The organism is Alkalibacterium indicireducens (assembly GCF_039522005.1).
In the GTDB taxonomy this organism is placed as follows: domain Bacteria; phylum Bacillota; class Bacilli; order Lactobacillales; family Carnobacteriaceae_A; genus Alkalibacterium; species Alkalibacterium indicireducens.
In genome coordinates this window covers 1-57671 of record NZ_BAAADA010000116.1, presented here as the reverse complement: position 1 = coordinate 57671, position 57671 = coordinate 1, and the positions used below count along the sequence as shown (strand labels likewise).

General features: G+C 42.6%; 63 protein-coding genes and 1 pseudogene (1 of these 64 running past the window's edge). 63 read left to right on the top strand and 1 reads right to left on the bottom strand.

The genetic code is table 11. From position 1 onward, the window contains the following. From ABFX15_RS07455 to ftsE, 42 genes are all read left to right on the top strand, one after another. Positions 1 to 168, top strand: the end of a protein-coding gene (locus ABFX15_RS07455) for a CheR family methyltransferase (RefSeq protein WP_346024835.1). Its footprint begins 612 nt before the window's first position; 168 of the gene's 780 nt are visible here — the last part of the coding sequence; its start codon lies off the left edge, out of view; its stop codon occupies positions 166 to 168. Positions 169 to 186: 18 nt separating this feature from the next. Further along, positions 187 to 2214: a chemotaxis protein CheW gene (locus ABFX15_RS07450; RefSeq protein WP_346024834.1), complete on the top strand. Its 2028-nt coding sequence runs from the start codon at positions 187 to 189 to the stop codon at positions 2212 to 2214. A gap of 1 nt (position 2215) precedes the next feature. Beyond that, on the top strand, positions 2216 to 2812 hold the full coding sequence (locus tag ABFX15_RS07445) for a chemotaxis protein CheC (protein ID WP_346024833.1): 597 nt from the start codon (positions 2216 to 2218) through the stop codon (positions 2810 to 2812). Positions 2813 to 2828: 16 nt separating this feature from the next. Then, the gene (locus tag ABFX15_RS07440) at positions 2829 to 3191 is read left to right on the top strand and encodes a response regulator (RefSeq protein ID WP_091479060.1); all 363 of its coding nucleotides are present in this window, start codon (positions 2829 to 2831) and stop codon (positions 3189 to 3191) included. 82 nt (positions 3192 to 3273) lie between these two features. Beyond that, entirely contained in the window at positions 3274 to 3693 is a 420-nt protein-coding gene (locus tag ABFX15_RS07435) for a chemotaxis protein CheW (RefSeq protein WP_346024832.1), read from the top strand. Next, complete coding sequence (gene fliM / locus ABFX15_RS07430; protein WP_346024831.1) at positions 3690 to 4694, top strand: flagellar motor switch protein FliM; 1005 nt, start codon at positions 3690 to 3692, stop codon at positions 4692 to 4694. Before ABFX15_RS07435 ends, fliM begins: the two co-directional genes overlap by 4 nt. Beyond that, entirely contained in the window at positions 4687 to 5796 is a 1110-nt protein-coding gene (gene fliY, locus ABFX15_RS07425; RefSeq protein WP_346024830.1) for a flagellar motor switch phosphatase FliY, read from the top strand. The genes fliM and fliY overlap by 8 nt, the downstream gene beginning before the upstream one ends. Positions 5797 to 6282: 486 nt before the next feature. Beyond that, the gene (gene flgM / locus ABFX15_RS07420; protein WP_346024829.1) at positions 6283 to 6564 is read left to right on the top strand and encodes a flagellar biosynthesis anti-sigma factor FlgM; all 282 of its coding nucleotides are present in this window, start codon (positions 6283 to 6285) and stop codon (positions 6562 to 6564) included. 4 nt (positions 6565 to 6568) lie between these two features. Then, positions 6569 to 6934, top strand: coding sequence for a hypothetical protein (locus tag ABFX15_RS07415; RefSeq protein ID WP_346024828.1), 366 nt, complete (start codon positions 6569 to 6571; stop codon positions 6932 to 6934). 11 nt (positions 6935 to 6945) lie between these two features. After that, positions 6946 to 8457 (top strand): flagellar hook-associated protein FlgK, encoded by a 1512-nt coding sequence (gene flgK / locus ABFX15_RS07410; protein WP_346024827.1) that lies wholly within the window; start codon positions 6946 to 6948, stop codon positions 8455 to 8457. Between the two features lie 2 nt (positions 8458 to 8459). Next, positions 8460 to 9392 carry a flagellar hook-associated protein FlgL gene (gene flgL, locus ABFX15_RS07405; protein WP_346024826.1) on the top strand — a complete coding sequence of 311 codons (933 nt, stop codon included), beginning with the start codon at positions 8460 to 8462 and terminating at the stop codon, positions 9390 to 9392. 147 nt (positions 9393 to 9539) lie between these two features. Further along, entirely contained in the window at positions 9540 to 10349 is an 810-nt protein-coding gene (locus ABFX15_RS07400) for a flagellin N-terminal helical domain-containing protein (protein ID WP_346024825.1), read from the top strand. A 124-nt stretch (positions 10350 to 10473) separates the two neighbouring features. Further along, a complete protein-coding gene (locus tag ABFX15_RS07395; protein ID WP_346024824.1) occupies positions 10474 to 10857 on the top strand; it encodes a flagellar protein FlaG in 384 nt (127 codons plus the stop codon). A gap of 5 nt (positions 10858 to 10862) precedes the next feature. Then, entirely contained in the window at positions 10863 to 12272 is a 1410-nt protein-coding gene (gene fliD, locus ABFX15_RS07390) for a flagellar filament capping protein FliD (RefSeq protein ID WP_346024823.1), read from the top strand. 13 nt (positions 12273 to 12285) lie between these two features. Then, positions 12286 to 12651 carry a hypothetical protein gene (locus tag ABFX15_RS07385; RefSeq protein ID WP_346024822.1) on the top strand — a complete coding sequence of 122 codons (366 nt, stop codon included), beginning with the start codon at positions 12286 to 12288 and terminating at the stop codon, positions 12649 to 12651. Between the two features lie 14 nt (positions 12652 to 12665). Beyond that, positions 12666 to 13031 carry a flagellar export chaperone FliS gene (gene fliS / locus ABFX15_RS07380; RefSeq protein WP_346024821.1) on the top strand — a complete coding sequence of 122 codons (366 nt, stop codon included), beginning with the start codon at positions 12666 to 12668 and terminating at the stop codon, positions 13029 to 13031. Positions 13032 to 13527: 496 nt separating this feature from the next. After that, positions 13528 to 13932: a flagellar basal body rod protein FlgB gene (gene flgB, locus ABFX15_RS07375; protein WP_346024820.1), complete on the top strand. Its 405-nt coding sequence runs from the start codon at positions 13528 to 13530 to the stop codon at positions 13930 to 13932. A gap of 18 nt (positions 13933 to 13950) precedes the next feature. Further along, on the top strand, positions 13951 to 14391 hold the full coding sequence (gene flgC / locus ABFX15_RS07370; RefSeq protein ID WP_346024819.1) for a flagellar basal body rod protein FlgC: 441 nt from the start codon (positions 13951 to 13953) through the stop codon (positions 14389 to 14391). Between the two features lie 29 nt (positions 14392 to 14420). Next, complete coding sequence (fliE, locus tag ABFX15_RS07365) at positions 14421 to 14735, top strand: flagellar hook-basal body complex protein FliE (protein ID WP_346024818.1); 315 nt, start codon at positions 14421 to 14423, stop codon at positions 14733 to 14735. Positions 14736 to 14770: 35 nt separating this feature from the next. Further along, the gene (gene fliF / locus ABFX15_RS07360; RefSeq protein WP_346024817.1) at positions 14771 to 16378 is read left to right on the top strand and encodes a flagellar basal-body MS-ring/collar protein FliF; all 1608 of its coding nucleotides are present in this window, start codon (positions 14771 to 14773) and stop codon (positions 16376 to 16378) included. Positions 16379 to 16432: 54 nt separating this feature from the next. Then, positions 16433 to 17428 (top strand): flagellar motor switch protein FliG, encoded by a 996-nt coding sequence (gene fliG, locus ABFX15_RS07355; RefSeq protein ID WP_346024855.1) that lies wholly within the window; start codon positions 16433 to 16435, stop codon positions 17426 to 17428. Then, positions 17379 to 18188, top strand: coding sequence for a FliH/SctL family protein (locus tag ABFX15_RS07350; RefSeq protein ID WP_346024816.1), 810 nt, complete (start codon positions 17379 to 17381; stop codon positions 18186 to 18188). Before fliG ends, ABFX15_RS07350 begins: the two co-directional genes overlap by 50 nt. 5 nt (positions 18189 to 18193) lie before the next feature. Beyond that, positions 18194 to 19510: a flagellar protein export ATPase FliI gene (fliI, locus tag ABFX15_RS07345; RefSeq protein ID WP_346024854.1), complete on the top strand. Its 1317-nt coding sequence runs from the start codon at positions 18194 to 18196 to the stop codon at positions 19508 to 19510. A 12-nt stretch (positions 19511 to 19522) separates the two neighbouring features. Next, the gene (fliJ, locus tag ABFX15_RS07340; protein WP_346024815.1) at positions 19523 to 19960 is read left to right on the top strand and encodes a flagellar export protein FliJ; all 438 of its coding nucleotides are present in this window, start codon (positions 19523 to 19525) and stop codon (positions 19958 to 19960) included. A gap of 25 nt (positions 19961 to 19985) precedes the next feature. After that, positions 19986 to 21407, top strand: a complete 1422-nt coding sequence (locus tag ABFX15_RS07335) for a flagellar hook-length control protein FliK (protein WP_346024814.1) — start codon at positions 19986 to 19988, stop codon at positions 21405 to 21407. 15 nt (positions 21408 to 21422) lie between these two features. Further along, positions 21423 to 21848 (top strand): hypothetical protein, encoded by a 426-nt coding sequence (locus ABFX15_RS07330; protein WP_091480955.1) that lies wholly within the window; start codon positions 21423 to 21425, stop codon positions 21846 to 21848. A 1-nt stretch (position 21849) separates the two neighbouring features. Further along, positions 21850 to 22242: a TIGR02530 family flagellar biosynthesis protein gene (locus ABFX15_RS07325; protein WP_346024813.1), complete on the top strand. Its 393-nt coding sequence runs from the start codon at positions 21850 to 21852 to the stop codon at positions 22240 to 22242. A gap of 78 nt (positions 22243 to 22320) precedes the next feature. Beyond that, complete coding sequence (locus ABFX15_RS07320; RefSeq protein WP_346024812.1) at positions 22321 to 23211, top strand: flagellar hook-basal body complex protein; 891 nt, start codon at positions 22321 to 22323, stop codon at positions 23209 to 23211. 75 nt (positions 23212 to 23286) lie between these two features. Further along, positions 23287 to 23484: a flagellar FlbD family protein gene (locus ABFX15_RS07315; protein WP_346024811.1), complete on the top strand. Its 198-nt coding sequence runs from the start codon at positions 23287 to 23289 to the stop codon at positions 23482 to 23484. A gap of 3 nt (positions 23485 to 23487) precedes the next feature. Then, positions 23488 to 24291, top strand: coding sequence for a motility protein A (locus tag ABFX15_RS07310; RefSeq protein WP_346024810.1), 804 nt, complete (start codon positions 23488 to 23490; stop codon positions 24289 to 24291). Positions 24292 to 24324: 33 nt separating this feature from the next. Continuing rightward, the gene (locus ABFX15_RS07305; protein WP_346024809.1) at positions 24325 to 25137 is read left to right on the top strand and encodes a flagellar motor protein MotB; all 813 of its coding nucleotides are present in this window, start codon (positions 24325 to 24327) and stop codon (positions 25135 to 25137) included. Next, complete coding sequence (locus ABFX15_RS07300; protein ID WP_346024808.1) at positions 25124 to 25612, top strand: flagellar basal body-associated FliL family protein; 489 nt, start codon at positions 25124 to 25126, stop codon at positions 25610 to 25612. Before ABFX15_RS07305 ends, ABFX15_RS07300 begins: the two co-directional genes overlap by 14 nt. A gap of 20 nt (positions 25613 to 25632) precedes the next feature. Next, a complete protein-coding gene (locus ABFX15_RS07295) occupies positions 25633 to 26049 on the top strand; it encodes a flagellar biosynthetic protein FliO (protein WP_346024807.1) in 417 nt (138 codons plus the stop codon). After that, a complete protein-coding gene (fliP, locus tag ABFX15_RS07290; RefSeq protein ID WP_346024806.1) occupies positions 26046 to 26711 on the top strand; it encodes a flagellar type III secretion system pore protein FliP in 666 nt (221 codons plus the stop codon). The genes ABFX15_RS07295 and fliP overlap by 4 nt, the downstream gene beginning before the upstream one ends. A gap of 76 nt (positions 26712 to 26787) precedes the next feature. Continuing rightward, the gene (fliQ, locus tag ABFX15_RS07285) at positions 26788 to 27051 is read left to right on the top strand and encodes a flagellar biosynthesis protein FliQ (protein ID WP_346024805.1); all 264 of its coding nucleotides are present in this window, start codon (positions 26788 to 26790) and stop codon (positions 27049 to 27051) included. A gap of 4 nt (positions 27052 to 27055) precedes the next feature. Then, positions 27056 to 27817: a flagellar biosynthetic protein FliR gene (gene fliR, locus ABFX15_RS07280; RefSeq protein WP_346024804.1), complete on the top strand. Its 762-nt coding sequence runs from the start codon at positions 27056 to 27058 to the stop codon at positions 27815 to 27817. Positions 27818 to 27832: 15 nt separating this feature from the next. Beyond that, positions 27833 to 28903, top strand: a complete 1071-nt coding sequence (locus ABFX15_RS07275; RefSeq protein WP_346024803.1) for an EscU/YscU/HrcU family type III secretion system export apparatus switch protein — start codon at positions 27833 to 27835, stop codon at positions 28901 to 28903. Between the two features lie 16 nt (positions 28904 to 28919). Continuing rightward, the gene (gene flhA, locus ABFX15_RS07270) at positions 28920 to 30998 is read left to right on the top strand and encodes a flagellar biosynthesis protein FlhA (protein ID WP_346024802.1); all 2079 of its coding nucleotides are present in this window, start codon (positions 28920 to 28922) and stop codon (positions 30996 to 30998) included. 14 nt (positions 30999 to 31012) lie between these two features. Beyond that, a complete protein-coding gene (locus tag ABFX15_RS07265) occupies positions 31013 to 31729 on the top strand; it encodes a sigma-70 family RNA polymerase sigma factor (RefSeq protein ID WP_346024801.1) in 717 nt (238 codons plus the stop codon). Then, the gene (locus tag ABFX15_RS07260) at positions 31722 to 32501 is read left to right on the top strand and encodes a flagellar hook-basal body protein (RefSeq protein WP_346024800.1); all 780 of its coding nucleotides are present in this window, start codon (positions 31722 to 31724) and stop codon (positions 32499 to 32501) included. The genes ABFX15_RS07265 and ABFX15_RS07260 overlap by 8 nt, the downstream gene beginning before the upstream one ends. Before the next feature lie 26 nt (positions 32502 to 32527). Then, positions 32528 to 33304 (top strand): flagellar hook-basal body protein, encoded by a 777-nt coding sequence (locus ABFX15_RS07255; protein ID WP_346024799.1) that lies wholly within the window; start codon positions 32528 to 32530, stop codon positions 33302 to 33304. 43 nt (positions 33305 to 33347) lie between these two features. Then, positions 33348 to 34067: a cell division ATP-binding protein FtsE gene (ftsE, locus tag ABFX15_RS07250; RefSeq protein ID WP_346024798.1), complete on the top strand. Its 720-nt coding sequence runs from the start codon at positions 33348 to 33350 to the stop codon at positions 34065 to 34067. Between the two features lie 387 nt (positions 34068 to 34454). On the opposite strand, the gene ABFX15_RS07245 is transcribed toward ftsE, so the two are convergent. Continuing rightward, a complete protein-coding gene (locus ABFX15_RS07245) occupies positions 34455 to 36080 on the bottom strand; it encodes a methyl-accepting chemotaxis protein (RefSeq protein ID WP_346024797.1) in 1626 nt (541 codons plus the stop codon). Between the two features lie 170 nt (positions 36081 to 36250). Between ABFX15_RS07245 and ABFX15_RS07235 the strand changes: the two are divergent. From ABFX15_RS07235 to arcA, 21 genes and pseudogenes are all read left to right on the top strand, one after another. Then, a pseudogene (locus ABFX15_RS07235) lies at positions 36251 to 37620 on the top strand (DUF2254 domain-containing protein). A 102-nt stretch (positions 37621 to 37722) separates the two neighbouring features. Continuing rightward, on the top strand, positions 37723 to 38367 hold the full coding sequence (locus ABFX15_RS07230; protein WP_346024794.1) for a hypothetical protein: 645 nt from the start codon (positions 37723 to 37725) through the stop codon (positions 38365 to 38367). 169 nt (positions 38368 to 38536) lie between these two features. Beyond that, positions 38537 to 40129: a putative bifunctional diguanylate cyclase/phosphodiesterase gene (locus ABFX15_RS07225; RefSeq protein ID WP_346024793.1), complete on the top strand. Its 1593-nt coding sequence runs from the start codon at positions 38537 to 38539 to the stop codon at positions 40127 to 40129. A gap of 307 nt (positions 40130 to 40436) precedes the next feature. Next, a complete protein-coding gene (locus ABFX15_RS07220) occupies positions 40437 to 40862 on the top strand; it encodes a hypothetical protein (protein WP_346024792.1) in 426 nt (141 codons plus the stop codon). Positions 40863 to 41276: 414 nt separating this feature from the next. Beyond that, positions 41277 to 41615, top strand: a complete 339-nt coding sequence (locus tag ABFX15_RS07215) for a prepilin-type N-terminal cleavage/methylation domain-containing protein (protein ID WP_346024791.1) — start codon at positions 41277 to 41279, stop codon at positions 41613 to 41615. A 66-nt stretch (positions 41616 to 41681) separates the two neighbouring features. Next, positions 41682 to 42434, top strand: coding sequence for a prepilin peptidase (locus ABFX15_RS07210; protein WP_346024790.1), 753 nt, complete (start codon positions 41682 to 41684; stop codon positions 42432 to 42434). Positions 42435 to 42488: 54 nt separating this feature from the next. Beyond that, positions 42489 to 43562, top strand: a complete 1074-nt coding sequence (pilM, locus tag ABFX15_RS07205) for a type IV pilus biogenesis protein PilM (RefSeq protein WP_346024789.1) — start codon at positions 42489 to 42491, stop codon at positions 43560 to 43562. Beyond that, positions 43559 to 44101, top strand: a complete 543-nt coding sequence (locus ABFX15_RS07200) for a hypothetical protein (RefSeq protein ID WP_346024788.1) — start codon at positions 43559 to 43561, stop codon at positions 44099 to 44101. The genes pilM and ABFX15_RS07200 overlap by 4 nt, the downstream gene beginning before the upstream one ends. Further along, entirely contained in the window at positions 44098 to 44646 is a 549-nt protein-coding gene (locus ABFX15_RS07195; RefSeq protein WP_346024787.1) for a hypothetical protein, read from the top strand. Before ABFX15_RS07200 ends, ABFX15_RS07195 begins: the two co-directional genes overlap by 4 nt. 112 nt (positions 44647 to 44758) lie before the next feature. Then, the gene (locus tag ABFX15_RS07190) at positions 44759 to 46021 is read left to right on the top strand and encodes a tetratricopeptide repeat protein (protein WP_346024786.1); all 1263 of its coding nucleotides are present in this window, start codon (positions 44759 to 44761) and stop codon (positions 46019 to 46021) included. A 44-nt stretch (positions 46022 to 46065) separates the two neighbouring features. Further along, positions 46066 to 46635: a ReoY family proteolytic degradation factor gene (locus tag ABFX15_RS07185; protein WP_346024785.1), complete on the top strand. Its 570-nt coding sequence runs from the start codon at positions 46066 to 46068 to the stop codon at positions 46633 to 46635. A gap of 24 nt (positions 46636 to 46659) precedes the next feature. Continuing rightward, the gene (locus ABFX15_RS07180; protein WP_170230997.1) at positions 46660 to 47001 is read left to right on the top strand and encodes a nucleotide pyrophosphohydrolase; all 342 of its coding nucleotides are present in this window, start codon (positions 46660 to 46662) and stop codon (positions 46999 to 47001) included. A gap of 52 nt (positions 47002 to 47053) precedes the next feature. Further along, positions 47054 to 48265: a CCA tRNA nucleotidyltransferase gene (locus ABFX15_RS07175; RefSeq protein ID WP_346024784.1), complete on the top strand. Its 1212-nt coding sequence runs from the start codon at positions 47054 to 47056 to the stop codon at positions 48263 to 48265. A 41-nt stretch (positions 48266 to 48306) separates the two neighbouring features. Next, positions 48307 to 51111, top strand: a complete 2805-nt coding sequence (locus ABFX15_RS07170) for a helicase C-terminal domain-containing protein (protein WP_346024783.1) — start codon at positions 48307 to 48309, stop codon at positions 51109 to 51111. Positions 51112 to 51192: 81 nt separating this feature from the next. Beyond that, on the top strand, positions 51193 to 51666 hold the full coding sequence (locus ABFX15_RS07165; RefSeq protein WP_346024782.1) for a cell wall elongation regulator TseB-like domain-containing protein: 474 nt from the start codon (positions 51193 to 51195) through the stop codon (positions 51664 to 51666). A 20-nt stretch (positions 51667 to 51686) separates the two neighbouring features. Next, positions 51687 to 52982 carry an asparagine--tRNA ligase gene (gene asnS / locus ABFX15_RS07160; RefSeq protein ID WP_346024781.1) on the top strand — a complete coding sequence of 432 codons (1296 nt, stop codon included), beginning with the start codon at positions 51687 to 51689 and terminating at the stop codon, positions 52980 to 52982. A gap of 102 nt (positions 52983 to 53084) precedes the next feature. Next, positions 53085 to 53798, top strand: a complete 714-nt coding sequence (locus ABFX15_RS07155; RefSeq protein ID WP_346024780.1) for a DnaD domain protein — start codon at positions 53085 to 53087, stop codon at positions 53796 to 53798. A 34-nt stretch (positions 53799 to 53832) separates the two neighbouring features. Further along, on the top strand, positions 53833 to 54471 hold the full coding sequence (nth, locus tag ABFX15_RS07150) for an endonuclease III (protein ID WP_346024779.1): 639 nt from the start codon (positions 53833 to 53835) through the stop codon (positions 54469 to 54471). A 121-nt stretch (positions 54472 to 54592) separates the two neighbouring features. Beyond that, a complete protein-coding gene (locus tag ABFX15_RS07145) occupies positions 54593 to 55849 on the top strand; it encodes an aspartate aminotransferase type Ic (protein ID WP_346024778.1) in 1257 nt (418 codons plus the stop codon). Positions 55850 to 55861: 12 nt separating this feature from the next. Continuing rightward, positions 55862 to 56167: a YtxH domain-containing protein gene (locus ABFX15_RS07140; protein ID WP_346024777.1), complete on the top strand. Its 306-nt coding sequence runs from the start codon at positions 55862 to 55864 to the stop codon at positions 56165 to 56167. A gap of 103 nt (positions 56168 to 56270) precedes the next feature. Then, positions 56271 to 57506 (top strand): arginine deiminase, encoded by a 1236-nt coding sequence (gene arcA / locus ABFX15_RS07135; protein ID WP_346024776.1) that lies wholly within the window; start codon positions 56271 to 56273, stop codon positions 57504 to 57506. The last annotated feature ends 165 nt before the right edge of the window (positions 57507 to 57671 follow it).

The following is a 57671-nucleotide window of genomic DNA, read 5'->3' as shown; positions in this document are numbered from 1 at the left end:
GTCACGATTTATTTTAAACATGAAATTAAAGAAGAGATCTACCGAAAAATGAGCGATTCACTGGTCAAAGGTGGCTTACTGTTTACAGGTGCGACAGAGACAATTTATCAGCCTGAACAATTTAGACTGAAGAAAGTGTCTTCGTTCATCTATGAAAAAATGATGTAATGCGATAGGAGGAAGATGATGGAAGACAATAGTGCATATCTGGATCTGTTCTTTGAAGAAACAGATGAAAACTTAGCCATACTGAACCAAGAAGTCCTTCAGCTGGAACAGCATCCTGAAGATAAGCAGATTATTGACGCAATATTCAGAGCGGCCCATACTCTTAAGGGAATGGCAGCAACTATGGGATTTGAAACAATGGCCAAACTGACTCATGCGGTCGAAAGTGTGTTTGAACTGGTTAAAAGCGATCAAGTGAAAGTGTCAAGTGAACTGATTTCTCTGTTCTTTGATAGCTTAGATCTGTTGACTGAAATCGTTGAAAATCTGCGTCTTGAAAACGTGGAAGCTGTCGATATATCGGCACTTGTAAAGAGGCTGCATCAAGTCGCTACTGAAGAAGGGGTAGCGTCCGATTCAGCCGTACTTAATGAAAACAGTCAACCGAATTTTGACTTCCCTGATTTGGAAGAAGCGGATCAACTGGCTGTTCAGTCGGCAGAAGCGACAGGTTACCAGTTGTATGCTATAGGTGTTCGAGTAGAAGAAGACAGCATGATGAAAGCCGCACGTGCCTTTATGCTGTTGAATCGACTGGAGCAGATCGGTGATTTTGTTCAAATGAAACCCTCAGCTGATGCTCTCGAACAGGGAGAGTTGGAAGGTCCGGTCACTCTTTATTTCCTGTCTAAAGAAGATAAAGAAGAAATCGAAAAGCACGTAGAAGGAAGCAGTGAAATCGAAGAAATTATCGTCACTGCTACTACAATAGAAGAAGAGATGAACAGACAGAACAAGTCAGAAGTAGCGCAATCTGTTCCGGTTAATCAGATAGATTCTGAGGCTTTAATTGAAGTCAACGAGTCAGTACAGAAAATTCCGGAGCGTAAGAAAGCTCCCGCTCGTCAGACCATACGAGTAGACTTGACAAGACTGGATCAGTTTATGAATCTAGTGTCAGAGCTGGTTATTCACCGGACACGACTCGAGGACGTTTCTGAAAAGAATCAGCTTCAGGAACTGAATGAACCACTGACACAGGTCGGCCGAATTACTACAGAACTTCAGGAACTGGTCCTTCAGCTGCGTATGCAGCCTTTCAACGTAGTCGTTCAGCGTTTCCCACGTATGATGAGAGATTTGACTAATGAACTTGGGAAAGAAATCGACTTCCTGACTGAAGGAGAAGACACCGAGCTTGATCGGACAGTCGTATCGGAGATTGGGGAACCACTCATTCACTTGCTTCGAAATGCGGCTGATCACGGCATCGAGATGCCGGATGAACGTGAACAGGCAGGTAAGCCAAGAACTGGAACAATCAAATTGTCCGCTTATCCTGAGGGCAACCGGGTTATTGTGACTTTGTCTGATGACGGCAAAGGACTGAATCCTCGACTGATTGAACAAAGCGCCAATAAAAAAGGTATTTCGACTGAAGGGATGTCCGACGAGCAGATCCAAAATCTGATTTTTCACCCAGGATTCTCAACGGCTGCTTCTGTCACAGGTATATCCGGTCGTGGAGTCGGAATGGATGCTGTTAAGGAAAAAATATCCAGCCTGAACGGAACAATCGAAACCTTCAGCGAGGTCGGTAAAGGGACAACGTTCAGAATTACCCTGCCTCTGACCTTATCAATTATTCAGTCATTGCTAGTCAAAGTAGGAACGGAAACATTTGCCTTTCCACAAGCGGTTATCGACAAAGTTAACCGGTTTGATGAGGAAGAAGCAATATCTGTTCATCAGAAGGAAGTCTATAAGTACGAAGGCCAGACTATCCCTCTAATTCGAGTATCCAAAGCTTTGGATATTGCTGAAGTTGAAGACAGCACTCATCATGTAGTCATCGTTCTGATCGGTGAAAACCGCTACGCACTGGTTGTTGATGAGCTGATCCATCAGAAAGAAATCGTCATCAAGAAACTAGGACGTGAGTTAAATGACGTCTCTAACTTCCTCGGAGCAACCATTCTCGGAGATGGAAGCATCAGTCTGATTCTTGATGTCACATCGATCTGTACGAGAAAGAAGGACAGATAAGATGACGAAAGATCATACACTGCTCAGACAAGATGCGCTTCAAGAAGTCGTCAATATAGGCGGCGGACATGCTGCAACCAGCCTGTCCAAGATGATCGGACGTCCGGTGGATATGGATGTCCCCTTTGTTGAACTACTTTCTTACGAAGAGGTCTATCAAACAGTACAATCTGATGATACAATTGTTAAGGCTGTCCTTTCTGAACTGCACGGAAAGAAGTACGGAGTATTTTTATTCGTGATTGATCCTGAAGATGCAGAGAAACTGGCTCAGATGCTGCTGCCGGAAACAACGGAGTTTACAGAAGACCTGATCGATTCAGCATTGAAGGAACTGAGCAATATCCTGTTTCAGTCTTTCCTTCAGGCAGTGATGCAGCTGATCAGTAAACCACTGATCGCTTCACTCCCGGTCATGACGACCGATCTGTTCGGATCCATTCTGACCAGCGTCTATATGCAGCAGGAACAGTACAGTGATGAGCTATTTATCATCAGGAATAATTTTCACAGTGAAGGGCATAAGATCGAAGGCAGTCTGTACTTCGTGCCAAAACCCAACACATTGGAACTATTACTGATACAACTAGGAATATAATAGGAGGATTTATAAAATGAGTAAACGTGTACTAATCGTCGATGATGCAGCTTTCATGCGCATCAAACTGAAAGATATCTTGGAGAAAAATGGATATGAAGTAGCTGGAGAAGCCCAGAACGGGAATGAAGCTGTTGAAAAATACAAAGAAGTTCAGCCCGACATCGTTACCATGGATATTACCATGCCCGAAAAAGACGGTGTAGAAGCTTTGAAAGAAATCAAGGCGATGGACAGCAGCGCAATTGTATTGATGTGTTCAGCAATGGGTCAGCAGACGATGGTTATGGACGCCATTCGTGCAGGAGCAATGGATTTCATCGTCAAGCCATTTGATACGGAACGTGTAATCAAGGCACTGGATAAGGCCATTAGTTAATTCATTCAATTTAAATGAATAAAGATTCAGAATTCTGTCACATCATGAATTAGCCGAAGATTAACCGAGGGGGATTTGCTCAATGCAGCTGATAGTATTCAAATTAAAAGAACGATTTTATGGCTTCAATACAGAGAATATAGAGGAAATTACCACTCCTCTCAAGGAGACGATTATCCCCCAGGGACCATCTTGGACTAAGGGGCTGATCAACCTGAGAGGTCAGATCATGACCCTGATCGACCTTGAAGCTCTGCTTAACGAGTCTAGCGCTTCAGAAGAATTGTGGTACAATAATACCGTCATTGTGAATACAGAAGATAATCCGCTTGCACTGATGGTTGGAAAGGTTGTCGGAGTTACCGACATCACTGAAGATCAGATCCAGCGATTCGACGATGAGGAGGATGCGCTTGTTGACGGTTATGTCTCTGTCTACAATGAAATGGTCAGTATCATAAATATTGACTCAATTCTTAAAGAGAAAGAGGAAGTAGCGTGAGCCAACAAGTTTTATCCCAACAAGAGATAGATGCTTTGCTGGTAGCCATGGATAGCGGAGAAATCGATACAGAAGAAATGGATGAGGAAACAAGTGGCGCGAAGGTCAAGACTTACGATTTCAGACGACCTGTCCGCTTGTCTAAAGAATATCTGTCAACGATCACTATGGTCTTTGAGGATTTCTCGAAACTGGCATCCAATATGCTGTCGACTCAACTGAGAAAGCCTGTCGAAGCTAAGATTGCCGCCATCGAACAGGTCTCCTTTGACGAATTCGTCCATTCCGTCCCAAGCTTTACTTTAATGGGCATATTTAAAAGTTCCCCATTAAGTGGCCTGCAGATTCTGGAGATCAATCCTCAGTTCAGTCTGCAGATCGTTGAGCTTCTCTGTGGTTATACTGAAGTATCATCAGAAGAAACTCTGAAAAACAAATCCAGTTTCACTGATATTGAACTGGCTATACTTGAGGATGTCCTTAAGGCTCTTATGCGTTCTTTTGAAGCAGCCTGGAGAGACATCAAGGAAATTGATGTTACTTTAGAAGACACGGAAACGAAGCCCCAGCTGCTTCAGACGATGTCCCCGAATGAACCCGTTGTGATGGTTACATTTGCAGTGTCCTTAGGTGAACAGAAAACGTTTCTTAACATGTGCATTCCATACATATTCTTTGAAGACATACTCGACAAACTCAGTTTCAAGAACTGGTTCCATTCCGGAAAAGAGTTTGATTCTTCTGAAAGAGGACAAATTGCGCATAATCTGGACCGTGTACCTGTAGACATTGAAGTGGTTCTGGGAGAATCACAGATGCATGTCTCGGACTTCCTTGAAATGGAAGAAGGCGACATTATACAGCTGGACGAAAAGACATCCAAACCATTGACCTTATATGTTGAAGATAAACCTTACTTTAAGGTCAAACCTGGACTGCTGAATAAGAAACTGGCAGTCGAAATACTGAAATTTACGGGAGGAGAGAGTGACGATGAGTGAGCAGTTAACACAGGAACAAATCGATGCCATGCTTAATGGCGGGTCGGTCGAACCTGAGACCCCTGAGCCGACGGAAGATCCGTTAAGTCAGGATGTCAAAGATATCATTGGCGAAGTCGGTAACATATCCATGTCACAGGCAGCCACGACTCTTTCCCAGTTATTGAATCGAGAAGTGAAAATTACAACACCTGTGGTCAAAGGCGCGACAATAAAAGAAATAGTCGATGCAAATGAAACGCCAAAAGTATTCACGACCATTTCGTTCAAAGAAGGACTGATTGGTAAAAATGTCCTGATGATCGATGTGAACGATGCAATTATTATCGCTGATTTAATGATGGGGAATGACGGAACGAATGTCGAAGATAGTGAGTTCACTGAACTTGAACTGAGTGCCGTATCAGAGGCCATGAACCAGATGATCGGATCTGCTTCTACAGCTATGGCTACTATGTTCGACAGACGTGTGGACATATCACCACCGACTGTAAAGAAATGGGAAAACGCTGAAGAAGCAGCAGTTGAAATGCCTGACCAGAATGAAATGGTTTGCACCACATCATTTAGATTAAGTGTTGAGGGCTTGCTGGAAAGTGAAATCATGCAAATATTGCCCCTCGAAACAGCTCTGGAGATTACTGATATTATGCTAGGGGATGAAGCTGAAGTGGTGCACGGCCGCGACCAGGTTATAGTCAAGCCTGTTGAAGACACACATCCGTCTCAGGAAGAACAAGTGGAACCGGCTGAAGAGTCATCTGTTCAAAGAGAGTCGGTTAGCATTCAGAAGCCTAAATTCCAGGATCTGACCCCAAACGAGTCCAAAAATACGCCTCGTAATCTTGACCTGATTATGGATGTTCCGCTCGACTTCAGTGTCGTTCTGGGCAAAAGTCGTAAGACAATCAAAGATGTTCTGTCATTGAATACAGGATCTGTTGTTGAACTGGACAAGATGACTGACGAACCACTTGAAATATACGTCAACGGAAAACTGATTGCAGAAGGCGAAGTCGTCGTTATCAATGAAAGCTTTGGTATCCGCATCACAAATATTCTAAGTAAAGAACAGCGTGTCCGTCATTTGAATAAAGACTAGGTAGATGTAAAAGCAGGAGCAATCCTGCTTTTTTCTTTTGGAGAAAATCTTTTGCCAGGTTGAGTTTATTCTGATTAGTAGTTGTGAACTCCATTCTGGATAGTGGATAATGCAGTTTAGAGTTTGAAAACGTGCCTGAACTACACTGGTTTACTGGCCAGTGTAGTTCAGGGGATCCTTGTGATCGTGAACTGCATTATGAGACATCAATAGTGCAGTTCATCAGGCGGATTTCATTTGAACTAAACTCTGTTACCTATATATAGCTTGCCTGATATGAAGACGAGTCTATCCGCGTCACAGATTGGACTCATCAAAGGGTTACATTTCGCTGATTTTTTCGATATACTTATTCTAGTTTTTGTAAATTGGGAAAAAGGGTTAATATCTGTTTCGACTATCCGATAATAATGACTAGATACACCAAAGCGTAATATTTTGAATCTCTGTCGGCTAAATGGTGTAGGGTAAAGGAGAGTTCCAACGATGAAAATAAATAAATACTCAAACATGGTTTCATCAGTAAACCAGTCTAAACAACTAAAAAAAGAAATAGCTACTGAACCAGCTCCTAAAACACAGTCAAAAGAAGCTGTCCAGGTCAGTATTTCTAAAGAAGCACAAGCATTACTTGATGCCGATAAAGCTGCTTTTTCTGAACGTGTCAATGCGATCAAGCAGGCTATTCAAAATGGAGAGTACGAAGTGGATCCCAGCAAGATCACAGATGGACTGGTCAGAGCGCTTCAGGAACAAAAGGAGCTTTAATTGAATGAGTAAAACAGAAGAAGTGCTGGCGCATCTTTCCCAGTTGAAAGACGTACTTGAGAGAGAAAAGTCAGTGCTCATCGAAAATGATGCGGAAAAGCTGCCGGGAATCATTCAGGAGAAAGAAGACCTTATGATTACTTTGTCTAAGTTCAGCGAAGACGACGTTGAGGTGGATAAACTCAGCGTTCTTTCTCGTGAAGTCAAAGCCCTTCAGGAAACGAACCTGATGCTGACCGAACAGTCGATCAGATACACTGAAACATTGCTTGAGCATATCAAAAAAGCAGCCAAGCAGAACAATACGTACTCGAAAAAAGGGACATTTGACGACACGAAAAAAAGCACGTTATTTGATCAATCACTTTAAGGAGAAAGCATATGAGTGGATTATTTGGAACTTTAAATACAGCTACTAAAGGCCTAAACGCCCAGCAGACAGCTCTTCAGACTATCGGACATAACGTAGCGAACGCCAATACAACGGGATATACAAGACAGCGCGTTACGATGCAGGCTGATCTGGCTCAAAGTGTTGCAGGGGTTGGACAGATCGGTACAGGCGTGCGTATCGGAAACATTGACCGAGTAAGCGATCAGTATGTCAACACACAACTGAGAGACGCACATTCAACTACAGAGAAACATAAAGCCCTATCAGATATTATCGGCCAACTGGAAGCAACGTTCAACGAGCCGTCGGATACTGGTCTATCCAATCAGATTTCTGAAGTGTTCAACGCCTGGACCTATCTTGCGTCTAATCCAGAACAGGCATCAGCGCGTACGATGCTGGTTCAGACAACCGAAACCTTTACCGATACGATCCATCATATGGCTAACAGCATGAACAGCTTACATAAAGATACATTAAATGAACTGGATAAATCCGCACTAGACGCGAACTCAACCTTAAAGCAGCTGGAAAATCTGAACCATCAGATCTGGCAGGCATCTGTTCGTGGGTTTACTCCTAACGACCTTCTGGATCAGCAGGATCGACTGCTGACAGATTTAGCAGGTAAAGTGGACATCACGGTTGAACGTGACAGTTTTAACAGAGTATCTGTAGATGTTGCCGGAACCAACGTACTGGACAGTTCGTCACGCAAAGAACTCGCAGTGGTCACTAAAGAAGAGAACGGCACATTCTACCTTTCAAATGGAGACAGCGTTGAAGGTCCTGAAGGCGAAAGTTTAATAGGTAAAGTCATTGTTAAGAATGAAGATGGTTCTGCAACGTTTATCAATCCTCAAAAAGGATCAATGAAAGGGACTCAAGACGCTCTTGAAGTCCTCTCCGACATGCAAAGTGATTTAAACGAGTTTGCGTTCAGCTTCGCTACTGCAGTCAACCTCATCCACAGTAATGGTGGAGACTATGATAACGGCGGAGTCGACTTCTTCAATAACGGAGAACTGACTAAAGAAAATGCAGCTTTAACTATCCGAGTAAGTGAGTCACTTAGAAAAAATCCCGAAAACGTTGTTTCAGGTAAAGACCTTAATAATACTTTTTCAGGTGATGGATCAAGGGCTCAAGCAATTTCCGGACTTCAGTACCAGAATCTGTCTCTTAATTCAGAGAGCTGGGCGTTCAATCAGGACTCGATGAAAATTGAAGGATCAGGTGTCGGTTCAACATTGTTCAGTCGCTACAACAGTATGGTTACTAAGATGGGTATAGTCAAACAGCAGGAAGATAATATGCTGGACACTCAAAGTGCCTTGATGCACTTGCTGACACAAAGACGTGAATCAATTTCCGGCGTGGATATCAATGAAGAAGTCGTAGATATGATTAAATACTCTAGTGCCTTTCAGGCAAATGCTCGTGTGCTTCAGACGATTTCCGACATGCTCGATACATTAATTAATAGAACAGGGGTATAAAAATGAGAATAACTAACTCCTTAATGTCTCAAAGTTTTTTATCAAATCTAAACAAAAATTCAAACAGTGTCTTCCGATATCAGGAGCAGTTGTCTTCAATGAAACAAGTCAACCGCCCGAGTGACGATCCGTTAAGGGTATCAAAAATTCTTGATCTGAAAAATGAAATCAAGCAGAATCAGCAGTACAAAACGACAATTAGTGATTCCATCGATTTTACAAACGTTCAGGATTCAGCGCTAGACAGCATGACTTCATCACTTCAAAGAATTTACACATTGACCCAGCAGGCTGCAAATGGGACATTTAACACTGATGACAGACAAGCGATAAAAGCTGAAATTATGAGTGAAGTCGAAACAATGGTCGACTCCTTAAATACAAACTTTGGCGGACGCTATATTTTCGGTGGACAAGCTAGTTCTGACAAACCTTTTTCAGTTAATAAAGAAAATGGTGGGTTTGAACTGGTATTCAACAATCCCGATGGCGCTCCGAATGGTAATGTGTCTAAGAAAATCGGTAGAGGTGTGATGGTAGAGCTGCAGACTGATGGGGCTAAGTTGTTTAACGCTTTTACGGATGATGGAGGTAATGCACAAGATTTAAATGCCTTATTCTCTGACTTATTTCAGGCACTAGATTCTGATGATACCGAAGCATTAGGCGGTCGTTTGTTAAGTGGTGTTGACAGAGCTATAAATAACACAGTTAATCAGCGAACAAATATTGGTGCCATTCAAAATCGATTGATTGCAGCTAGAGATCGTAATGAAGCAGAGTATTTAAACCTGGAAACCACACGATCAACTACTGAAGATATAGATTTGGCTGAAACATTTATGAAGTACTCTATGCAGATGGTCTCCTACCAGGCATCTTTAAATATGGGAACAAGAATACTACAGACAAATATACTAGACTATGTACGTTAATAAAATTGACTGAAGCCAATGGCTTTGGTCTTTTTTTCAAAAAAAGTAAAAAACTTAAAGAAATGACTTAACAAAGATAGGGTCCTTCCGATAGTAAGTGTAGAAGGCGATGAGCCTTAAAAACAAACACAAATGGAGGAAAACAATATGCGTATTAATACAAACACAGCAGCTATGAATACATACTCACGTTTGACACAAGCAAACGGAGCTAGAAGTAATTCAATGGCTAAACTATCATCAGGACTAAGGATTAACAGAGCAGGCGACGACGCAGCAGGACTTTCAATCTCTGAAAAAATGAAAAACCAAATTTCTGGTCTTAGACAAGCTACTAGAAATGCTCAAGATGGGATTTCATTGATTCAAACAGCTGAAGGCGCATTGAATGAAACTCATTCAATTCTTAACCGTATGCGTGACCTATCTGTTCAAGCAAACAACGGCACAAACGCTGATGAAGACTTAGCAGCGATCCAAGCTGAAATGGATGAATTAGTTGCAGAACTCGATAATATCGCAGGTACAACTCAGTTTAACGGTACGACACTGTTAGACGGGGCTGGTGTCCAAGGTTTGACACTTCAAATCGGCGCAAACTCTGGTGAAACCTTGACATTAGACATTGCTGACATGTCTTCTACAGGACTAAATGTTACCGGACTTGATGTGGGAACAGATGCATCTGCTGCAATCACTGCATTAGATAAAGCAATCACTACTGTATCTAAACAACGTTCTGAACTAGGTGCTACTCAAAACCGCCTAGAACACACAATCAACAACCTAACTACAACTAAAGAAAACTTGTCTGAAGCTAACTCACGTATCCGTGACGTTGATATGGCTGAAGAAATGATGGAATTCACTAAGAACAACATCCTTTCTCAAGCTTCAACTGCTATGCTTGCACAAGCTAACCAAATGCCTCAAGGGGTTCTACAATTACTGGGATAATTCCGATAATTGGATAGTAAGTATTAAATTTTAGTCAGAACCGAAGCGGTGGGTTGCTGCTTCGGTTCTGTTTTACATAGTGAGCAATATGAAAACTATTACTTTATCAGAGGAGCTGGATTAAATGAGTCAGCGTATTGAGTCTATTGATGCAATTAAAACGATCGACCGGGTTTTACATTCAAATAAAAGTGCGGTATCCTATTCTGGTGACCGTTATGTGGAGCCTATTAAAGCTGTGGAAGGAATCGATACCTCTTTCGACCGCGTACAGTACGAACCGGCTAAAGAGCAGGTGCAAAAATGGGTGGATGAAGCCCAAAATGTCTTGCAGCGCGTTAATGCTCACCTATCATTTAAGATACATGAAGGTACCGGGCGGACACTCGTTCAAATCGTAGAAAAAGGCACTGATGAAGTAATTAGAGAAATTCCACCTGAAAAAATGCTTGATGTCATTGCAGGTATATGGCAATGGGCAGGCGTTGTAGTAGATAGAACGGAGTGAAATAAATGAACGTAATGGGCTTATACTCAGGTATAGATATGAGCATGGTCGAACAGATTATGGAGGCGGAACGAGCTAGAGGCGCTCGTTTTACTCAACAAAAAGAAAAGTATACGAAGTCTCAAAATGCATGGAGAGATATGAATACCCGTCTGGATTCTTTATATAAGCGTCTGGAAGATCTTCAGCAACCAGATACTTTTAATTCTAAGTCAGTGAAAATGACTGGTCCATCTAACGTTGGAGTAACTGCGACCAGTTCTGCAGCAACTGGTCATTACCGTGTTCAAGTTCAGCAATTAGCCACGCAAACGCGTTTGGTAGGTGGAAAAGTTAATATTCCTGAGGACGGAGACATACGTACAGCTCTTGGACTGACTAAAGGTGAAATCACTTTAAAAATCGGTGAAGATAAAACTGAAACGATAGAGATAGATGAGACTGACAGTTTGCGTTCGATAAGTGATAAAATCAACAACTCTACAGCTAACTCGGGAATAAGATCATCCATTGTTGATAATCGATTAATCCTTACACATACTGAATATGGCGAAAAGACCCTTGTGGTCGGTGGATCACTTGCGAATGATTTGAGATTTGATGGCGTAACAGCAGTTATTGGACAAGTGTCCAAGTTTACGATAGATGGCTTATCTATTACTCGTTATTCCAATACCATTGATGACGTCATTGAAGGATTGACATTTAATCTGACTAATGTACACAATGAAAATGACTCTACAGTGATCTCAGTTACCGAGAATTTGGATAAAGCGGCAGAAGCCCTTCAAAAGTTCGTTGACCAGTATAATTCAACACAAAGCTTTATCAGGTCTCAGCTTAGCGTTGGTGATCCTTCAGCAGAAAACAACCAGACCGGAATGTTAACTGGAGACGGGACACTGATGCGTCTTCAATCAAGTCTGCGGTCTATGATGACTAGTTCAAAATCACATGGGACATCTATAAATGGACTACAGGGTCTAGGCGTAACCATCGACCGTAACGGAACAGCCAGTTTTGATCGTACTGTGCTGGATAAGCAAGTTAGGAACAATCCTGATGAAGTATCGCGATTCTTTTCGTCCAGTGAACGTATAATTGAGACAATAGAAGATGACGAAGTAAATCTTGTAACTAATACGCGTACAGAACGCAAAGGCTTCTCTCAAGATATGCGTACATTCGTCAATCAGTATATTTCCAGCTCCAATGGCATCATTAAATCTAGACGCGACACATTCGACCGTATGATACGAGATGTAAATGACCGTATTACTCGTTTTGAAGAACGCCTGGAGATGCGAAGAAACCGTTATATCAGACAGTTTACTGCTCTTGATACAGCTATGATGCGAGCAGAGTCTCAGATGAATTTCATGTTCAGTCAGTTAGGTATGAATCAGAATAATTAAGGAGAAACAGCTGATGACACCGAGTACAAGTACGATATTCACACTAAAAAAAGAGCACCTTCAGGAGATGTTGGATCGTCTGGTCAATTGGGATCAGTCAGCTGATTCCGCTCAGGACGTTCTGGATCAAAATCAAGCTACCATTGAAGAAATCATCGAACTGGATAAGGATCTTTCTTCAGATGAAATGTCGAACTTTACTGAAAATAACAGACAGCTTATCGAGCAGGTCATTTCAGCTCAGGAGCATCTGATCACAATCATAAAGAAAGAGTCAAAAGAGCTGTCTAAGCAAATGAAGCAAGTTAATAAGCGAGATAAAGTAGTCAGCCATTATATGGACAAGGAAGAGTCACTCTTCGTCGACCGAGAAGTGTAAGAAAGGAAAAAGCTATGAGTTATACATCTGCTTCAAAAGTATATAAGAAAAATCAGATCGAAACAGCTTCACCTAAGCAGTTGGTAGTCCTTCTCTATGAAGGTGCCATCAAATTCATTCGTTTGGCAGAATTGTCCGTCGAAAAAGAAGACTTCAACAAAGTGAACACGAATCTGATCAAAGCACAGGATATTGTAACTGAACTGATGGTGTCACTCAACCATCAGGAAGGTCAAAACGCGATTGCCAGTGAACTTCAATCATTGTACTCATTTATTCTCAGCCAATTGATACAAGCCAATCTAGATAAAGACCAGAAGAAGATGTCAGAAACACGTCACTTGATGTCTGAACTTCTGGAAGCCTGGGCCAGCATTTGATGTTGGTCTTTTTGTATGTTTATAACCGGTTCTCATAGCGTCTACAGAATTACGTACGTAACGTTATTGAAATAATACTAAGAATTGACGATTCATCAATTTTTTCATCATTTTTAAAATAGATGGGTAATATTATTTAGTAGAGAGTTAACTGAAATCATTGAACATTTAAAAATAGTGCACGTTCACAAAAATGTCATAATATACAATTAGTAATATATAATCATTTATCACAAAAAAAGTATGACGAAATTAACCATAACTAGTGCTATTCTATTTCACATGGTTTAGTATTTTTGTTGGTCTGATAACCTTTTTGAGTATCAAACGATATTTGAGAGATGAATGAAAAAAGTTACAATTTTAATTAAAAAGAAATAAGATGTCACAAATCACCATACTAAAGCGGTTTTATGTAAAAAAACCTGTTGCGGCTAGTGATTTTGTTCGATAGAATTATCCACGTTGCTAAAATAATTAGTATATTTATACAGATGTGTTATTTTATCGAGGTGAAAATATGTTTACTGGAGCCAATGTCAGTTTAATCAAGAATGCTTTAAATGCTTCTTCAATGAGACAGGAAATGATTTCTTCTAATATTTCAAACGTTAATACACCTGGATATAAAGCTAAACGGGTGGAATTCGAAGATGTCTTGAAGAAAACGATGGACGGATCAGCTATGAGAAGTACACACGATAATCATTTCGGCGTGTCGGACTTATCAGCTGTCAGTCCTCAAATTAAAGAACAGACTGGAAATCGTGTAAGAGAAGATGGAAATAACGTCGCAATCGATACAGAGATGGCTGAGCTGTCTGCCAATGCTATCTATTATCAGGCACTGACGACTCAGTTGAGTAATCACTATGGAACGATTCGTTCTGTATTACGTTAAAGATGAGGAGCAGAACTAATGTCTATATTTAATTCAATGCAGATCAATGCCAGCGGACTGACTCTTGAGCGGTTCAAGTTGGATACGATCTCGACTAATATTGCCAATGTGAATACAACACGTACTGAAGATGGCGAAGGACCTTATATCAAACAGACTGTAGAATTTGAAGAAAACCTTAAGCGGATGACGTCCGGCTTTACAGGCGATACGGCTACTCGAAGTGCGGGTGTGCGTATTACCGGAGTCGAGGCCGATGAAGAGAATGTTCGTATCGTGTTTGAACCGAATCATCCGGACGCTGATGAAGAAGGCTACGTCGTTTACCCGAATGTCGATATGGCCGATGAAATGGTCAATATGATGACCGCCATCCGCACCTATGATGCCAATGTCACAGCAGTCAACAGCAGCAAAGATATGTTGAAGCGTGCACTAGAAATCGGCAGACAAGGCTAACAAATAATTATACTAGAGGAGTATGACATGTGATCAATCCAATGGATCAGCTATACACACAAGCGCTCAATCAAGTCAACAATGCAAGACCAAATAATCTTGTAAATACAGAAGAATCAAACCCAGCAGAGTTTACCAACCTTTTGAAAGATTCTCTGATGACCCTGGAAGGGAAGCAAGCTGAATCTGCACAAGCCGTTCAGTCCCTGATCGATGGTACAGCAGACGACTTACATACAGTAATGATTAAAACAACCGAAGCTCAACTCTCTCTAGAAGTCGCAGTACAGATGCGAAACAGATGTTTAGAAGCATATAACGAAATAAAGAATATGCAGTTCTAGTTTATTTAACGTTATTTTTAGAGGGAGAGTCATAAATGAATAAAGTAAAAGACATCGGCACATCGATTAAGGATGGGTGGCAGCAGCTAGAAGAAAAAAAACGTAAACGCCTCATCATTCTTGTATCGGTTGCTCTGATTTTACTGGGCACGATCGGCTACTTCACTCAAAGAAGGCAGTATACTGTTCTGTTTTCCAACCTGGAAGAGGCTGATGCGGGTGCAATCGTAGAAGATCTGAATGCTCAGAATATGGACTACCGTCTTGAGGATAACGGAACAACGATTCTGATTGACGAGAAGCAAGTAGATAACTACAGAATTAACTTGGCAGTGAACGGGATGATGCCCGAACATTCGACCGGATTTGAAATATTTGATAATACGAATATGATGACAACGGATGATGACCGTCAGATTATGTATCAGCGCGCACTGACTGGAGAACTTGAACGCTCTATTTCTTCGCTGCAGCAAATCGATTCTGCGAAAGTCATGCTGTCTCTACCAGAAGACAGCATTTTCCAGAATCCGGCTTATCGAAGTGAAGCGTCTGCTTCAATAGTCGTTCAGACAAGGGGAACCGTTTCCCAGCAGAACATTCAGGGGATTGCGTCTCTAGTAACGGGAGCTGTTGACAGACTGCCTATGGAAAATGTTCAGATTGTTGATACGAACGGCAATTTGTTGAGCGGGTTCCTTCAATCAGCTGGGGAAGGCATGGCTTCCCCAGCTGACTTATCTTCTAACCAGCAGGGAATCAAGCGGTCGTATGAGAAAGATCTGGAAGAACGGATCTTGTCTCTTCTGGCACCTGTCTATGGATATAACAATTTAAGAGTCGTTGTCAATGCGTCGATGAACTTTGATGTCATTGAAGGTGAGAGCATTGAATTCACTGCTCCGATGACGGGCGAAGATGATGAAAACAGAGAAGGCCTTATAAGAAGTCAGACAGAGAGTTTTGACGGGGCGAGAGATATGCTGGCCGGACTAATAGCCGGTGGAGAAATGCCGGTTGCCGAAGATGGAGATGAAGATTTGTCATCTTCTCTTGACCGGACAATCAACTATGAACTGGATCAGGTGACTGAACGCTATGTCCGTGCACCAGGTGTAGTCGAAGCAATCAATGCATCAGTGGTTGTCAATCAGAATGCTGGAGTTGTACCTGCAGAACCGCAGATCAGCAGGATCATCAGTCGTGCACTTGGGCTGGATAATCAGGCAGAGATTCCTCTCCCTGGAGATGTAACCGTTGAGATATTACCATTTGCTGAAGGTGAAGATCTGGCAATTGGTGGGGGAGACGGCATTATGGATGAACTAGTGAACTTCCTGACATCAAGCTGGTTGTTTATGTCACTTGGTTTAGTACTAGTCATTGTGGCTATTGCAGTTCTGACACTGTTGAAACGTGGAAAAGAAGCTCAGCAGGCTGAAGAGATGGCAGTTCAGGAAGCTATCCAGCCAGAGCCAGTACTTGTACCGGAAGTGGATCCGATCGAACAGATCGACAAAGAAAACGAAGTGCTTCAGCATAAGAACAAAGTTATGTCTGAAAAAGAAGACCGCGTTCGCACTCAGGCAAAAGAGAACCCTGAGCTGGCTGCTGAATTAATGAAAGTTTGGTTAAAAGACTAGAAAGGGTGTCCTTAATTGGCTGAAACAACTGAAAAATTAGCATCCTCTAAAGAAATGGACGGCATACGCAAAGCAGCTATATTTATGATCTCGCTGGGGCCTGAAACCTCAGCGCAGATCATGAAACAGCTGCCGGATAAGTTTATACAAAAAGTCAGCTATGAGATCGCCAATATCGATCACGTCAGTCAGAAGGAAAGAGAAGACATCATTAATGAGTATCTGGAAATGTCCCAGGCCAGAGAATATATTCTTGATGGAGGCTTCGATTATGCCAAAACGTTGCTTAATAAGGCCTTAGGGACTCAGAGAGCGAAAGAAGTCATTGACATGCTGAACCAGATTCAACTGAGGGAGCGGCCATTCAACATCGCTCGAAAAGCCGACCCTGCCCAGCTGACTAACCTGCTTTTAGGCGAACAGCCACAGACAGTCGCACTGATCCTCTGTTATATGCAGCCGGATAAAGCGGCTCAGATTCTGATTAACTTCCCCCCTGAAAAACAGTCGGAAATCGCAGAACGTATTGGTACGATTACCAGTACATCCCCAGCTGTGATCGAAAAAATTGAAAAGGTCATTGAGAGTAAATTCTCTACATATATTGAAAACGACACTGAAAATGTCGGAGGTGTATCGACACTGGTCGAAATCCTCAACCAGGTCGGCCGTACTACTGAGAAAGCCATCGTCGGTGAACTGGAAGAACGTCAGCCTGAACTGGCTGAAGAAGTTAAAGCAAGTCTATTTACTTTCGAAGATATCATCTCTTTACAGAAGAGCGATGTTCAAAAGGTTCTTCGAGAAGTCAGCAACGACGATCTTGTCCTGGCGCTCAAAGGGGTGTCCGACGAGCTGCGTGACTTTATTTTTGACAACTTGTCCACCAGGGCAGTGGAAACCCTTAAAGAGGATATGCAGTTCATGGGACCTGCCCGTCTGTCTGCGGTTGAAGAAGCCCAGCAGAATGTGGTCACGGTTATCCGCCGTTTAGATGAGTATGGGGAAATTTACATTATGCGAGGCGATCAAGATGCCATCATCGAGTAGGATTATTAAATCTGTTCAGGCAAACGCAAGACAGGACAGCGACTGGATCATTGATACAGCTTATCAGTACGAAGAAGAGGCTGAAGAGTACGAAGGCTATAATCAGGAAGCCGCTGATGAACTGGCCCAGGCTAAGCAGAAGAGTTCTCAGCTTATTCAAAAAGCACAGACTGAAAAAGAGATCATGATTCAGGAAGCTGCAGAAGAAATCGCCCGTCTGAAAGAAGAGGCGTATCGGGAAGCATTCGAAGCCGGTCGAAATGACGGCTTTACACAAGGATTTAGGGAAGGACAGTCCCAGGGGTTCGAAAAAGGAAAAGCGGACAGCCAGGAGCTGATGAGTCAGGCAAGAGCCATGATCACAGAAGCTCAGCTTAATATTGAAGAGTATATTCAGGATAAAAAAGACAGCCTGCTTTCGCTTGCGATCCACATGGCTCAGAAAATCGTTCAGGAACAGCTTGACCTGACGCCGGACGGGATTATGGAACTGGTCCATCCAGTCCTTCATCAGCTTGACCGGAAAGAGGATTACGTCAGTCTGACTGTGCATTCTTCAAAGAGGAAAGAGTTGAGAGAACGCCTGCCTATGCTGGAGAAGAATTATCCAGGTGTCAGATTTGTCGTTTTTGGAGATGACAATATCGACCCGTTGGGCTGTATCGTTGAAAGTGCACATAAAGTTGTAGATCTTCAAGTCAGAAAACAGCTGGAAACTATGGTGGAAGAGATGAAAGAAAGAGAACGTGAGATGAATTGATCGATATTCCATTCGAGTTATATCATGAAACGTTGAATAAAAAGGCCGTGGCACTGAAGCACGGGAAAGTCAGCCAGGTCATAGGACTGATAATAAAAGTCGATGGTCTTGACGCCTTTATTGGTGAAGTCTGTGAGATCGAAATCAAGTCCCGATCGAAGACGGTATTAAGTGAGGTCGTTGGATTCGTCGATGAAACGGTTCTGTTGATGCCTCTGGATGATCTGGACGGCATCGGTCCCGGATGTCTTGTTCGGCCTACTGGAAAAGCACTTAAAATAGAAGTAAGTCCCGATATGCTGGGCAAAACATTCGATGGACTGGGCCGGCCACTGAGTCAGGACGCTTTGGAAAACACTGCAACTTATGATGTGAACCGGGCCTCACCAGATCCCTTTAAGCGGCCAAGAATCAATACGATCATGCAGACCGGTGTTAAAGCGGTCGACGGCATGCTGACTGTTGGCGAAGGACAGAGGATGGGGATTTTCGCCGGATCCGGTGTCGGTAAATCAACACTCCTGGGCATGATGGCCAGATACAGCGACGCTGATGTGATCGTTATCGGACTGATCGGGGAACGTGGCCGGGAGGTTCTGGAGTTCATTGAAAATGACCTTGGTCCAGAAGGCTACAAGAAATCCGTCGTCGTCGCAGCCACGTCCGATCAGCCTCCACTAGTCAGACTTAAAGGCGCATACGTTGCAACTGCAATCGCCGAATATTTCAGAGACCAGGGTAAGAAAGTTGTCCTCATGATGGATTCAGTTACTCGTGTCGCTATGGCACAACGTGAAATCGGTCTGGCTACTGGCGAACCGCCGACCACTAAAGGATATACGCCTTCCGTCTTCACGGTTCTGCCAAAGCTTCTGGAACGTAGCGGAAACGCCGAATCAGGATCAATCACGGCTTTCTACACAGTACTGGTTGAGGGTGACGACATGAATGAACCGATTGCGGATTCTGTTCGAGGGATTCTGGATGGGCATATTATCCTTTCCAGACAAATCGCTTCAGAGAACCATTATCCGGCAATCGACATTCAAAACAGTCTCAGTCGATTAATGAAAGAACTCGTCTCAGACAGTCATGATGAAACGGCAGGCAAAATAAGAGAAAACCTGGCCACTTATAGAGAATCCAAAGACCTGATCGACGTGGGTGCTTACCAGCAGGGGTCCAATCCGATTGTTGACCAGGCGATCAGACTGAACCAGCCAATCAAATCATTCTTAAAACAGAAGACGTCAGAATCGTATGACTTTGAAGACACAGTTCAGGCTATGCGAGCTGTTCTGAATAATCAGCCGATAAGATAAGGAGTAGATTGAATGCAGAATTACCGTTTTTCAATGGAAAAAGTACTCGACTGGCGGGAAGACCTGGAAGAAGAAGCCCAGCGGGTCGTGAAGGAAAAAGAAGATGCCGTCCTAATGGAGCAGGCCAGACTTGACAAAATGGTGTCTGAAAGCAGACGACTTAAAAGTGAGAACCTGTTTAAAAGCAGCATCGATCATCTGAAACGTCACAGTCTATACAAAGACCTGCTTGATGACAAAATCATCAGGCAGCGCCTGTCTCTACAGAAAGCGGAGCAGGAGCTTGAACAAGCTAGACTCGGTCTCCAGCTAGCCCATAGAGACAAGAAGGTCATGCAGAAACTGGATGAAAAAGAACATTACCGCTTTAAGGAAGAAGAAAAGAAAAAAGAACAGTCCCAGCTGGATGAACTGACCACCCTGACTTACGGCAGACCATCCCTGTTTTAAATTACATAAGTGACAGTGAAGGGAGGTGAATACGATAGAAATCGCAGCCTTAACCCATTTAAAGACACTCAGTGTTAAAAATAATGAATCTTCTGATGTGGATCAGACGCTTTTCTCTAAAAAAATGGAAAAATTTTCTACCCAGAAAGGCACTCAGGACTCTAAGGATTTAAAAGGTGAATCGTCCCAGACACCGCTTGAATCTGAAGAAATCGAGGATCTTACAGAAGAGGAAGAAGTAGATTTTACACTCATTCATCCTTTCGTCAGACTTCATCAAGGTCTGGAAGAGCTGCCTGTCGAATTAGGTATCACTGCCCTACATAATCAAACCATTGAAGAAAGTGATACTCAAGAGGTACTGAATACTCCCAAAGTAATCAGTACGATTTCACAGTCAGATTTAACTGGTTCACAGATTAATGAAGATCCTTCTGTCTTAAATAAAGAAGTGGATATCTTAATAGAAGAAGGTACTGGTGAAAACATTCAATATGTAGAGACAGAAAATATATCGCTGAACGGCACTCAAAGACTTGAAGAATCTGCAAAGGATGCTTTTAATGACGCATCTAAGCCAGCTCATTCAGATAATAAGCAAGTAGATGATAATAATGAATTAACATCAATTGACTCTATATCTTCTAAAACTAGTTCAGTCGAGTATGAACAGACAGCGGCACGGAAAAATCCGTCTGACTTTGATAGCAATCTAGAAGGTGCACGAGAACAGAAAAATGATTCATTAGAAAGAATGACGGTGCAGTCAGAAAACTCCACAGAAGATATGGAAGGCCAAGAAAAAGATTTGATTTTTGAACCAACTATAAATTCTTCTGTAAAAGAGTCTGACACTCAGAATAGTTCAATCGATATGAAGTCTTTAGAACAGAACCTTTCTCAAATAGCATCTACAGATAAACAGATAGTCAAGGACAGCCCGAAAGTCGAGGCACAGCCATCAACACCAGTAACTCAGGAACAGAGTCTTGAGGTGATAAGTGAGATGCTGATGACTGTCAGTACAGAAAAAAGTGGAGAAAAGATTTATAACTCTACTTTAACTCTTACTCCAGAAACTTTAGGAGAAGTAAAAATTGAACTGATTTATACCAAAGATGGGATAAGTGGCCAGCTTGTTTTCAGCTCTGAAGAATCAAAAGAGTGGATGGAGAAGCAATGGAATCAGTTGAAACTGCCGCTGGAAACGAAGGGTATCTTTATGAATCAGTTTGAGTTTTCAGTTGTGGAACCATCTGCCGTTTTCAATCAGAATGCAGACACATTTGCACAATCCGGTCAGCAGTTTAATCAGCAGTCACAGCAGCAGTCATCAAGTGCTTCACAAACGTCATACGATAGTCGACTTGTAAAAGAAAGTAATGAAGAAAAAGATAATGGAACTGACTCAGAAACTGAGAGAACAGGACTAAATTTATATGCATAAGAAAAGGAGCAGATCATGACTATTCCATCAAATATGATGATCGGATCTTTAAAGTCGATCCAGCCAGAAGCAGAGACACGTCAGAATTCTGATCTTGATATGGAGCAGTTTTTATATATCATAGCAAATGCCATGAGTATGCCTTCATTTGACGGACAGGGAAGCGGCGGCGGTTCTGAGACAGATTATATTGGACAAATGGTCCAGTTCGGTATGCTGAACGCTGTTAATGATTTGAACGACACCATGCAGACGAGTATGCTGATGAACCAGCAGCAGCAGGCACTAAGCCTGGTCGGAAAACAGGTAACCATAGCCGGCAAAGAAGACCAGCTTGTAAAAGGAGCTGTAGAAAAAGTCAGATTCGATGAAGGCTACGCCACTTTAATGGTAAACGGAAAGTTATATCAGATGAACGATGTCATCGAGGTGAGCCAGTAAGATGGTACAGCCCATACAAGGAAATCACCCGATTAAACCTGTCAACAATCATAAAGACATATCTGATCGCAGAATAGATCCTGCTTTCCAGTCATTTATGAAAGAAGCTATCAGAGAAAGCAGTACCCTCACTGAAGGTGTGACCTTTTCGAATCATGCTCAGAAGCGTCTCGATCAGCACGGCTTCAAACTGAACCAGAATGATTTACATTTACTGGAAGAGGCTGTTGAAACGCTTGAGGCAAAAGGGTCCAGGCAGTCACTGATTCTCTACGATGATCTGGCTCTCATTGCCAGCATCAAGAATAAAACAGTTATAACTGCATTAAAAGCAAACGAAATGAATGATGTCACTAATATAGACAGCGCAATACAGATAAACAAAAATAGATAAACGTAAAAGCCGGACTGAAAAGACGCTTTTTTCTGATGACCGACCGATTCAGAAACGTTTAAAAATGGAGGAAATCACATGTTAAATTCAATGTTCTCAGGTATTACAGGAATGAAAGGCCAGCAAACTAAAATGGACGTTATAGCTAACAATATCGCTAATGTGAATACAACGGGATTTAAATCCCAGCGTGTCCGTTTTCAGGATATGATTTCTCAGACTAATGCCAATGCGCAAGGCCCGAACAATAACGGCCGAGGCGGAATAAATGCTCAGCAGGTGGGACTCGGAACACAAGTTGCAGCGACTGACATGATGATGCAAGGTGGTTCACTTCAGTTTACCGGACGTGCACTTGACTTCGGTATTCAAAACGGGGACAATTCATTTTTTGTTGTCAGCCAGGATGGTGGTCAAAGTGGACTGATGCAGTACACGCGTGACGGCGGATTCTATACTGATAATGAAGGAAATCTTACGACATCAAACGGTTTCCGTCTGATGGGATATACAGCAGCTAATGGAGAATTAGTACCTGCTGATTCTTACAACCAGGATACTAGTCTTCAAGGCGGACTGACAGCACTATCTATCCCTCAGGTCAGAGACGGCTTAACTTTACAGGGCTTCAGTATTGACAGTACCGGGACTATTCTTGGAACGTACAGCGATGGGAATGCATATGTCATTGGACGAATCGCCCTTTCAAACTTCTCCAACCCGGATGGCCTTGTAAAAGCAGGAGAGAATATCTATAACCAATCTGCTAACTCAGGTGTTCCTCAGTTTGGTGGACCTTCTGATGACGGATTCGGTGTCGTTCGTTCTGGATTTTTGGAAATGTCAAACGTCGATCTGGCAACAGAGTTTACAGAAATGATTGTTGCGAGTCGTGCTTTCCAGGCCAACAGCCGAAGCATTACTACGTCAGATGAGATGCTGCAGGAACTGATCAACCTGAAACGTTAATTGATAAGCCGGGACGGATAACCGATTAATGGCTTACCGTCCTGACTACTTAATCAGACTGAAAAGAGGCTTAATATGATTGCGTTAAGAACAGTTTCAGGAAAAGAATTTTACCTGAACAATGATTGTATATTAAAAATAGAACGGGATTTTGATACGCTGATTACTCTTGTGGATCATAAAACACTTAGAGTATTGGATACACCTGAAGAAATTGCCGAAAAAGTAATAGTATTTAAACAAAAAATTTATCAGTCATCGATGGGAGTGTAAGAAGTGAAACGAAATTTATTACCCGTTATTGGGTTAGTAGTAGGTCTCGGATTAATATTTGCCTCAATGGCAGCTGACGGTTCCTTGCTTCGATACTTTGATGGACCTTCTTTAATTATAACGTTTGTTGGGTCTTTATCAGCCATCATGATCAGTTTTCCATTAAGCACATTAAAAAAAGTTCCTGCATTATTGAAAATGCTCATGTTTGCACCGGATGAAAATCGCTGGGGATTGATTGAAACGCTAACTCATTTAGCTAAAAAGAGTCGCACAGAAGGCATACTGGCTCTTGAAAATGAGATTAAAGATCTTGATAATCCTGTTTTGATCCATGGACTGGAAATGGTTGTAGATGGAACAGATATCGATACGATTGAAGAAATTTTAAACGTAGAATTGGAACAAACTGAAGATCGACACTCTGTTGGCCAGCAAGTATTCATTAAATGGGGAGAGTATGCTCCTGCTTTTGGTATGATTGGAACTTTGATCGGACTGATTGCCATGCTTGGAGACCTGCAGGATCCTGCTTTGATTGGTTCAGGAATGGCTACTGCCTTACTAACTACTTTTTATGGGAGTCTTCTGGCTAATATTGTCTTTCTGCCGATTGCAAAAAATCTGGAAATTCAGACGGCCAATGAAATGAAAACGAATGAAATGATTGTTGAAGGGGTTTTGGCTCTTCAAAGAGGAGACAACCCTAGAGTAATTGAACAGAAACTTCAGAGCTTTTTGTCTCAGACTGACAAGAAAAGAAAAAAAGAAGAGCAAAAATCTGTAGAAGTAGCTCAAGAATTTTAAGATTTTGATATGTATTAAGGTTAGGAGAAAAAGATGGCTAGGAAACGAACTAAAGTTAAAAAAGAAGAAGCAGCAGCGGGTTCCCCTGCATGGATGACAACCTTTTCTGACTTAATGTCTTTGCTTTTAACATTCTTTATTTTACTGTTTTCAATGTCTATGGTAAATGAAGAACGCTTTAGAGAAGCAGCAGAATCGCTGCGTATAGCTATTGCTGGAAGCAGCAGTGATTCAATTCTGGATAACAGCGGAGAGACCGTTGGAGATCTGGATTTTGAAGAGTATGGCGACCTCAATGAATATGAGGGTATGGATCCGGAAGAAGTTTCAGCAGAAGAAACACCTATAGACCCGAACTATGTTCCTGAACAAGTTCTTGAATTATATGACACCGTTAATCTTTTTCTCGAAGAAGAAGGACTTGAAGCTGATGTCACCTTATCAAGAGATCAGGAAGGTGTCTATATAGATATCCAGGAAGCCATCATGTTTGACTCTGGCTTGGCCGACCTGAAAGATAATGGGCAGGAAACGTTGAGTCGTCTGTCAGGACTGTTCGAGCTCTTTGACAATGAAGTTATTATCGAAGGGTACACAGATGATGTTCCAACGGGTGGAGGAAGATTCGAAACGAACTGGGAACTGTCCGTAGCCAGGTCAGTGACCGTATTAAGATATTTGTACGAAAATCATGACATTGAACCAACTCGCTTGTCTGCCCGTGGGTACGGGGAATACAGGCCGATCGTACCGAATGATTCGGCAGCGAACCGGGCGCTTAATCGTCGGGTTAACATTGTAATTGTTCATGATGACAGAGAGGAAGTTCCAAGTGGCACAGAATAGTGAACAGTCGAAAAAGAAAAAAGTAAGAAACTTAGTGATAGGGATCGTAGCTGGGGTGATTGTCCTTGTAGCTGGTATGGGAATAGGAATCACAGTCTTTGGTGAACCAGGAGAGGAATCACTGATGAGCCGCTTCAGGTCGTTAAATGAAGCACAGGCGACCGAGATTGCCATCCCACTTGATGAATTTATAGTAAATGTTAAAGGGGAAACAGCTCGAAGTCAGCCGATCGTCAGAATGGAGATCACTGTCACGAGTATGGATGATGACGCATCAGAAATAATCGCTACCGATATCGCAAAAGTAAGAGATGCAGTGATTCACGTTGTATCCAGCCAGTCAGTATCAACTATTATGGAAGAAAAAGACGGGGAGTTCATCGTCAAGGATCAGATTAAGGACAGAATCAATCAGTCTTTGGGTAATGAACTGATAGAAGACGTCTATGTGACGAATATCCTGATTCAAAAATAAGAGAGAGAGGAGATGAGGAAATGGATATAATGGATATTTTCCAGATGATTACAGCTTTGGTTGTGATTGTGTTTTTAGCTAATTTCTTGCTGAAGAAACTAAACGGCATCCAGCAGCCATCGAGCCAAGTCATAAAAATAATCGAGCGGGTGCAGGTTTCCAAATCTTCTTCTCTCTGCATTGTTCAAGTCGAGTCGGAATACATGCTGATGAGTATTTCCGAAACCTCTAATGAGGTCATCAAGACATTTACTAATGAAGAAAAGGAAGCGATCCAGCAGCGTCTGGCTAAGAAGCAGCACAGTCAAGAAGCAGGACAGCTGACGAGTCAAGTCGCTTCATTATCAAGTAAGAGGGCGGCCACGCTCACTACATATATCAAGAAGTGGAAGAAACAGTACACAGAGTTTCAGAAGAAAGGAACACACAAGACATGACAGAAAATCTGGTAGACGCTTTGGCGCTGACTAACGACACGTCTGAAGTCGTCAACTTATATCTTCTGCTTTTTCTGATTGCACTGATTCCTTCCTTTCTGGTACTGACTACAAGCTTTACACGAACAATAATTGTGCTGTCATTTACAAGAAATGCTTTAGGAACACAGCAGAGTCCACCAAACCAGGTGCTGATCGGTCTGGCTCTCTTTCTGTCAGTATTCGTCATGCGTCCAGTGTATCAGGAAGTAAACGAGCAGGCCTTGCAGCCAATGCTGGCGGGAGAAATTACCAGAGAAGAATCGCTGGATATTGCAGAGGAACCGATCAAGACGTTCATGCTCGACCAGACACGGACAACTGATCTGGAACTCTTCGTTCAGCTGAGCGGTGACGATTTCCCTGAAGATCCGGAAGATTTATCGTTATTCACGGTCATTCCGGCTTTTGCAATCAGTGAACTACGGACAGCCTTTACCATTGGCTTTCTAATTTTCATTCCGTTTCTCGTCATCGATATCGTTGTAGCAAGTATTTTGATGTCCATGGGGATGTTCATGCTTTCACCAGTGATGATTTCACTGCCATTCAAGCTTCTGCTGTTCGTTATGGTTGATGGGTGGTATCTGGTGGTCGAGTCACTTATTGGAAGTTTTTATTAAATTAAAGTTCTCGTAAACTCATTGCAAATGTGATCGGTTGTACCAAGCTGAGATGTAAAATGGAAAGGATATACATATGTCAACACAAAATGTTTTAGATGTCCTGCAGGATGCATTCCTGGTCCTCATCAGAGTAGGTGGACCGGTACTCATCACTGCACTGGTAATCGGACTGGTCATCAGTATTATACAGGCAACGACTCAGATACAGGAACAGACGTTGAGTTTTGTGCCCAAGCTTTTTGCAATCTTATTGACACTGGTCCTTCTCGGGAATTTCATGCTGAATACACTAGTGGCTTTCACGGATCGACTCTTCTCGATCATCGCAGGATTGTGATGGCATGACAGGAGAAGTACAGCAATTTCTATTGATCATGATCAGATTGACCGTATTCATCTCGATCAGCCCAGGATTTTCACACTCGTCCTTTCCGACTGTCAGTAAAGTGGCACTGTCGACCGGATTAGCGCTACCTGTGATAGGTGCTGTTCCAGCGATTACAGCTGAACTGGCCATGGGAGATTTTTTGCTGCTGGGAATTAGAGAACTGCTTATCGGTATGGCACTTGGTTATATTACGCTGCTGTTTTTTACGGCAGTAGAGATTGCCGGCACCCTCGTAGACTTTCAGGTCGGATTCTCTATGGGCGCAATATATGATCCATCTCTAGGAGTCAACGCATCCTATTATGGACGGATCTATTATTGGATTTCGATCATGATTTTTTTCATAGCGAACATACATCATCAGGTCATTACAACACTGGTTGAATCGTTTACCTGGGCACCAATCAGTACGGATCAAGTGATGCTTACACATATTGGTCTAGAAGGCATCGTACGACTGTTCGGCCATCTGTTTGCCGCAGCCATTTCACTTGCTATCCCACTTATAATCGTCGCTTTGCTTTCTGAGTTAACCCTTGCTCTGATATCCAGAACAGTTCCTCAGATCAACGTACTGATACTGGGGATGCCGATGAAAACACTGGTGAGTCTGATATTCATGTTCTTCTTTTTACCACTACTCATGAGAAACATAGGGGACCTGTTCCCGGATATGATCAGATATATGAACGAATGGCTGTATTCTCTTCAGTAAAGGAGGCGATGACTGATGGCGGCAGATAAAGACGGAAAAACAGAAAAACCCACCCTAAAGAAACTCCGTGAAGCGAGGAAGAAGGGACAGGTGCCGAAAAGTCAGGATTTGTCTTCGGCTATATCATTCGGACTTTTTGCTTTAGGCTTTACTGCTCTGGCCATGTATGTCCTTCAACGAGCCTATGTCTATCTGCAGCAATCCCTTCGTTTCGGGAATGATCCGGCACGGGTGGTTCATGAACTGCCTGCAATGGGAATGAATGCCATCATCTGGTTCATCGTTCTAGCTGCACCATTTCTAGGCATCGCCTTTTTCACTGGAGTTGTTGGAAATATGGTTCAAGTAGGTTTTCTCTTTACGAAAGAACCCTTAAAACCTAGTTTTAGCAAAATCAATCCAATCAGTGGCTTCAAGAATATCTTTGGTAAAAAGGCACTGTTCGGACTGGTGAAGAACTTGATGAAACTGTTTATTGTCGTAGGGTTTACAGTCTATACACTTTATCAGTCAGCTGTTGTCATCTTGAATGCCGGTAGAGTAGGTTCCTTTGCCATCTTTCCTCTAATGATCGAGCTGGTCAGTCAGCTGGCTTTTCAGCTGGCCGTTTTCATGGCCATACTCGGCATACTGGATTATGTCTATCAGAGGTACGACCATAAGAAGAACTTGATGATGTCCATGCAGGAAATCAAAGATGAGTACAAGGAAATGGAAGGGGACCCTCAGGTTAAATCTCAGCGTAAAGCGCGCTACAGAGATATGCTAGCTGGAAATATAAAAGACGTCGCTGAATCAACTGTTCTAATCACCAACCCGACTCACTTTGCTATTGCAGTGCGTTATGACCAGACAAAAGATCAGGTACCAGTCGTCTTAGTCAAGGGTCAGGACCAAATGGCACTCAAGATGAGAGAACTTGCCAGGCAGGAAAACGTACCGATTATTGAGAACAAACCGCTCGCAAGAGCTCTATATAAACAAGTTGAACCAATGGATCCAATACCTACTGACATGTATGAAGCAATCGCAGAAATTCTTGCACTGATCTTCCAGGCAGAAGCTAGCAGAAAACACAAGATATAAAAAAGGATGAGTACTTATGAACAACCCGATGGCAGCTAAACGTAAAGCGGCACTAGCCAACACTTTAAATATAATCATTGCTTTTGTCGTCGTCTCTATTATCGGTATCATTATCATCCCAATGCCCACATTTATACTAGATTTCCTTTTAGTCGTGAACATATCATTAGGCATAACGATTCTCGTACTAACTCTGTTTACGCACTCTGTACTTGACTTTCTGAGTTTCCCGACCTTGCTCCTGATCACGACAATGGTTCGATTGGGTCTGAATATCAGTTCGACCCGTCTGATTCTGAGTCAGGGAGACGCCGGACAAGTCATTGATACATTCGGAAGCTTCGTTGCAGGGAATAACTACATTGTAGGGGCCGTCCTGTTCATCATTATCGTGGTTGTTCAGATGATAGTCGTTACAAACGGAGCCAGCCGAGTCGCTGAAGTATCGGCGCGTTTCACACTGGATGCCATGCCAGGTAAACAGATGGCAATCGATGCGGACCTGAACAGTGGTCTGATTACTGAAGAACAGGCTAAACTTAGACGTTCAAACCTTGAAAAAGAAGCAAACTTTTACGGTGCCATGGACGGAGCCAGTAAATTCGTCAAAGGAGATGCCATTGCCGGAATCATTATCACACTGATCAACTTGGTTGGTGGGATTGCCATTCATTCTCTTCAAGGGGACTATACGATAGGGGAAGCACTGGTTCACTTTGGTCAGCTGACTATCGGGGATGGTCTAGTCAGTCAGATCCCTTCGCTTCTGATATCAGTCGCTTCCGGTATCCTGGTTACCCGAACAGCTAATGAAAAAGCCTTCGGAGATACGATCGGTGGGGAGTTGTTCCATACACCTCAGGTCATGTATATCGTTGGTACTCTGATGGTCGTATTCGCCATGGCACCTGGCTTTCCGTTCTTCCCATTCATTCTATTAGCTACTGGCTTGTTCGTCGCAGGTTATCTTGTCAGTGAAAGTCAGAAAGCCACTGAACAGGATCTTGCAGCTCAAAACCTTCAGGCAGCAGCGAGTCGTGAGGCAGAACCCGTCGAGGAATCAGCTTCTCAGTTTCAGGTCGACCGTATTGCCGTTGAGATTGGCTATGGTCTGATTCCGCTGGCAAATGAAGATCAGGAATCCAGCATGACCGACCAGATCGCGGCCATTCGTAAGCAGCTTTCCTATGAACTGGGAATACTTCTGAATCCCATCCGTATAAGAGACAACCTGCAGTTGGCGCAGCATGATTATGTTATTAAGATAAAAGGAAATGAAGTTGCCCAAGGGACCCTTTATCCCGATATGTTTTTGGTCGTTGAACCAGGAGGGATGGAAGAGGAAATCGACGGGATCGACGCAAAAGAACCTGCTTTTGGATTGGATGCGCTCTGGGTAACAGAGAAAAACAAGGAAATTGCAGAGCTTCATGATTATACTGTGGTTGACCCGTTAACCGTTCTAGTTACACATGTCAAAGAAGTGATGAAGCAGAATGCGGATGAACTGTTAGGCCGCCAGGAAGTCAAGGAACTGCTCGAAGGGCTGAAAGAGCATTACAGCGTTGTTATCGATGAACTGATTCCTGATATCCTGCAGCTGGGTGACGTTCAGAAAGTCCTTCAGCGCCTTCTACGTGAGGGTGTGCCAATCACCGACCTAGTTACGATACTGGAGACGCTTGCCGATTACGGCAACACGACAAAAGATCATGAAACACTCACGGAATATGTCAGACAGGCACTTAAACGGACGATTGTCAAAGAACATATGGATGATCAGAACACACTAAATGTTCTGACTGTTCACCCTGAAGTCGAGGAACGTCTGGCGTCAAGCATTCAGAAGTCGACGCAAGGATCGATACCTGTGCTGCAGCCTCAGGAAGTCAATCAGCTGTTTGACAGTATCAATCAGCAGAGTGCCATGCTGACTGCTCAAGGAATTCCTTTTGTCCTGCTGACTTCACCTAAAATCAGACCGGCGATGCGAAACCTGCTGTCGTTCAATTTTCCGGACCTGACTGTCCTGTCATTAAATGAGATACCTAATGAATGTGCGATCGAGAGCACTGGAATGGTAAGCATGAATTAGAATGGAGGGAGAACATGGAAGAGCAGCTGAGAAACGACACGGTCATGCAGTATATGCCGCTTGTACATAAAGTGGTTCACGGACTGAAAATCAATAACAAAGAATACGAACATGAAGACCTGGTCAATATCGGAGTGATTGGCTTGATGAAAGCCATAGAGAAGTATGATGATGCCTTAAATGTCCCTTTTATCAATTATGCCTACATGCGAATTAAAGGTGTTATCATCGATGAGATAAGAAAGACATCCAGGGTATCCCGCAATAAAATCAAGGCAGTCAATGAGTATTATGATGCCATCAATTCACTGCAGCAGACCTTGCTTAGAACACCGACAGAAAAAGAAATTTGTCAGCAGATGGGTATCACTGATACTGACCTGAAGAAGATTTATGAAACGGTTCACCAGCTGTCGGATGTCTCCCTTGATGATATTCTATTCGAGGATTCGTCCAGTGAAACGAACATTATGGAAGTCATGAAGGATGAATCGGCAGTTCAAGCGGAAGAAAAACTGATTAAAAAAGAGCAGCTTTCCTTCATGAAAGAAGCCATTCTGACTCTTTCTGAAAGAGAACAGCAGATTCTTCAGCTCATTTACTTTGAAGAACTGAGCATGAAAGAAGTCGGCTACATTTATGATATTTCAACACCGCGGGTTTCCCAGATCCACGGAAAAGCTCTCCTTAAACTAAGAGAAGTGATGAGAAAGGACTATGCACATGATTAGAGGTCTAGATACTGTGTCAGGGAGCTTCAATGTCCTGACCCAGAAACAGAAAAATCTGGCGACAAATGCAGCGAATACGATGACGCCAGGCTACAAGTCCCAGCAGCTGATGACCAGTACCACTGAACAGACAGATGTACATAATTACACTAGAGGGCCTGAATCGAATAGACGCAGAGATGTCGGATCAATTGTCTTCGGCAACCAGCTGGACGAAGCCGTACGAAACTTTTCATCAGGCGGTCTGCAGCTGACGGATCACAAAACTGATCTGGCTGTCAACGGCGACGCCTTTTTCACCGTGCAAAATGATGCAGGTGAACTCCTTTATACAAAAAACGGGAACTTTTCCGTGAATGCCGACGGACAGCTGATCACCCAGGAAGGATACCTCGTCATGGGAATCGAGCAGAACGGCGGCATGTCTCCGATCATGGTGGGAACTGATTTCGAAGAAGCATTCACAGTAAGCAATAATGGCTTTGTCTATACCAATGACCGTAACGTGCCACAGTTCCTGTACATGACCCAGTTTGATGATCCAACCGGCCTGACAAGTGCTGGTGGGACTTTGTTCCAAGGTGACGGCGGAGCACCTGCAGGAAATGGCTTCACGATCGAACAGGGCTACGTGGAATCATCAAATGTCAATATGGTCGATGTGATGAGTGATATGCTACAGATCTCGAGAGAATTTGAAGCCAACCAGAAAGTCCTGCAGTCTGCCGATGAAACACTAAGACGGGCGACTCAGGAAGTCGGACGGACATAATCTGATAAAGGGAGGTAGGAGAGCTAGTGAATATACCATATAGTATTTCTAAAAGTGCCTTGCAGTCGCAGCAGCATAGAATGAACCATGTTGCCCATAATATTTCAAATGTCAATACAACTGGATTCAAGAAAAAGGATGTTCAGTTCAGTGAGCTCATGCATAATGCGGTGACTGAACAGGATGTAAGGTTATCTGAAAATGCCGATCCTCTTTCACTGAATACTGGAGTGCGCATTGCCGGAACGAAAGACAGTTACACCCAGGGTGGGCTGGCTCATACAGGAGACACCTATCATCTAGCTATTGGAGGAAACGGGTTCTTCGGGATCCGTAATGCTGACAACGAACGGCTGCTGACACGAGATGGCGCTTTTCATTTAAATGATACAAACCAGCTCGTCAATGACAGAGGGGACTTGCTGGAAGTTAACTTGACTGTACCGGCTGACCAGTGGGCAGGAGGAACAGTCAGCATCGACAAAAATGGCGACATACTCAGCCTAGTCAACGGACAGTCGACAGTAGTCGGTTCGATTCCACTATTTCTTCCCGCTAACTCAAGTGATATCGAACCGGCAGGAACCAACACTTACCGAGTGGCAGAAGGCGCTGACCTGCTGATCTCAAATGCGGATCAGGGAGGCGTCGGTACGATCATGAGCGGGTACCTGGAAGAATCCACTGTAGACCTGGCTCAGAGCATGATGGAAATGATCATGTCTCAGCGTGCCTATTCGCTTAATTCAAAAGTGATGCAGAGCACAGACGAAATATACTCACTGATCAATCAGTTCACTTAATTAAACTAAGAAAAACTTTTCCGAGTTAGAGGAGGACACCCTGATGATCCGATTAATGAATGTATCCAAGCATTATAATAAGACCCAGACTCAGGCACTGAAAAATGTCTCCATTGATATCGATCAGGGGGAATTCGTCTATCTGATCGGTAAAAGTGGCTCAGGCAAATCGACTTTACTCAAGCATCTGTATGGTCAGGTGAAACCTACGAACGGTCATGTGGTGTTTGACTCTTATATTGTCAGCCGATTGAAGTCGAATGAACTGTATCGCCTCAGACGAGAGGTCGGTGTTGTATTTCAGGAGTACAACCTTCTGGACTATAAAACGGTCTATGAAAATGTAGCCTATGTGCTGGAAGTGACCGGAGTTGAGGAAAATCAGATAGAAGAGCGTGTGATGGAAGCCTTGACTACGGTAGGTCTTAAGCACAAGGAGCTCGACCTGCCTGAACATTGTTCCGGTGGAGAACAGCAGCGGATCGCTATCGCTAGAGCCATTGTACATAAGCCGAAACTGCTGATAGCCGATGAACCGACAGGCAGTCTGGATCCGAGGACCAGCCTCAAGATGCTTCAGCTTCTCCACAAGATAAATAGATCTGGTACAACAGTTGTCATGTCTACTCATGATTACAGCTTTGTCGAGCATATGCCTGCTCGAGTGATCCGGCTTGAAAACGGAATCGTCAAGAGTGACCGGTCTAAAAATCATACCCTGCTGATATTGAATAATACAATGGGTGAATTTTACGTCGTTTAACAGAAATAATTGCACGCGCAAGCATGTCCAGGATCGAGCCTGACTGCTTCCGCGTGCTTTTTGCATTTAGAAGAAACACTGGAGCGTGTTTCTACATTTTATAAGTGCTGTTGAAGATGAATGCCTCATAAGTCCAATATATGAGCCATTCACAACTCATAATTACTGATGAATGCCTTATAAAACCTATATATGAGGCATTAAAGACGTAACTGCATGCTCCAATCCGTTATAAACCACTAATATGAGGCATTCATCACTAAGATCCTCGTAGCCGAGCGACTCGACCACTAACAGAACCCAGCACACAAGGGAGAGAACCTGTAAATGCATCCATTCATCGCAGTAAAAAGGATCCCCGTTCGGAGAATCCTTTAATAGACATATTTATAGAGTATGTGCGGCAGGTTTTCTTCTGAAGAATGAACGTTGCTTAGGTTCGTCGTTCAATGTAACTTCTTCTATCTGATCCTGTTTACTCAATTGAAGACTTTCGATAAGCGGGTTCAGTTTTTCGACTTCACCAGCCAGAGAACGAGCCAGTTCTGTTGTGTCTTTTATGAGCTGCAGTTGTCTATCTGATTGTTTGTCAGTAGATTCAGTAATGGCTGCCGTTTCTTCAGCAATTTCCTGCATAAGATCGAGCGCCTGCAGAATTTGTCTGGAGTTCTCTGAAATGACCTTCGATGTAGAAGCAGTTCTATTGATATCAGAGTCAAGGGTCTTTACAGCTTCCAGAATATACTTGAACTTCAATTCTGTTTTAGAGACACTATCGAGACTGTCTGCCATTTTAACCTGTCCGTCACTGACTGAATCTCTTGCCAGAGTACTGTCTGACTGAATTGTGCTGACGATGTCTGAGACTTTACTTACTGCTTCATCAGTTTGAGTAGATAGTTTTCTGACTTCCTCAGCAACCACCGCAAAACCTTTACCTGCCGCACCAGCCTGAGCAGCTTCAATTGCAGCATTTAATGCTAGCAGATTCGTTTTTTCGGAAATTTCAGAGATAACGGTAATGATGCTGCTGATTTCACTGGATCTCGAGTCAAGAGAGGAGACAATCACGTTGACCTGTTCAAAAGCCTCTGCCAGGCGATGCATATCTTCAGTCGTCTGTTCAACAAGGCCAAACCCTTCAGTAGATTCAGTTGTCATAACTTTAGAAGAGGATACTATATTTTTTGAATTGGCTTCGATTTCTTTTATCGAACTGGAAAATGAATCTAGTATGCCATGGCTACTTATAGTCTGATTAACTTGTTTTTCGGAACCGGAGCGAATACTCAATAGAGAAGACTTGACTTCTTCACTACTCAACTGAGTATCATTTGCGTTTGCTGATAGCTGACGAGCTGTTCGGTCGACTTGAGAACTAGTATCTGTCAGCTGGCTGATGATAGACTGGATTGTTTCTTCGCTGTTTTTGTTAATAGCTTCCAGAGTCTTAACTTGCTGCTGATTTGATGCTATCTGCCAGATAACGGCACCAGCAGTCAATAACAAAAATACAGCATGGATAAGGACCATGACAAAGGAATAATTTCCTGGCCCATAGACGAAGAAAGTTGCTGGGAAAAAGAAATAGCCGAACAGATGCTGAAATGCGAATATACCAGTCATCAAGAAAACTAATGGAATCGAGTTATAATAGGCCATAGTGGCTACTACCATGAAGATTCCAAAATGATATTCAACAGCTCCAAATCCTCCCATAATCATGCTGATAACAGACAAGGTGAGCGTGAGAGTCACTGTCACCGGTAATATTAGGGAATTAGATTTAAAGTAATATAGATAAATTGATATGAGTAGAAGGAGCAGAGGAATAGTGAAAAAGAGACCATTTACCATGCCGTAATATGTCGGAACGTCTATTCCAATAGATTCATGACCGGCACCTCCATGCGCGTGAGTATCAATTGTAGACTGTCTGTGTAAAACATGCACGAGCACATTCAAGCCGAATGTAATACTCGCTAACCCAACCATTAACTTATTTTTATTCATTCCATCATCCCTCGTATTAGATTTAAAAGTAACCGCTGATTACAAATGTTATTATCGGATTATATTAAAGGTTTTTAAGCAAATCTGTAAAAAATATAAATAAAGACGTGTATACTGATACATAACATAAGCTATTTATAAGTGAATGGAAGTTTAAAGGAGAATGAACGATGATTGAAAAATGGAACCTTAATCTGGAAGAAACGAAGATTTGGTTAACTTTAGGCGGGAGTGTGTTGTTTTCTTTTCTTCTTGCAATCTTAGTGATTTCCTTGGATACGAGACTAATTACATTGAATGAGTATTTTCCAGAGTGGACCTTAACAAGTGTCGATCTGGCAAGGGAGATTCTCAGTCTGTTGGCAGGTTCTCTATTCTCAGTTGCAACCTTTACTTTTGTGACTATGCTGACGATTGTCACGCTTTACACATCCAATTTCAGCCCCGTGCTACCGAGAATTTTCTACTTAACCGAGTATCAATGCAGACGCTAGGTGTCTTTTTAGGCGGGTTCATCTATTGTCTGTCTTCTCTCTTTTTCATGAGAAGTTCAGAAGATGAGTTTTTAGTTGTATCAGCTACCGTAGCCTTAATCTATGCATTTGGTGCAGTAATTATGTTTACGCGTTTTGTATACTCCAGTTCGCAATATGTACAGCTTGAAAAACTGATCCACAATTTATACAGTGAAGCAGAAACAGTATACGAGAACTATATCGAACGCTTAGAGGATTACCGGACAGTAAAGCATCTGCCTGAAGTAGAGTATATGTACACTTACATGATTAAAGCCAATCAAAGCGCCTATATTGAACACATTCATTTCGACTCATTGAAGTTAATAGCTGATGAAATAGAATCCTTAGCTGAAGTGAAAATTAGAGTAGGGGAATTTGTATCTGAAGGAGAACCCGTCGTGGAGATCAGGTCAAATAAGAATATCAAAGATATATTTCAGCTGACCGACAATGTGAATCAAAGCTTTAGTTATGAGGAACAGAAGTCTGCAATGTACGACCCGGACTATGGCCGTACGAAACTTACAGAAGTTGCTTTAAGAGCTGTTTCGCCAGGTATCAATGATCCTAATACAGCGATACATATCCTGCACTACAAATCCCTTCTGGAAAAACGCTTAGCAGCGTTGCCAGGAAAATATGTCATAATGTGGGAATCAGATGAGTCCCTGGAAGATAAAGATGAGTCACCTGAGTCATATGTAGGTAAAGTTTTTTATAGGTATAATGATTTTTCTGAGGACCTTTATAGAGGGTACTGGCAGCTTGTGTTCTACATGCAGAAAGATATTTCCGGTGTTCATGCACTTTTTGAAGCAGTAAAAACGATTGTCTATTCTGCTCATCCGGATAATCTAGGATTCATTAAGGAGTACAATGACTATCTTTATAATATGACTTCAAAAAACTTTAATGAATCATTCGATTTAATGATCATAGAAAAAGATTATGTGCGGATAAAAACCATCATAGCAAAAAAAGAAAATGAGACTAAAGAAAATAATAGTAAAGAGGCGGTCTGACCGTCTCTTTTTCTATGCAAACTATCAGACATTATGGTCTTAACTTTTCGAAAAACTATCCGATAATAACTACTAGGAAGACTATAGAAGGAGTGTAATTAAATGAAGACAGCTGCTGTACCGGCTCCAAAAAAGTTATTTAATGAATCAGAATCAAACCTTAATATGAAAGAGTCGTTCAATGTAAAAGCAAACAAATTGATGACTTATATTATGATCGGAATGGTACTTAGTGCTTATCCTATTGTGTATTTATTTTCAGTAATGGACTGGATCGAGCAGGACAATTTCCTTGCTTTTCTAAGTTATACTGCAGTAATTCTGGTACTGATGTTCCTGTCATTAAAAGTATTCGGACAGAAATCCTATGGAAAATTTATTACTATCGGCCTGATGTATGCATTGCCTATAGCAATTAGTTCAACCTTATATACAAGAACAGCCTGGACCGTTCTGTTTCTGTACCTGATATTGTCCATGCTTTACTTGGATAAGAAAGTTCTTTATCTTTCAGGAGGCCTGGGCGCACTCAATCTGGGCTTGATCGTTTCTCTTGATTATACAATGATCAGTGACCCTGTAGAATTCAGCATCATGGCGGTGCTGTACCTGTTTGCAGTAGTAGGGGGTTATCTGGTAGTCGCAGGAGGAGAAAGACTTATTGCTCAGATATCTCAGGATATTCACGAAATAACGCTTCAATTTAAAGAACTTGAGTCTGTTATCAAAAGTAAAATTTTAGTTTAGAGGAAAAAATATATATAGTACATCAGTATGATTAATTTTTAAATTATCTAGAAATTTAATGATTAAAGTATGATAAACTATACCTAGTTATACAATATACGTATTAAACTGCATAATTATCGAGCTGCTGAGCTGCTGAGCTGGTTATGTAAAAGGAGCACAGAATCGTATGACAATCATCTCTGGATGGGCCACTGAAATTATGAAAGGACAAGTGAATAACTCGCTTTATGTCGAGTATTTATTTGTGTTAGTTGCGTTGGGCATCTTGTTTATTGCAACTAAAAACTTTTTCAAGGCACCATACATATATTCAATCGTAAGTGATCCGCTTAAGTTTCCAGAGGATCAGAATGAAAAAGTTATAGCTTTTGGCTGGATTCAGAAACTGAAAAACAAGCTGTTTTCTTCAAGAGGAAAGAAAACTGAGTGGATACAAGAAATAGAGAAGAAAAAACATGAGTTGAATCAAGTCAAATACTTCGACATGCTTACAAAGCTTCCAAACAGAGTGAAACTAATGAAAGATTTCCAGGAACGCTTGTCTTTACATGCGACGAGAGATGCTGACGTGGAAGTAGCCATATTTATGCTGGATATTGATCGATTCAGAATCATCAATGAGCTTCATGGGCGACAGGCAGGAGATTTGGTCTTGATAAAAATTACTGAGCGCCTTCGAACTCTTTTAGGTCAGCGAGCGGTAATTGCCAGAGAAAGTGAAGATGAAATTTATATTCTCATAGAAGATGTAACTGAGAAACAGACGATCAGCCTGGCTAGAGACATCATCGACTTGTTTACTAAGCCGTTCAAGGTCAACGGATCGACATTTTATGTTACTGCCAGTGTTGGAATCAGTCGATATCCTGAAACAGCTCAGGATATGGAAGCTCTGATGCAGCAGGCGGAGATCGCCATGTATAAGGTCAAGAGAACTGGTAAAAATAATTACCATCTGTTCATGACAGATGATGCTGCAGCTATTGAACGTAAGCGACGAATTGAATTCGGGCTGAAAGAGGCACTGCTTCATAATGAACTGTACCTTGTCTATCAGCCGAAAGTAAGAATGAATGATGAAAAAATCATCGGTGTGGAGGCTCTACTTAGATGGGATCATCCTATTTTAGGCACTGTTTCACCAGCAGAATTCATTCCTATTGCTGAAGAGTCGGGCATGATCAACGAAATTGGCTACTGGGTCATTTATGAAGCCGTCAGACAGGCCAAAGAATGGCAGAAAGAGGATATGCATTTACATATTGCCGTCAATGTATCCGCCATGCAGTTTGAAGACACCTATTTTGTTACTCGAATAAAGAATGTTCTGGAATTATATGAAGTAGATGCGAAAAACTTCATTGTTGAAATCACTGAAAGTGTCATGCAGGATGTTGAACACGCGAACCGTGTCATTAAGGATCTTCATCACATTGGCGTCAACGTTGCGATAGACGATTTTGGAACAGGGTATTCATCACTAAGTGTTCTCAATAATGTATTTATCGACATTGTTAAAATCGACAAATCATTTATTGATCATGTTGTTTCCAAGGAAAACACTGCTTCATTAGTCAAAACAATGATACAAATGGGTAAGAGTTTGGATTTCAAGATTATTGCTGAAGGTATTGAAAACATAGAACAATCGAACTTTCTTAAAGAGAATGCTTGTGAATATGGTCAAGGTTACTTTTTTAGTAAACCTGTGTCACCAGCTGAGGTCACTAGACTAACTAAACTTAAATTACAAAACTGAACAGTTTAAAGATGCTCAATAAAAGAAGTCTCATGATGTTAATATACGTCTGACTAATTTTGTTGAGTGTTTTTTATTAATATTTGTTATAATTGAACAAAATAGCACAAAAGTTTTCATCTATCTTAACAATTAATATAAGGTTAACTAGAAAATGTACAAGTTGTTTTTAATGTTTCAATTCATATTAAGCCTTTACATCCTAACAGATATTTTGAATTAAGAATAATTGACGGACTTAATATTTATAGATAAACTAGCTTTAATGAAAAAATTCTAAAAATAATTTAATGTTGGAGGAAACAGCATGGTATCAGTAAAGAAAAAAGGGGGCATATGGCTCTCGTTCTTCATCCTTTCTCCTTTGATTTTTTATCTGGCTTTACCGACGTTTTCTCTGGAACAGGTATGGTCTGTAGACTATATGTTTTTTGTTATGCTTTGTCTGTTAGTCTCCTTTTATCCAATACATACTGAAAAATCAATTTTATTTCTAACAAATGGAGTCTCAGTAGCCGTATTTATTATTTATGGATTATTTGCAGAAATTGTTGTAACCACCCTGGCTTTACTTGCATTAATGCTGCGTTCTAATATAAAAAGCGATGAACATTACCGGTATCCCCTTAACCTGCTCATGTTTCAGCTTCTATCATTAGTGTCGGCATTTGCTTATTACACTGTTTTACCTATGGTATCAGATGGCGGGATGTCTAGTTTCAGTTTAACGTAATTCCGAAAGAAGTCTTCCACTTCTAAGCGTATGGGTGCGAAGCACCAGTGAAAGTGGGAGATGAATTTCGGTCAAGCGATAGCTTGAAGTGGTTAATGTCATTCTCATTTGGTATACTTTATATATAGACGATAACCAAGTCTATATAGGCGACAACCAAGCCTACTGAGTATTCCTTGGCGTTAGCCAAGTAAAAGAAAACCTATGAGGCAGGGACTGCCTTTTGAGCCTACCCATATCCGATTCCTCTGTCTGCATGAAACCTGTGCAGACAAGAATGGAGTTCGTAGGAAGCCCCCACTTCAAAATCCGGAGGATTTAAGTGGTGGGTAGTTCACCACGGCCATCCCAATCGTGTTTATGTTCTGTTAAGTCTGGATGAAAATATAAAGAAAAAATTAGGAGGATGATAAAATGAGAAACAAAATCAGACAGATGATGAAAAAAGAAGACGGATTTACACTAGTTGAACTGCTGGCGGTTATAGTTATATTGGGTATTATTCTAGCTATTGCAATTCCAGCAATTGGTGGAGTTATTAGCAGAGCAAATACAGATGCAGAAACAGCTGAAAATGCACTAATCGAAGACGCTGCGCGACTATACTTCACTCAAAACGATGGAGCAACAGAAGTTAGCGTAGGTACCCTCGTAGAAGAAAACTACCTCGATCCTAGCGATGGAAATCTATCTAGTGATAATACTCGAATGGTAGACAGAACCGATACTGGAGGAGCAGAACTCCGGACATAGAATTAACGATTAATTATAAAAGAAAGACCCCCACTCGGGGTCTTTCTTACTACATAGGAGTAAATAATGGACATATTTTTCATAGTATTTTTCTTTTTATATGGCTTGATCTTCGGCTCGTTTTTCAACGTGGTGGGCCTTCGTGTTCCTACGAAATCCCTTTTCAGTGAAAAACGGTCATACTGTGATACGTGCCAGCGGACACTGAACTGGAAAGAGCTGATCCCGGTTTTCTCATATCTTATTCAAAAGGGGAAGTGTCGAGGATGCTATGAACATATCTCTCTAATCTATCCACTGATGGAACTGGCGACCGGCATATTATTTGCGTTAAATTACTATTTCTTCGGATTCACTAACCGAATGGTTCTGGGCCTCCTACTGATCAGTCTAATTATTCCGATAACTGTATCGGACATTGAATATAAGCGGATACCAAACAGGCTCCTGCTCTTTTTCAGTCCGCTGTTTCTTATGTATCGTCTGTTCTTTCCGCTTAACCCTTTTTACATATCAGGCATCGGTGCAGCCGTCGCCTTCATACTCGTCCTGATAATTATCTTAGTCTCTAAAGGCGGCATGGGTGTTGGTGATCTGAAGTATTTTACCTTATTTGGTTTTGTTTTTGGATTATATCACTTTCTGTTGTTATTCTTCCTTTCTACTTTGTTCGGCAGTATAGGGGGGCTCATTACAATGAAGGTCAAACGCCTCGGCAAGAAGTCTCGTATCGCTTTCGGGCCATATATCGGGCTGGCGGCATTGACTGTCTTCTTTATTGGAGAACCGTTGATCGGCTGGTATATTTCATTGTTTTGAACAGTATCTACTGAAATTGATAGATTGACATGAAGAACTTCTGGAGGAATCATTATGTTATTTAAAGCCAAACCACATCTGTTCATGCAGTTTCTTGAACGCAGTATCAAGTATCTGGTGATGGACAGTCAGAGAAAAACACTCATTGAAAAAGACGAACTTGTTTTTGATACAGCTATTGTTCAGGAAGGCAGACTGACTAATGTGCCGCTTCTTCAGGCCCGGATCGATGCACTCATCAAAGAAAAGAAATGGAAAAATGCGAAGGTGTCCATCGTTCTCCCAGACGATTTTGTCACGATTCGTGAGGAAGACATTCCAGTTCAGCTTGCTTCAAATGAGATCAAAGATTACTTGAATCTACATATCAACCAGTCGATTCGTCTGCCTTTTGATCACCCGAAAGTGGATTATGAAGTCATCAGAAGGAATGAAACGACTCAGACGCTTTTTCTTGCCGCTTATCCTGGAGATCAGGTTCGTCATTATCTGGACCTTCTGGAAGGAGTGTCTTTGAAACCGGAAGTGGCAGATATTTCGTCTCTTTGTGTCTACCGAATTCTAGACCAGCAGACTCAGATTAAAGCCAAAGAAGAGGATCATGTCATGGTTCTGCAGTGGAATCCAGTGGATACCTCGATCACAGTCTTCAATAAAGGAATCCCACAATTCAACAGGCATACGCGATCTCAGAGACTCATGGAATCATGGAACCTGACGAGAGAAGGTAAGTGGGAATGGAAAAGCACGGATGAAGAACTGACAGATAATCTGGAGGACCAGCTGAATGGTCTGGAGCGGTTTATGGATTTTTACCGCTATTCCGTTATGGATGGAAAAGACAGCGTTTCAGCTATCGTGCTGAGCGGTTATTTCCCGGATCTTGACCGTTTGAAACGCCTGCTAGATGAACGTTTCACTGTCAAAATAAGCTTGGTCGATCTTCCTTCCCAATTTGTACAGGCTGACTCTGTCCTGTACGGTTTGTCGTTAAAAGAGCCTAAGTCGGGGCAATCCCTGTTCGGGGCCTCAAAGGAGAGCCTAGGAACTAAACATAAAAAGGTAGGAAGAGGATTCAGGAAAGTAGAGAATCTGACTGTTGAGGACGAAGGGGAAGTGGCCAAATGATCGAGATCAATTTTTTTGAGAAGAAAGCTAGAAATGTGCTTCCTCATCTGATGGTTGTTTTCTTTTTTGCCGGAGTTATACTAATAGGAATCTATTTCTATCTGATGCACGGGCTCTACATTCGACAAGATCAGCACAGTATGCAGCTTCTCCAGCAGCGTTCCGAGGAAGTGTCAGTGGCCCGGGAAATGTCTAGAGTAGACCGGGCAATCACGATGAATGAGCAGGCTATTACAGTGCTGGAGGACAATCAGTATCCTCTAGTCTATCTGACTGATGACATCTCCAGTGTGATTCCTGACAGCGAAGAAACGGTTGTGACATTCACTTTAACCGAAACGAATGAGCTGATGGTACAGCTGGACCAGTCATTAGTAGAAGAAAGTGCAGAATTAATAGCCGATCTTGAAGAGCTTCCCTATGTCACCCGAGTGCACATGACTCGTCTCGAAAATCAGGGGGAGGATGCCGGTCATCTGATCGAACTGACACTGGACATCGATGAGCAGATTCTGAAAGAAGAGGGGGAAGTGCAATGATCATCAAATGGACTAGAGAATCCCTTCTGGTGATGCTGACCCTTATCATGATTCTGATTGCTCTGTTCTATTATGGAAACAGATATTTTATTGAACCGGTAAGGGCTACTGCGGAAAACTCCGCAGCTATCGTCAGTGAGCAGGAATCGCTCCTGGATGCTTTCCCGCCTTCTGAACAGGATCTTAATGAGCTGGAAGAGGCTTATGCTGACTCATCGCGCTTCATTCCTGAAGGAGAAACGATCAACGAAGTCATTGTCCTGATCCAGTTTGCGGCAGAGTCAAATGACGTCAAACTGCGTCAGATCTCACGCCTGAACGACGAGCAGCCTGTTGAAGGACTCAATGACCGGTATGTTCATTCAGTTTATCAGATTGAATTCGAAAGCTCAGAAGCCTCTAATATTAGAGGCATGCTGGCCACCATGAATCAGCAGGACCGACTCTTAAACAGCTATCAGCTCTCCTATCAGAGAGAAAGCGAAGATCTTTTGAGCGGGAGTGTTCTAATTGACGTGTATTATCATACAGATGCTGGACAGTAAGCCGAGAAACAGTTTGAACCCTTAGCTGGTTTGAACTGTTTTTTTGATATAGTAAATCAGACCTTAGATATGATAAGATAATAAAAAGAGACAGGAAAGAAGGGATGTCAGGATGTCGTACTCAAAAGAAATGATCGATGCACTTCAGAACGAAGAACTCGAAAAGGCAGAACTCTTGCTGGATCGGGCAATTGCAGACGATTCGGATGAAGATTTGTTTGCACTAGTTGAAACCTTATTCGATCTGGGGTTTTTAAATGAAACGAAGCAGGTTGTTCAGCATCTGCTGACAGCACATCCCGATGAAGAGGGGCTGAAACTGACCTTGGCTGAGATAGCGATCGAAGAAGGCAATGAACTGGAAGCCTTTGAGTGGATCGAAAAAGTAGATAAGGACAGTCCATATTATGTCCAGGCGCTTCTGGTTTCAGCGGACTACTATCAAGTGCTGGACCTACCGGAAGTAGCGAGACAGAAGCTTGAAGAAGCAAGAACTTTGCTGCCTGAAGAACCGGTAATCGAATTCGCACTGGGAGAACTGCTTTTTGCCAGTGGGAAGTATAAAGAGGCCATTACTCATTACGAAAAACTGATTGTCACAAACCATATTGAATTCGCCGGGACCAGTCTCAATGGACGGCTGGGAAATGCTTATGCGGCGATAGGAGACCTTGATTCTGCTATAGATTACTTGAAAGAAGCTGTTGATTTGCAGGAGACGAGCGATCATCTTTTCCAGCTTGGTCTCGTGTATTTTCAGAAAAAGGACTACGATACGGCAAACAGCCATTTCTTCAAAGTTAAGGAACTGGACCCTAGCTACACGTCCGTCTACAGTTATCTGGCCAAAGGGTTTCTTGAACTTGCTGATGAAAAACGTGCGCTGGAACAAGTGGAAGAAGGGCTCTTTTACGACCGGCAGAATGCTTCCTTGTATGCGATGGGCGCAGAAGCAGCCAAGATTCTTGGAGATTCGGACAAGGCACGTCAGTTTTATCAGGAAGCAATTGCGCTTGACCCTGATAATATCACAATGATTCTGGAGTATGTGCAAGTCCTTTTCGGGGAGCAGGCCTTTGAAGAAGCACTTGCCGTGTTTGAACCGGTCCTTGCGAGTGGAGAAGAAGACCCGCAGCTGTTCTGGTATGCGGCTATTGCTTATAATGAAGAAGAAGCCTTTGAAGAAGCCAGAGACTACTATGATAAGGCAGCTGTGTATCTGAGTGACAATGCTGACTTTCTAAAAGACTATGCCGTATTCCTTCGGGAAGATGGAGACAGAGCAGGGTTTATTAATACAGCCAGACGTTACCTCGAACTGAAACCGGATGACATGGAAGTGCGTGAGTGGATTAAGTATGAAGACACGCTATAATTTTGGTATAATATAAGTGAGCATAGAAAAGGAGGGGAGTTTACATGTATAGTCGCGTACAGTTAAAAGACAAGAAGAAATTTCTCAAATGGTTTTTGCAGCGCTATCAGATGAAACGCAGAGAATCGATGTGGATTTTAAACTATCTACTCAATCATGACATTGTACTCAACAAGACAAAGTTTGTAGAAGAAGCGAATAAAACTCCTCGTGGAATTAGAATGGCGACTGTTGGCACAGAAGATGAAGCGTTCCGGTTCTATAAGGATGGTCAGGAATATGACCACCCGGAGCAGGCTTTCCACGAAGTCAGGCTGAACTGGCATACAGACTTGTATATCGAACTGCTTTTCCAGGATTCGCTGCTGTCACCTGAATATGCAGCAATTCTCGAAGACAACCCTTATGCAAAATGGAACGACCGCATGACTTCTGAGATCGATGAACAGGTAGACGAAGCGGTCGATACCTTTTATCTTCAGAAACAGCGCGAGCAGGTGCTGGAAGATATCGATCGTGCACTCGAAACAGATAACCGGGATAATTTTTACTCCCTGGTAGAAGAACTAAAACATATCGAAGAAAAAATGGAGAATGGTGTCTCGTCCTCCTGAAACCATCAGCTAAGGAGTAAACAGATGACTGACATGACAGACATGCAGAAACAGGTTGATGACTATATCAGTCAGTTCAAGACTGGATACTTTACACCATTAGGGCAGCTAGCTCGTTTGACTGAAGAAGTGGGCGAACTGGCAAGAGAAGTTAATCATCGGTATGGTGAAAAACAGAAAAAAGAGTCCGAAGAGGAAAAAAGGGTCGAAGAAGAGCTTGGCGATGTCCTGTTCGTTCTGATCAGTCTTGCCAACTCTTTAGATATCGACCTATCTGATTCGTTCGACGCCATCATGGACAAGTTTCAAAGTAGAGATGCGTACCGTTTCGAACGTCATGATGGCAGGAACGAAGCAGACAGTTAAGTGATAAAGGAGAGAAGGGGTAGAATGCGTCACTGATTTGTACCCCGTATATATGACCTTGAAAGTACCAGTAAAAGGAGAATTCGAGAAAGCTCTGCCCGTTCTGGAGACACTTCAGGCTGCGGGTTTTGAAGCATACTTCGTCGGAGGCAGTGTCAGAGATGCCCTCCTTGGAAAAACAGTCAATGACGTTGATATTGCAACGAGTGCCTTTCCTGAAGAAATTAAACGGCTGTTCAAACGGACTGTTGATGTAGGAATCGAGCATGGAACAGTCATGGTGCTGCTGGACGATGAAAGTTATGAAGTTACTACATTTCGGACCGAATCGACGTATCAAGATTACAGACGTCCTGATTCGGTCACTTTTGTGCGCTCTTTAGAAGAAGACTTGAAGCGACGTGACCTGACAATCAATGCTTTCGCAATGGATAACAAAGGAAACATCCAGGATTTCTTTGACGGGGAGCGTGATCTGAAGGAACAGATCATCCGTGCAGTAGGCAAGCCCGAAGAACGGTTCCACGAAGATGCCCTGCGGATGATGCGGGCGGTTCGATTTGCCTCTCAGCTCGGCTTTCAGCTTGAGGCTGATACGTTTTATGCGATTGTGGTTAATGCGCACCTGCTTGAAAACATTGCCGTCGAGCGTATTCAGGTGGAATTTGTAAAAATGGCTATGGGAGAGTATGTCCTCCAGGGGATGGAAGCCTTTTTTGCAACAAGTCTTTATGCCCATTGCCCTGGTATGAAGTACGGAAAAGTAGCGCTGAGACGCTTCTCACTTATTTCCAAACCACTTAAGAAAGAGCGGCATGTCTGGGCATTGCTGCTTTATTTCATGGGAATAAATGATTCCAAAGAAGCAACGGCCTTCCTTAAATATTGGCGTCTCTCCAACCAGTTGATTACTGACAGCGTCAAATTGCTGGAACTGATATTATACCGCCATCACTACCCGTTGAATCATTATATTGTCTACACTTATACTCCACCATTAATCTGGGAGGCGGAAGATCTTTTACAGATGCTGAATCTTCCATTCGATAAGCGTACTGCTGCACGCCTTATTCTTACACTGCCTATCCAGTCACGTGAAGAACTGGCCGTAAACGGACGGATTATCATGGAAGAAACGGACAGTAGAGGTGGGCCATGGCTCGGAGAAGCGATTCAAGTTGCTGAAAAAGCTGTGGTTTTGGGTGCTGTTGAAAATAAAACCGGGCCTATTCTAAACTGGCTCAAAGAAAATAAATACATTTGACGATTTTACGCCAGTATGAAGAGATAGAAAAGAGGGGGCTTATGAAAAAAGATCAGTTATACGCTGTCGTCGATATCGAAGCGACGGGTGCCAGTATCGGTCGAGATGAAAGAATGATCCAGTTCGCCTGTGTTCTGGTCAGAAACGGTGACATCATTCAGTCTTTCGATACATTCGTCAACCCTTCACGCAAGGTCAGCAGAACCATCAGAGACCTGACAGGAATTACCACTCAGGATCTGGCGACTGCACCATATTTCGAAGACATCGCTCATGTGATCCGACACCTGCTGGAAGACACGATTTTCGTTGCACATAATGTAGGGTTTGATTTTCAGTTTCTAAATGAATGTCTTGAAAGAGCCGGTTTAAAACCGCTCAGTATACCGGCTGTTGATACAGTAGAGCTGGCTCAGATCCTTTATCCTTCTGAGGACAGTTACCAGCTCAAGGAGTTGACTGCATCCCTTGGCTATACACTTGAGCACGCCCATAACGCGTTATCTGATGCAGAAGCAACGGTATTTCTTTTGAATAAACTGGATGACAAAGTCAGAAGCCTTCCTCTGATTACTATTGAGTCTCTCGCAGACCTTTCACCCAGTACTACAGCTGAAACGGCTTTGTTTTTCAGAGATGCTCTTGATGATATGATGAAGAATCCCTGTGACTTAAGTGACTCTCTTATGATTGTGGGGGATATGGCTATCAAGAAGCCCATCAGTCCGACTGTTCAGGAACAGTACAGAAAACAGCCTGTCTATCCCTATAAGGAAGAGGAGAAAAGGTCTGTTTTATCTCAGATCGGTCTTGACTGGCGAAGCGGCCAGTCTGAGATGATGAATACCTTATTCAATTACTTGAAAAAAGATACTCCAAACTATACACAGCTCATTGAGGCTGCTCCGGGTTCCGGAAAAACGTATGGTTACCTTTTTCCATCTTACTACTTAGCTTCAAAAGAGAATAAAATAATCATTTCTACTTATACTAAAATTCTTCAAAAGCAGCTTTCAGCCGATATCGTTCCTGTGCTCAATCAGAAGATGCCGTTCTCCAAAGCAGTAGCTGTAGCCAAGAGTGAGTTTCATTATCTTTCACTTTCAGCTTTTTACAGAAAATGGAGAAACACAGCAGCTACTCATACAGAAGCCATTTTCTGCATGAAAATACTAGTTTGGCTGACTGAAACAACCGAGGGTGACCTTGAAGAAATCGGGTCCGGAGCACATATGGCTCATGCATTCTGGAAGGATATTCGACCCTCAGAACGCCTGACTCCTCTTCCTGTTTTTGAATCGTATGAGTTCTTACACCGTAGAAACAGACGTCTCGAAGAATCAGCGATCATCATAGCCAATCATGCCTATCTGCTGGCTGACTGGAAAAAGGCTCAGCCTATTATTCAAGGTGGGACTGTCATTATTGACGAAGCCCATCATTTACCGGATGTCATTGATCAGAGTGCTACACTTTCATTAAGAGTCAGTTCACTCGTCAAGGATCTCAAGCAGATTGGATCACTCGACAAAGAAGATTCCATTCTTAATCAGCTGGATGCGGCAGCGGATAGTCCTGTTAAAGATTATCAGATCAGATTTCTGGAGTCAGCGGCTCATATCCTAAATGAAGAATGGCAGGAATGGTCCGACTCATGGATCGCCCGCATTCGTCAGTCAGATGACTACTCCGACACAGTTGTCGAATGGAAAGATCATAAGATCGAATTAAATGCTCTTTCAGTCGGATTGAAAAAAGATAATAAACGGTTAAAAGCTACGATCGATGAAACGATTTATATGGGCAATCAGATTCTTGAACTGCTTGAAGCAGAAATAGAATCGATGCCTAAAGAAATCAGACGACTGGCGTCTCGTCTTCAGCTCGTCATAGACCGTATTCAGCATTTATCTGAGACATTTACCGAACTTTTTTTCAAGCAGGAAAAAGGCAGCCTGACAGGTATGAGGTTTTATTCCCGCTCACCGTGGAGTACATTGACATTCTACAAGTATAATCATGGAAGCAGAGAACTGCTCCAGAACAGGCTGCATGCAGTCGATCATCTTGTGTTAACGAGCAGCACCCTGTCTGTTAAAGGATCGACAAGCTATATTCAGCTGGCACTCGGTCTTGAGCAGGCTGAATTCAGCAGCTTTGATTCTGTGTTTGATTATCAGAAGCAAGGGAGACTATTTGTTCCAGATCAGCAGACAGCAGTCGGCCATTTAAAACGAGGTGCGTATGCTTCCAATCTGGCTGGACAACTTGAAGACATACTTAAACAGACCAATGAGAACACGCTGATCCTTTTCCGGTCCCAGGAAACGATTCAGGCCGTCTATCAGCTTCTGAAAAATCGTCCGACATTGAACCGAAAGACTATCCTTGCACAGAACATTTCAGGCACCCCTTTAAAAATAGCCAAGCAGGTGAAAAAGGCACGAGAAGTAGTCGTGCTTGGGGCCGACAGTTTTTGGGAAGGGGTAGATTTTCCAGAAGATGAACTGAAACTGGTCATTTTGACTCGACTGCCGTTCGATTCTCCAGATATGCCGTTGGTCAAGCACAGGCACCAGCTATTGAGCGATCAGGGACAGAACCCCTTTGTACATGACCTTCTACCTAGAGCTGTAATGAAGTTCAAGCAGGGAATCGGCAGACTGATCCGATCAGTTCATGATAAAGGCATCTGGATCGTTCTGGATAGACGGATTATTGATTCGAGTTACGGCTCTGCATTTACCGACTCGCTGCCTGAAGGACTGGTGCTGGAAGAATATCCGCTTGACAAGATCATAGACGAAACTCGGACATTTTTCGGACAAACTGAAGGCAAAGATTAATGACCCAGATATTTATTTCTCCAGTGTCATTTGCTATACTAGAGAAGTTGAAATAAATGGAAACAGATTGAGGAGAGACAAGTGAAAAAAATTATAATTGGTCTCGCCATTACATTGAGTCTGATAATTATCGGAACGATTGTTTTATATCAGCGATCGACCATAACGTATACTCGTGCACAAGCAGATACGGTCGCATTTGTCAGGGAACGGACGAACCTAGACCAGGTATCGGACTTTCACTGGTTTAACGGAACGGAAACCTACCTGACGGTGACTGGAACGAATGAAGAAGGACAAGAACGTATTTATATCGTTCAACAAGATGGGGGTCAGATCACTTCTTTCTCTGCAGAAAATACTATTTCTGAACAGGAAGCAGTTAGAATGACTCGGGAAGCCAGAGATCCAGTCAAGATTTTAAATGCACGGATCGGCATGATCGACGATACACCGGTCTGGGAAATCAGCTACCGCAACGAGAATGACAGGTTAGGCTATTATATCGTCAATCTGCAGACAGGTGAATGGCTGCGTACCATTGATAATATTTAAATCGGAAGGGAATTATTAACGTGAAGAAAGTACAGATAATAGAAGCGCGTAAGCATGTCGGAGAGAAAGTAAGAATTGGGGCATGGATTGCCAATAAGCGTTCAAGCGGGAAAATTGCCTTTCTGAATCTACGGGACGGATCAGCCTTTTTCCAGGGGGTTGTTGTTAAGAGTGAAGTTTCTGAGGAAGTGTTTCAGACAGCTAAAAACATTACGCAGGAAAGCTCCGTCTGGGTCGAAGGAACAATTCAGGAAGACACACGTTCTAAATTCGGCTATGAAATACATGTCGACAGCTTGGAATTGATCGGCGAGTCAGTTGATTATCCGATAACGCCGAAAGAACATGGTACCGAGTTTCTTATGGATAACCGTCATTTATGGCTGCGATCTTCAAAGCAGCATGCAGTGATGCAGGTCAGAAATGAAATCATCCGTGCAACGTATGAGTTCTACAATAAAGAAGGCTTTACTAAAATCGATCCGCCAATCCTGACTGGTAGTGCGGCAGAAAACACGACTGAACTCTTCCACACAGAATACTTTGACAGAGATGCCTTCCTGTCTCAAAGTGGGCAGCTGTATATGGAAGCAGGAGCTATGGCTCTTGGCAAAGTCTTTTCATTCGGTCCGACTTTCCGGGCAGAAAAATCCAAGACCCGTCGTCACCTGATCGAATTCTGGATGATTGAACCTGAAATGGCCTTTATGGATCAGGACGATTCTCTGGAAATTCAGGAACAATATGTCGCTTATCTTGTCCAGAGTGTCCTGGATAACTGTGATCAAGCTCTGGATGTTCTTGAGCGTGATAAAGACCTACTGAAAAAATACACGTCTCTGCCTTATCCAAGAATCTCTTATGATGAAGCAGTTGAGCTGTTGAATAAAAATGACTTTGACGTGACCTGGGGAGAAGACTTCGGATCACCAGAAGAGACTTTTATCGCTGAACAGTTCGATAAGCCTGTCTTTATCCTGAACTATCCGAAAGCAATCAAGCCATTTTACATGAAGCCACATCCGACTCGTGAAGATATCGTCTTATGTGCAGACCTTATTGCTCCAGAAGGATACGGCGAAATCATAGGGGGATCTCAGCGTGAAGATGACTATGATGCCCTGCGTAAGCAGCTTGAAGCGTTCGACCTGGACGTCAGTGAATATGAATGGTATCTGGATCTGCGCAAATACGGCAGTGTCCCTCATTCCGGTTTCGGACTGGGACTAGAGCGTACGGTGACTTGGATCAGCGGAACTGAACATATCCGTGAAGCCATACCGTTCCCACGTCTATTGAACCGTATTTATCCATAAGAAGCAGTGACCGCAATAAAAAGGATTGGGCATTTTACCCAGTCCTTTTTTTAAATAATGAACCTCATTGATTGTGAGGAAAAGTTAGAAAGGAGCCGAAATATGGCTGAAGACCTTATAAAGTGGATAAAAGCCGGTCAGACACTTATCCCTAATCCATTGCTGATGCATTATAAAGATCTGGGGCTGACAAATACTGATCTGGTTGTTCTCATTCAGCTTCTTTCTCTAGTTGAAAACGGCCAGCGCTTTCCTGACAGTCAACTGCTTGCAGAACGACTGGATGTATCAAGGGAAGAAGCATACAAAGCAATTCACCAGCTGATGACTAAGAAAATTATTACAATAGAGACCAGCATAAATGAAGAAGGAAAGACTCAGGATGAATTCTCATTTGATCTGTTATACGAGAAACTTGTTTACTTGCAGGAAGAACAGTCGAAAACTGTGAAGAAAGAAAAAGAAGAGCTGTCTTCCAAAGATCTTTACCGTTTGTTTGAAGAAGAATTCGGCAGAGGATTGTCCGCAATAGAAATTCAGACCCTTGATATGTGGCTGAACGAAGATGATTATCCAATCGAACTGATTGAAGCAGCTTTGCGTGAAGCTGTATTGAGCCAGGTATACAGCCTGAAATACATCGACAGGATCCTGCTGACATGGGAAAAGAAAAACATTCGCACAAAAGAGCAGGTCGAGAAAGAGTCCAGACGGCACAGACAGAATCAGTCTACCAATTCGTCAGATAGTGAAAATGATGACGAAGAAAAACCCGTGCCGATGTATAACTGGCTGAAGAATAATGACAATACTTGAGAACATGACGACAGAATAAGGAGAGAATGCTGGGATGAAAGAACCAGAATTACTGAATGCGACCGAAACCACCAAACTGATCGAGGCAATGGGTGTTTTGTACCCTGATGCGAAAGCTGAACTGACACATAAAAATACTTTCGAACTGCTGATAGCTGTCATACTGAGTGCACAGACTACTGATGTAGGAGTAAACAAAGTGACGCCCCAGCTATTTGAAGCTTATCCGAATCCTGAGGCGATGATGGAAGCTGAAGTGGAAGAAATCATGGACAAAATCAAGACGATCGGACTATACCGCAATAAAGCTAAGTTTTTAAAGAAATGTTCAGAAGACCTGGTCGTCCGCTTTAACGGCGAAGTGCCGAGAACACACAAAGAACTTGAAAGTCTGGCTGGCGTCGGCAGAAAAACAGCCAATGTCGTCATGAGTGTGGCCTTTGACGAACCGGCTATTGCCGTCGATACCCATGTGGAACGTATCAGTAAACGATTCAATATCTGTTCTCAAAAAGCGACAGTCAAACAAGTCGAAGAGATCCTGATGGAAAAACTGCCGCGAGAACTATGGAGTATTGCGCATCACCGGATGATCTTTTTCGGTCGCTATCAGTGTCCGGCAAGGGCGCATGATCATGATGAATGCGTGCGCAAAATCCAGGAAGTTTTGTAGAGAGCGGGTCAGTCAACTATCAGCACTGATGCGTCGTTTTTAAAATCTTCTAAGATAAGGTATAATGATGACTAGCTAGTCTGCTTTCTGCTAAGTGCAGGGCAACGAGAGGAGAAATGTCATGTCTATTGAAGAAATAAGTGAACGTCTGGAGCAGTTGAGATCTCAGTATGCTCTGTATAAAAATCGACCCTTTGACATCACTATCGCCAGAGGGATCCCTTCAACAGATCAGTTGAAGCTTTCTGAAGCTTTATTAATTGAAACACGCATCGAAAACTGGTATAGTGAAGATGAACTTGACATAAGAAACTATGGAGGGCTCTTTGGTCTAAAAGAAGCTCGGGAACTTTTCGGTACCCTGTTGAATACACAAGTGGAGGAAACCTTTGTCGGAGGCAATTCCAGTCTTCAGCTGATGTATGCAACACTTGTGCACTTCATGTACACAGCTAAAGACTCGTGGTCAAAAGAAGAAAAGGTCAAATTTATCTGTCCGAGTCCAGGATACGACAGGCACTGGTTCATGCTGGATCATCTAGGTATAGAAATGATTCCGGTCGAGCTGACCGGTCAGGGTCCTGATATGGAAACAGTTGAAAAACTGGTTGCACAGGATCCGGCGATAAAAGGGATGTTTGTAGTGCCTACATACAATAACCCGACTGGAGAAACGATTTCCGATAAGTCAGTCGCCCGTCTGGCGAATATGTTCACGGCTTACGAGGATTTCATTATCCTATGGGACAACGCGTATGTCGTTCACCACTTGACTGATCATAAGAAAGAAGCTGCAGATCTCCTGAAAGCGTGTAAAGAAGCTGGAAATGAGAACCGGGTGATACAGTATGTGTCTACTTCTAAAATGACACTTCCCGGGTCTGGCGTAGCGGCTATGGGTGCATCAGAAGCACGCATCAACGAACTGGCTCTTGAGTTCAGTAAGCAGATCATCAGTTTTGATAAAATCAATCAGATGCGCCATGTCCTGTTTCTGAAAGACCGAGAAACGATCGAGGAGCACATGGAAAAGCACGCTGAAATTCTTTCACCTAAATTTGACTGGGTCGATACGATTCTTTCTGCGTACTTTTCCGGAGACCGATCCACGTTTGTTCAGTGGACCAAACCTGAAGGCGGCTATTTCATTCATCTGACTACTCAGGACGGTTGTGCAACAGATACCGTTGAAAAAATGAAAGCGATCGGGATCGAATTGACTCCTGCAAATGCCGCATACCCTTATGGCATCAATCCTAAGGATAACAGCATCAGACTGGCTCCAAGTTTTGCCAAACTAGATGATCTGGAAATTGCAATGGAAGCATTGTGTACCTGCATAGAACTTGTGTCACTGGAAAAATCACTTACTAACTAGGAGGAAAACAGCATGTCAAAAGGTAGTTTCGGAATAGGAATGGCATTGGGTGCCTTAGCTGGAGCAGCAGCAGCTTATCTTTTTGCACCACAGTCAGGAGAAGACTTTCAGAGACAACTGAAAACGAAGGCTCAGGAAACTAAGAGCAAAGCAGTCGATCATCTTGATGAGGCATTGATGGAGACAGAAATGTGGCTGGAACAGAAAACGGCTGAAGATGATGGTTACAATGAACCGATCCGCTACGAACACAAACCTGAAAACGTAGCTCTTGCACCAGACTATACAGAATCACCAGATGTATTTGTAGAAGAATAAGAAGGAAAGGGAGAAGAGCAATCTTTTCTCTTTCCATTTGTACTTGAATGAATATTTATACTATATTTTAAATATCTATACTAAAGCTTATCAGGAGGACACTATGCCAAGACTATTCAATATCAATTCAGAAATCGATCCGCTGAAATCCGTTCTATTAAAACGTCCAGGACGGGAAGTGGAAAACCTTATTCCTTCAACTATGGAAGACTTGCTCTTTGATGACATCCCTTATCTGCCGATCATACAGCAGGAACATGATGCATTTGCAGAAGCCTTGAAGGACAACGGATCTGAAGTTGTTTACCTGGAAGAACTGGTGGCGGAAGCCCTTGATGCGCAACAGGGGCATCAGACTTTAGTTGATCAGATAATCAAAGAGTCAGGTATATACATCAAAGATGTTAAAGACACCTTATCAGACTACTTGCTGTCAATGAATACGAAAGATATGGTCGATACGATGATGGCAGGAGTAAGAACGGATAAGCTTGACATTCAGTCTCGTTCGCTTGGATGGTTGACCGATCGGCAGGATCAGGATCTGTTTCTGATGCAGCCCATGCCTAATCTTTATTATACGAGAGACATTGCCTCCACATTAGGTAAAGGCATGTCCATCAATAAAATGACCTGCGAAGCCCGAAAAAGAGAATCACTGTTTATGGAAACGATCGCAAGATATCATCCAGATTTTAAAGGGGATCAGCTGCCGATTTGGCGTGACCGCAATTCGGATACGTCGATCGAAGGTGGAGATATCCTTGTTTTAAGTGAGGATGTCCTTGCCATAGGTGTCTCCCAGCGCACATCTGGTCGGGCCATCGAAGAACTGGCTCATTCACTTTTTGACAAGCAGAGTAAGTTCAGAAAGATCCTTGCAATCGAAATTCCACATGTCAGAGCAATGATGCACCTGGACACAGTATTTACAATGGTGGATAAAGATGCATTTACGATCCATCCCGGTATACAGGATCTGGACAAAAAAATGTCAATCTATATGCTGGAACCTTCTAAAGTGGAAGGACAGATCAAGGTCTCACATCATACAGACTTGACTGATCTCCTGAAAGATGTGCTGAACATGCCTGAAATCAACCTCATCCCATGTGGAGGAGGCGACCCGATCGCTGCTCCTAGAGAACAGTGGAACGATGGCTCAAATACGTTAGCAGTCAAACCAGGCGTGGTTATCACTTATAACCGTAACTATGTCTCCAACGATCTGCTGCGTAAAAATGGAATAAAAGTCGTCGAAATTCCTTCAAGTGAGCTGTCCCGCGGACGCGGGGGCCCACGATGCATGAGTATGCCGCTTCTTCGTGAATCAGAATAAGTTAAGTCGGTAACAGTAATGAGTTGATAAAAAGCACCTGACCACAGCAGATCAAATTAAACTGGACCCTATAGAATAGACACGGATAAAAAAACCTTATTCGTTCTCTATTTTATAGGGTTCTTTATTGTATAATGAACCCAACTATATGAGTTCAAAGGAGAG

Bases quoted from the DNA above. Each gene is read 5' to 3' on its own strand.
- ABFX15_RS07385 (WP_346024822.1), top strand. From the start codon at position 12,286: ATGACACCGAGTACAAGTACGATATTCACACTAAAAAAAGAGCACCTT.
- ABFX15_RS07275 (WP_346024803.1), top strand. From the start codon at position 27,833: ATGGCGGCAGATAAAGACGGAAAAACAGAAAAACCCACCCTAAAGAAA.
- ABFX15_RS07265 (WP_346024801.1), top strand. From the start codon at position 31,013: ATGGAAGAGCAGCTGAGAAACGACACGGTCATGCAGTATATGCCGCTT.
- ABFX15_RS07440 (WP_091479060.1), top strand. From the start codon at position 2,829: ATGAGTAAACGTGTACTAATCGTCGATGATGCAGCTTTCATGCGCATC.
- ABFX15_RS07325 (WP_346024813.1), top strand. From the start codon at position 21,850: ATGGTACAGCCCATACAAGGAAATCACCCGATTAAACCTGTCAACAAT.
- fliQ (WP_346024805.1), top strand. From the start codon at position 26,788: ATGTCAACACAAAATGTTTTAGATGTCCTGCAGGATGCATTCCTGGTC.
- ABFX15_RS07225 (WP_346024793.1), top strand. From the start codon at position 38,537: ATGACAATCATCTCTGGATGGGCCACTGAAATTATGAAAGGACAAGTG.
- ABFX15_RS07215 (WP_346024791.1), top strand. From the start codon at position 41,277: ATGAGAAACAAAATCAGACAGATGATGAAAAAAGAAGACGGATTTACA.
- ABFX15_RS07190 (WP_346024786.1), top strand. From the start codon at position 44,759: ATGTCGTACTCAAAAGAAATGATCGATGCACTTCAGAACGAAGAACTC.
- fliR (WP_346024804.1), top strand. From the start codon at position 27,056: ATGACAGGAGAAGTACAGCAATTTCTATTGATCATGATCAGATTGACC.
- ABFX15_RS07140 (WP_346024777.1), top strand. From the start codon at position 55,862: ATGTCAAAAGGTAGTTTCGGAATAGGAATGGCATTGGGTGCCTTAGCT.
- fliG (WP_346024855.1), top strand. From the start codon at position 16,433: ATGGACGGCATACGCAAAGCAGCTATATTTATGATCTCGCTGGGGCCT.
- ABFX15_RS07170 (WP_346024783.1), top strand. From the start codon at position 48,307: ATGAAAAAAGATCAGTTATACGCTGTCGTCGATATCGAAGCGACGGGT.
- ABFX15_RS07185 (WP_346024785.1), top strand. From the start codon at position 46,066: ATGTATAGTCGCGTACAGTTAAAAGACAAGAAGAAATTTCTCAAATGG.
- ABFX15_RS07200 (WP_346024788.1), top strand. From the start codon at position 43,559: ATGATCGAGATCAATTTTTTTGAGAAGAAAGCTAGAAATGTGCTTCCT.
- nth (WP_346024779.1), top strand. From the start codon at position 53,833: ATGAAAGAACCAGAATTACTGAATGCGACCGAAACCACCAAACTGATC.
- ABFX15_RS07295 (WP_346024807.1), top strand. From the start codon at position 25,633: ATGGATATAATGGATATTTTCCAGATGATTACAGCTTTGGTTGTGATT.
- ABFX15_RS07195 (WP_346024787.1), top strand. From the start codon at position 44,098: ATGATCATCAAATGGACTAGAGAATCCCTTCTGGTGATGCTGACCCTT.
- ftsE (WP_346024798.1), top strand. From the start codon at position 33,348: ATGATCCGATTAATGAATGTATCCAAGCATTATAATAAGACCCAGACT.
- ABFX15_RS07350 (WP_346024816.1), top strand. From the start codon at position 17,379: ATGGGGAAATTTACATTATGCGAGGCGATCAAGATGCCATCATCGAGT.
- fliY (WP_346024830.1), top strand. From the start codon at position 4,687: ATGAGTGAGCAGTTAACACAGGAACAAATCGATGCCATGCTTAATGGC.
- ABFX15_RS07245 (WP_346024797.1), bottom strand. From the start codon at position 36,080: ATGAATAAAAATAAGTTAATGGTTGGGTTAGCGAGTATTACATTCGGC.
- arcA (WP_346024776.1), top strand. From the start codon at position 56,271: ATGCCAAGACTATTCAATATCAATTCAGAAATCGATCCGCTGAAATCC.
- ABFX15_RS07330 (WP_091480955.1), top strand. From the start codon at position 21,423: ATGACTATTCCATCAAATATGATGATCGGATCTTTAAAGTCGATCCAG.
- ABFX15_RS07305 (WP_346024809.1), top strand. From the start codon at position 24,325: ATGGCTAGGAAACGAACTAAAGTTAAAAAAGAAGAAGCAGCAGCGGGT.
- flgL (WP_346024826.1), top strand. From the start codon at position 8,460: ATGAGAATAACTAACTCCTTAATGTCTCAAAGTTTTTTATCAAATCTA.
- fliJ (WP_346024815.1), top strand. From the start codon at position 19,523: ATGCAGAATTACCGTTTTTCAATGGAAAAAGTACTCGACTGGCGGGAA.
- ABFX15_RS07260 (WP_346024800.1), top strand. From the start codon at position 31,722: ATGATTAGAGGTCTAGATACTGTGTCAGGGAGCTTCAATGTCCTGACC.
- ABFX15_RS07210 (WP_346024790.1), top strand. From the start codon at position 41,682: ATGGACATATTTTTCATAGTATTTTTCTTTTTATATGGCTTGATCTTC.
- flgC (WP_346024819.1), top strand. From the start codon at position 13,951: ATGTCTATATTTAATTCAATGCAGATCAATGCCAGCGGACTGACTCTT.
- ABFX15_RS07435 (WP_346024832.1), top strand. From the start codon at position 3,274: ATGCAGCTGATAGTATTCAAATTAAAAGAACGATTTTATGGCTTCAAT.
- pilM (WP_346024789.1), top strand. From the start codon at position 42,489: ATGTTATTTAAAGCCAAACCACATCTGTTCATGCAGTTTCTTGAACGC.
- fliP (WP_346024806.1), top strand. From the start codon at position 26,046: ATGACAGAAAATCTGGTAGACGCTTTGGCGCTGACTAACGACACGTCT.
- fliS (WP_346024821.1), top strand. From the start codon at position 12,666: ATGAGTTATACATCTGCTTCAAAAGTATATAAGAAAAATCAGATCGAA.
- ABFX15_RS07320 (WP_346024812.1), top strand. From the start codon at position 22,321: ATGTTAAATTCAATGTTCTCAGGTATTACAGGAATGAAAGGCCAGCAA.
- ABFX15_RS07395 (WP_346024824.1), top strand. From the start codon at position 10,474: ATGAGTCAGCGTATTGAGTCTATTGATGCAATTAAAACGATCGACCGG.
- ABFX15_RS07315 (WP_346024811.1), top strand. From the start codon at position 23,287: ATGATTGCGTTAAGAACAGTTTCAGGAAAAGAATTTTACCTGAACAAT.
- ABFX15_RS07230 (WP_346024794.1), top strand. From the start codon at position 37,723: ATGAAGACAGCTGCTGTACCGGCTCCAAAAAAGTTATTTAATGAATCA.
- ABFX15_RS07445 (WP_346024833.1), top strand. From the start codon at position 2,216: ATGACGAAAGATCATACACTGCTCAGACAAGATGCGCTTCAAGAAGTC.
- ABFX15_RS07400 (WP_346024825.1), top strand. From the start codon at position 9,540: ATGCGTATTAATACAAACACAGCAGCTATGAATACATACTCACGTTTG.
- ABFX15_RS07415 (WP_346024828.1), top strand. From the start codon at position 6,569: ATGAGTAAAACAGAAGAAGTGCTGGCGCATCTTTCCCAGTTGAAAGAC.
- ABFX15_RS07180 (WP_170230997.1), top strand. From the start codon at position 46,660: ATGACTGACATGACAGACATGCAGAAACAGGTTGATGACTATATCAGT.
- ABFX15_RS07450 (WP_346024834.1), top strand. From the start codon at position 187: ATGGAAGACAATAGTGCATATCTGGATCTGTTCTTTGAAGAAACAGAT.
- ABFX15_RS07175 (WP_346024784.1), top strand. From the start codon at position 47,054: ATGACCTTGAAAGTACCAGTAAAAGGAGAATTCGAGAAAGCTCTGCCC.
- ABFX15_RS07220 (WP_346024792.1), top strand. From the start codon at position 40,437: ATGGTATCAGTAAAGAAAAAAGGGGGCATATGGCTCTCGTTCTTCATC.
- flhA (WP_346024802.1), top strand. From the start codon at position 28,920: ATGAACAACCCGATGGCAGCTAAACGTAAAGCGGCACTAGCCAACACT.
- fliF (WP_346024817.1), top strand. From the start codon at position 14,771: ATGAATAAAGTAAAAGACATCGGCACATCGATTAAGGATGGGTGGCAG.
- flgM (WP_346024829.1), top strand. From the start codon at position 6,283: ATGAAAATAAATAAATACTCAAACATGGTTTCATCAGTAAACCAGTCT.
- ABFX15_RS07155 (WP_346024780.1), top strand. From the start codon at position 53,085: ATGGCTGAAGACCTTATAAAGTGGATAAAAGCCGGTCAGACACTTATC.
- flgK (WP_346024827.1), top strand. From the start codon at position 6,946: ATGAGTGGATTATTTGGAACTTTAAATACAGCTACTAAAGGCCTAAAC.
- ABFX15_RS07145 (WP_346024778.1), top strand. From the start codon at position 54,593: ATGTCTATTGAAGAAATAAGTGAACGTCTGGAGCAGTTGAGATCTCAG.
- fliD (WP_346024823.1), top strand. From the start codon at position 10,863: ATGAACGTAATGGGCTTATACTCAGGTATAGATATGAGCATGGTCGAA.